Origin of the sequence: Paenibacillus monticola, assembly GCF_009664975.1 — a bacterium.
GTDB lineage: Bacteria > Bacillota > Bacilli > Paenibacillales > Paenibacillaceae > Paenibacillus_AQ > Paenibacillus_AQ monticola.
The window spans coordinates 403,701-461,371 of sequence record NZ_WJXB01000001.1; the positions used below are offsets into that span (position 1 = coordinate 403,701).

48 protein-coding genes, 4 tRNA genes and 2 pseudogenes (2 of these 54 cut by a window edge) are annotated in these 57,671 nt (G+C 45.3%); 35 read left to right on the forward strand and 19 right to left on the reverse strand.

Features of this window, described 5'->3' with window-relative positions; genetic code table 11:
* From GJB61_RS01795 to GJB61_RS01810, 4 genes are all read left to right on the forward strand, one after another.
* Positions 1-88, forward strand: the end of a protein-coding gene (locus GJB61_RS01795) for a type II toxin-antitoxin system PemK/MazF family toxin (protein ID WP_042124727.1). The gene continues 263 nt to the left of window position 1, outside the view; the window shows 88 of its 351 coding nt (coding positions 264-351); the start codon falls outside the window, past its left edge; it ends in the stop codon at positions 86-88.
* Between the two features lie 183 nt (positions 89-271).
* On the forward strand, positions 272-880 hold the full coding sequence (locus GJB61_RS01800) for a TetR/AcrR family transcriptional regulator (RefSeq protein ID WP_195724192.1): 609 nt from the start codon (positions 272-274) through the stop codon (positions 878-880).
* A 428-nt stretch (positions 881-1,308) separates the two neighbouring features.
* Positions 1,309-2,505 (forward strand): MFS transporter, encoded by a 1,197-nt coding sequence (locus GJB61_RS01805; RefSeq protein WP_154116550.1) that lies wholly within the window; start codon positions 1,309-1,311, stop codon positions 2,503-2,505.
* Positions 2,506-2,662: 157 nt separating this feature from the next.
* Positions 2,663-4,870 (forward strand): Tex family protein, encoded by a 2,208-nt coding sequence (locus tag GJB61_RS01810; RefSeq protein WP_420819726.1) that lies wholly within the window; start codon positions 2,663-2,665, stop codon positions 4,868-4,870.
* Positions 4,871-5,092: 222 nt separating this feature from the next.
* Here the strand turns inward: GJB61_RS01810 and GJB61_RS31465 are convergent, their stop codons facing one another.
* Genes GJB61_RS31465 through GJB61_RS01820 form a run of 3 tightly spaced genes read right to left on the reverse strand, consistent with a single transcriptional unit; the run spans position 5,093 to position 6,438 of the window.
* Positions 5,093-5,329: a hypothetical protein gene (locus GJB61_RS31465; protein WP_229521408.1), complete on the reverse strand. Its 237-nt coding sequence runs from the start codon at positions 5,327-5,329 to the stop codon at positions 5,093-5,095.
* 9 nt (positions 5,330-5,338) lie between these two features.
* Positions 5,339-5,464 carry a hypothetical protein gene (locus GJB61_RS32105; protein ID WP_267490768.1) on the reverse strand — a complete coding sequence of 42 codons (126 nt, stop codon included), beginning with the start codon at positions 5,462-5,464 and terminating at the stop codon, positions 5,339-5,341.
* A 26-nt stretch (positions 5,465-5,490) separates the two neighbouring features.
* Positions 5,491-6,438: an SDR family oxidoreductase gene (locus tag GJB61_RS01820; RefSeq protein ID WP_154116557.1), complete on the reverse strand. Its 948-nt coding sequence runs from the start codon at positions 6,436-6,438 to the stop codon at positions 5,491-5,493.
* Positions 6,439-6,791: 353 nt separating this feature from the next.
* Between GJB61_RS01820 and GJB61_RS01825 the strand changes: the two genes are divergently transcribed.
* From GJB61_RS01825 to GJB61_RS01835, 3 genes are all read left to right on the forward strand, one after another.
* Positions 6,792-7,340 carry a TetR/AcrR family transcriptional regulator gene (locus GJB61_RS01825; protein WP_154117277.1) on the forward strand — a complete coding sequence of 183 codons (549 nt, stop codon included), beginning with the start codon at positions 6,792-6,794 and terminating at the stop codon, positions 7,338-7,340.
* 193 nt (positions 7,341-7,533) lie between these two features.
* Entirely contained in the window at positions 7,534-8,541 is a 1,008-nt protein-coding gene (locus tag GJB61_RS01830; protein WP_154116559.1) for a phosphotransferase, read from the forward strand.
* Between the two features lie 428 nt (positions 8,542-8,969).
* Complete coding sequence (locus GJB61_RS01835) at positions 8,970-9,431, forward strand: phosphotransferase family protein (RefSeq protein ID WP_229521410.1); 462 nt, start codon at positions 8,970-8,972, stop codon at positions 9,429-9,431.
* Between the two features lie 90 nt (positions 9,432-9,521).
* On the opposite strand, the gene GJB61_RS01840 is transcribed toward GJB61_RS01835, so the two are convergent.
* Positions 9,522-12,869, reverse strand: coding sequence for an S-layer homology domain-containing protein (locus tag GJB61_RS01840; protein WP_154116560.1), 3,348 nt, complete (start codon positions 12,867-12,869; stop codon positions 9,522-9,524).
* Positions 12,870-13,449: 580 nt separating this feature from the next.
* Between GJB61_RS01840 and GJB61_RS01845 the strand changes: the two genes are divergently transcribed.
* The 6 genes from GJB61_RS01845 (at position 13,450) to GJB61_RS32325 (ending at position 21,611) form a co-directional block, all read left to right on the forward strand.
* A complete protein-coding gene (locus GJB61_RS01845; RefSeq protein WP_267490769.1) occupies positions 13,450-13,623 on the forward strand; it encodes a hypothetical protein in 174 nt (57 codons plus the stop codon).
* A 110-nt stretch (positions 13,624-13,733) separates the two neighbouring features.
* Positions 13,734-14,891, forward strand: coding sequence for a glycerate kinase family protein (locus GJB61_RS01850; RefSeq protein ID WP_154116561.1), 1,158 nt, complete (start codon positions 13,734-13,736; stop codon positions 14,889-14,891).
* Complete coding sequence (locus GJB61_RS01855; protein ID WP_154116562.1) at positions 14,876-15,916, forward strand: oxidoreductase; 1,041 nt, start codon at positions 14,876-14,878, stop codon at positions 15,914-15,916. The genes GJB61_RS01850 and GJB61_RS01855 overlap by 16 nt, the downstream gene beginning before the upstream one ends.
* A gap of 20 nt (positions 15,917-15,936) precedes the next feature.
* A complete protein-coding gene (locus GJB61_RS01860; RefSeq protein WP_154116564.1) occupies positions 15,937-16,824 on the forward strand; it encodes an NAD-dependent epimerase/dehydratase family protein in 888 nt (295 codons plus the stop codon).
* Between the two features lie 177 nt (positions 16,825-17,001).
* Positions 17,002-19,800 carry a hemoblobin-interacting domain-containing protein gene (locus GJB61_RS01865; RefSeq protein WP_154116568.1) on the forward strand — a complete coding sequence of 933 codons (2,799 nt, stop codon included), beginning with the start codon at positions 17,002-17,004 and terminating at the stop codon, positions 19,798-19,800.
* A 71-nt stretch (positions 19,801-19,871) separates the two neighbouring features.
* Positions 19,872-21,611: an S-layer homology domain-containing protein gene (locus tag GJB61_RS32325; RefSeq protein ID WP_154116570.1), complete on the forward strand. Its 1,740-nt coding sequence runs from the start codon at positions 19,872-19,874 to the stop codon at positions 21,609-21,611.
* A gap of 122 nt (positions 21,612-21,733) precedes the next feature.
* Here GJB61_RS32325 and GJB61_RS01875 read toward each other — a convergent pair whose 3' ends face one another.
* Positions 21,734-22,708: an S-layer homology domain-containing protein gene (locus tag GJB61_RS01875; RefSeq protein ID WP_154116572.1), complete on the reverse strand. Its 975-nt coding sequence runs from the start codon at positions 22,706-22,708 to the stop codon at positions 21,734-21,736.
* Between the two features lie 98 nt (positions 22,709-22,806).
* On the opposite strand from GJB61_RS01875, the gene GJB61_RS01880 reads away from it, so the two are divergent.
* The 4 genes from GJB61_RS01880 to GJB61_RS31030 all read left to right on the forward strand — a co-directional run bounded on the left by GJB61_RS01880 (position 22,807) and on the right by GJB61_RS31030 (position 28,144).
* Positions 22,807-24,774 carry a DUF2207 domain-containing protein gene (locus GJB61_RS01880; RefSeq protein ID WP_154116574.1) on the forward strand — a complete coding sequence of 656 codons (1,968 nt, stop codon included), beginning with the start codon at positions 22,807-22,809 and terminating at the stop codon, positions 24,772-24,774.
* Positions 24,775-24,830: 56 nt separating this feature from the next.
* On the forward strand, positions 24,831-26,801 hold the full coding sequence (locus GJB61_RS01885) for a GTP-binding protein (protein ID WP_154116576.1): 1,971 nt from the start codon (positions 24,831-24,833) through the stop codon (positions 26,799-26,801).
* Positions 26,802-27,344: 543 nt separating this feature from the next.
* Positions 27,345-27,839, forward strand: a complete 495-nt coding sequence (locus GJB61_RS01890) for a DinB family protein (RefSeq protein ID WP_154116578.1) — start codon at positions 27,345-27,347, stop codon at positions 27,837-27,839.
* Between the two features lie 137 nt (positions 27,840-27,976).
* Positions 27,977-28,144: a hypothetical protein gene (locus GJB61_RS31030; RefSeq protein WP_195724193.1), complete on the forward strand. Its 168-nt coding sequence runs from the start codon at positions 27,977-27,979 to the stop codon at positions 28,142-28,144.
* Between the two features lie 80 nt (positions 28,145-28,224).
* On the opposite strand, the gene cmpA is transcribed toward GJB61_RS31030, so the two are convergent.
* Together cmpA and GJB61_RS01900 are read right to left on the reverse strand one after the other, a co-directional pair.
* The gene (gene cmpA / locus GJB61_RS01895) at positions 28,225-28,362 is read right to left on the reverse strand and encodes a cortex morphogenetic protein CmpA (RefSeq protein ID WP_154116580.1); all 138 of its coding nucleotides are present in this window, start codon (positions 28,360-28,362) and stop codon (positions 28,225-28,227) included.
* 132 nt (positions 28,363-28,494) lie between these two features.
* Entirely contained in the window at positions 28,495-28,854 is a 360-nt protein-coding gene (locus GJB61_RS01900; RefSeq protein WP_154116582.1) for a hydrolase/acyltransferase, read from the reverse strand.
* Positions 28,855-28,978: 124 nt separating this feature from the next.
* On the opposite strand from GJB61_RS01900, the gene GJB61_RS01905 reads away from it, so the two are divergent.
* Positions 28,979-29,449, forward strand: a complete 471-nt coding sequence (locus GJB61_RS01905; protein ID WP_154117278.1) for a SprT family protein — start codon at positions 28,979-28,981, stop codon at positions 29,447-29,449.
* A 19-nt stretch (positions 29,450-29,468) separates the two neighbouring features.
* Here GJB61_RS01905 and GJB61_RS01910 read toward each other — a convergent pair whose 3' ends face one another.
* Positions 29,469-30,107 carry a pentapeptide repeat-containing protein gene (locus GJB61_RS01910; protein ID WP_154116584.1) on the reverse strand — a complete coding sequence of 213 codons (639 nt, stop codon included), beginning with the start codon at positions 30,105-30,107 and terminating at the stop codon, positions 29,469-29,471.
* A gap of 222 nt (positions 30,108-30,329) precedes the next feature.
* Here GJB61_RS01910 and GJB61_RS01915 point away from each other — a divergent pair, with 222 nt between their 5' ends.
* Positions 30,330-36,674, forward strand: coding sequence for an S-layer homology domain-containing protein (locus GJB61_RS01915; RefSeq protein WP_154116586.1), 6,345 nt, complete (start codon positions 30,330-30,332; stop codon positions 36,672-36,674).
* Positions 36,675-36,763: 89 nt separating this feature from the next.
* Here GJB61_RS01915 and GJB61_RS01920 read toward each other — a convergent pair whose 3' ends face one another.
* Positions 36,764-37,192, reverse strand: a complete 429-nt coding sequence (locus GJB61_RS01920; RefSeq protein ID WP_154116588.1) for an Lrp/AsnC family transcriptional regulator — start codon at positions 37,190-37,192, stop codon at positions 36,764-36,766.
* Between the two features lie 127 nt (positions 37,193-37,319).
* Here GJB61_RS01920 and GJB61_RS01925 point away from each other — a divergent pair, with 127 nt between their 5' ends.
* The 10 genes from GJB61_RS01925 to GJB61_RS01970 all read left to right on the forward strand — a co-directional run bounded on the left by GJB61_RS01925 (position 37,320) and on the right by GJB61_RS01970 (position 43,718).
* Positions 37,320-38,066 carry an MBL fold metallo-hydrolase gene (locus GJB61_RS01925; protein ID WP_154116590.1) on the forward strand — a complete coding sequence of 249 codons (747 nt, stop codon included), beginning with the start codon at positions 37,320-37,322 and terminating at the stop codon, positions 38,064-38,066.
* 63 nt (positions 38,067-38,129) lie between these two features.
* Positions 38,130-38,205 (forward strand) — tRNA-Asn (locus GJB61_RS01930).
* Between the two features lie 7 nt (positions 38,206-38,212).
* A tRNA-Ser gene (locus tag GJB61_RS01935) sits at positions 38,213-38,304 on the forward strand.
* A gap of 467 nt (positions 38,305-38,771) precedes the next feature.
* Positions 38,772-39,677, forward strand: coding sequence for a branched-chain amino acid ABC transporter permease (locus tag GJB61_RS01940; protein ID WP_154117279.1), 906 nt, complete (start codon positions 38,772-38,774; stop codon positions 39,675-39,677).
* A 13-nt stretch (positions 39,678-39,690) separates the two neighbouring features.
* A complete protein-coding gene (locus GJB61_RS01945) occupies positions 39,691-40,647 on the forward strand; it encodes a branched-chain amino acid ABC transporter permease (protein WP_154116592.1) in 957 nt (318 codons plus the stop codon).
* Complete coding sequence (locus tag GJB61_RS01950) at positions 40,628-41,410, forward strand: ABC transporter ATP-binding protein (RefSeq protein WP_338115641.1); 783 nt, start codon at positions 40,628-40,630, stop codon at positions 41,408-41,410. The genes GJB61_RS01945 and GJB61_RS01950 overlap by 20 nt, the downstream gene beginning before the upstream one ends.
* Before the next feature lie 6 nt (positions 41,411-41,416).
* Positions 41,417-42,118, forward strand: coding sequence for an ABC transporter ATP-binding protein (locus GJB61_RS01955; RefSeq protein WP_154116596.1), 702 nt, complete (start codon positions 41,417-41,419; stop codon positions 42,116-42,118).
* A gap of 69 nt (positions 42,119-42,187) precedes the next feature.
* Complete coding sequence (locus GJB61_RS01960) at positions 42,188-43,381, forward strand: ABC transporter substrate-binding protein (protein ID WP_154116598.1); 1,194 nt, start codon at positions 42,188-42,190, stop codon at positions 43,379-43,381.
* 172 nt (positions 43,382-43,553) lie between these two features.
* Positions 43,554-43,625 (forward strand) — tRNA-Glu (locus GJB61_RS01965).
* Between the two features lie 10 nt (positions 43,626-43,635).
* Positions 43,636-43,718 (forward strand) — tRNA-Leu (locus tag GJB61_RS01970).
* A 938-nt stretch (positions 43,719-44,656) separates the two neighbouring features.
* On the opposite strand, the gene GJB61_RS01975 is transcribed toward GJB61_RS01970, so the two are convergent.
* From GJB61_RS01975 to GJB61_RS02005, 7 genes and pseudogenes are all read right to left on the reverse strand, one after another.
* Positions 44,657-45,898: a CynX/NimT family MFS transporter gene (locus GJB61_RS01975; protein ID WP_154116600.1), complete on the reverse strand. Its 1,242-nt coding sequence runs from the start codon at positions 45,896-45,898 to the stop codon at positions 44,657-44,659.
* A gap of 134 nt (positions 45,899-46,032) precedes the next feature.
* Positions 46,033-46,326: pseudogene (locus GJB61_RS01980) on the reverse strand (ATP-binding cassette domain-containing protein); the annotation flags it as partial.
* Positions 46,327-46,594: 268 nt separating this feature from the next.
* Positions 46,595-47,266 (reverse strand): FadR/GntR family transcriptional regulator, encoded by a 672-nt coding sequence (locus GJB61_RS01985; protein WP_154116602.1) that lies wholly within the window; start codon positions 47,264-47,266, stop codon positions 46,595-46,597.
* A 221-nt stretch (positions 47,267-47,487) separates the two neighbouring features.
* Positions 47,488-47,646: a helix-turn-helix domain-containing protein gene (locus GJB61_RS01990; protein WP_229521411.1), complete on the reverse strand. Its 159-nt coding sequence runs from the start codon at positions 47,644-47,646 to the stop codon at positions 47,488-47,490.
* An 81-nt stretch (positions 47,647-47,727) separates the two neighbouring features.
* Positions 47,728-48,117 carry a sigma factor-like helix-turn-helix DNA-binding protein gene (locus GJB61_RS32330; RefSeq protein WP_338115666.1) on the reverse strand — a complete coding sequence of 130 codons (390 nt, stop codon included), beginning with the start codon at positions 48,115-48,117 and terminating at the stop codon, positions 47,728-47,730.
* Between the two features lie 172 nt (positions 48,118-48,289).
* Entirely contained in the window at positions 48,290-48,739 is a 450-nt protein-coding gene (locus GJB61_RS02000) for a hypothetical protein (RefSeq protein WP_154116604.1), read from the reverse strand.
* Complete coding sequence (locus tag GJB61_RS02005) at positions 48,727-49,143, reverse strand: hypothetical protein (RefSeq protein ID WP_154116606.1); 417 nt, start codon at positions 49,141-49,143, stop codon at positions 48,727-48,729. The genes GJB61_RS02000 and GJB61_RS02005 overlap by 13 nt, the downstream gene beginning before the upstream one ends.
* A 166-nt stretch (positions 49,144-49,309) precedes the next feature.
* Here GJB61_RS02005 and GJB61_RS02010 point away from each other — a divergent pair, with 166 nt between their 5' ends.
* From GJB61_RS02010 to GJB61_RS02035, 6 genes and pseudogenes are all read left to right on the forward strand, one after another.
* Entirely contained in the window at positions 49,310-49,831 is a 522-nt protein-coding gene (locus GJB61_RS02010; RefSeq protein WP_154116608.1) for a MarR family transcriptional regulator, read from the forward strand.
* Positions 49,812-50,588: a Fe-S cluster assembly ATPase SufC gene (gene sufC / locus GJB61_RS02015; protein ID WP_154116610.1), complete on the forward strand. Its 777-nt coding sequence runs from the start codon at positions 49,812-49,814 to the stop codon at positions 50,586-50,588. Before GJB61_RS02010 ends, sufC begins: the two co-directional genes overlap by 20 nt.
* Positions 50,589-50,611: 23 nt before the next feature.
* The gene (gene sufD, locus GJB61_RS02020) at positions 50,612-51,919 is read left to right on the forward strand and encodes a Fe-S cluster assembly protein SufD (protein WP_420819721.1); all 1,308 of its coding nucleotides are present in this window, start codon (positions 50,612-50,614) and stop codon (positions 51,917-51,919) included.
* Positions 51,920-51,972: 53 nt separating this feature from the next.
* Complete coding sequence (gene sufB / locus GJB61_RS02025) at positions 51,973-53,370, forward strand: Fe-S cluster assembly protein SufB (RefSeq protein WP_154116612.1); 1,398 nt, start codon at positions 51,973-51,975, stop codon at positions 53,368-53,370.
* Positions 53,371-53,691: 321 nt separating this feature from the next.
* Positions 53,692-53,931, forward strand: a complete 240-nt coding sequence (locus GJB61_RS02030) for a NifU family protein (RefSeq protein WP_154116614.1) — start codon at positions 53,692-53,694, stop codon at positions 53,929-53,931.
* Between the two features lie 284 nt (positions 53,932-54,215).
* Positions 54,216-55,012, forward strand: a pseudogene (locus GJB61_RS02035) (MFS transporter); the annotation flags it as partial.
* Between the two features lie 1,420 nt (positions 55,013-56,432).
* Here the strand turns inward: GJB61_RS02035 and GJB61_RS02040 are convergent.
* The 3 genes from GJB61_RS02040 to GJB61_RS02050 all read right to left on the reverse strand — a co-directional run.
* Entirely contained in the window at positions 56,433-56,624 is a 192-nt protein-coding gene (locus GJB61_RS02040) for a tyrosine-type recombinase/integrase (protein ID WP_338115667.1), read from the reverse strand.
* 183 nt (positions 56,625-56,807) lie between these two features.
* Positions 56,808-57,443: a PAS domain-containing protein gene (locus GJB61_RS02045; protein WP_154116618.1), complete on the reverse strand. Its 636-nt coding sequence runs from the start codon at positions 57,441-57,443 to the stop codon at positions 56,808-56,810.
* A gap of 36 nt (positions 57,444-57,479) precedes the next feature.
* Positions 57,480-57,671, reverse strand: the 3' portion of a protein-coding gene (locus GJB61_RS02050) for an XRE family transcriptional regulator (RefSeq protein ID WP_154116620.1). 6 nt of this gene lie beyond the right edge of the window; only the last 192 of its 198 coding nucleotides appear in the window; its start codon lies beyond the right edge, outside the window; it ends in the stop codon at positions 57,480-57,482.

Consider the following 57,671-nt stretch of genomic DNA (forward strand, 5'->3'; position numbering starts at 1 on the left):
AACTGATAAGATCACCCACCTCGACGATGAGACCATGAAGAAGGTGGATGATTCGCTACAGATCAGCCTTGGTTTGATTGATTTCTAAAGTCGGGCAAGGCTATAGATAGTGAATAATCGTGAAGACGCAACGGGGTTGAATCCGTGCGTCTTTTTGATTTTCATTTTGATGACGGATCAGACTGTATACGTTTCTGTATATGATATGTCTTCACTATTCGCATCTTTTCTGTTAGTATTAGACCATATGGTCGGTCTAGGAGGTGATGGAATGCTTGGCAGCAAAGGACGTTCTGACGGGGAAGAGACAAAGAAACGAATTGTACAGAAGGCAACACAGCTATTTGTGCAGAAGGGCTACGGAGCCGTTACGATGAATGAGGTATGTGTTACGGCGAATGTCAGTAAAGGGAGCCTTTATCATCATTTTTCGAGCAAGGAAGAACTGTTCCTATATGTGGTTGAAGAGGATACAAAGCAATGGCTGCAGGAGTGGGATAACAAGCGAAGCGAGACTACTGGCATAGAGGAGCGGTTCTATGCACTGGCTGAGCACTACGCACATGATTTTCAGAATCCGCTGATTCGGGCGTTGGAGGAATTCTCCAGAAGCAGAACACATCCGCCAGAGATTATTAAGCGGCTTGCCCTAATATACGACAGTACCTTGCGGGCCTCCCGAGAGCTTCTGCAAGAAGGAATAGATACGAATTACCTCCTCACAGGAGATTTAGAGAACTATGTAATCATTGTGAACGGTATGCTTGAAGGTATCGGAAGAGTCGCTGAGATCTCAGTCCAGGCGAAGACACCGGAAGATATCATGAAATATTACCGAGAAGCAGTTAGATTGCTATTGCAAGGTATGCGTACCCACTAAACGAAGAAATACGGAGGAGCGCGGGAGAAGCTTTAGGTCTATGTAGGAATAGAGGTAGAAGTTTCTCCAAGATACCTGTAAGGATGTTTCTTTGCCATTAAATAGACCGGATGGTCGGTCTAGTGGACATTTAATCTGAAAATTTGAACAACTATATAAGTTGAACTAAAAAACTTGGGAAAAGGCAAAAGTAACGGAGGGGGATTTTGGAACTGGAGGAGCGAAAGCGTCCGCCCGAAAGCTTTCCGTAGGAAAGCTCGCATCGAAAGCATAGGCTGTCTCCGGATTTCATCCGCAAACAGCGGAATAAATCAAGAAATCGGGAGACAACAGAGGCCGGAAGTCCAAACATTCACCGCAGTTACGATTAAAGCCGATTTAGGGGAATCATAAGTTTAATTTATATAAGAACAACGGAGGTCATTACAATGTCATTACTGCTTAGAAACAGAGGAGCAATGTTGCTGCTCATGCTTAATATTTTTCTTGCGTTTACCGGAATTGGCTTAGTAGTGCCTATTATGCCTACCTACATGAATGAGCTTCATATGAGCGGACGGATCGTAGGGCTTTTAGTGGCGGCTTTCTCGCTTACTCAATTATTAATATCACCATTCGCTGGCAGATTGTCCGACTCTATAGGCAGAAAAAAAGTAATTGTTGCCGGTCTGATTATCTTTTCCTTCTCAGAGCTGCTGTTTGGTCTGGCCAATGCTTCATGGCTCTTATTCGCTTCAAGAATGCTAGGCGGCATTGGGGCTGCTCTGATCATGCCTGCAGTGATGGCATATACGGCGGACACAACCACTGTAGAGGAACGGGCAAAAGGAATGGGCTATATCAATGCGGCGATTACCACCGGATTTATTATCGGTCCCGGCCTCGGCGGTTATATTGCAGAGTTCGGCATACGCATTCCCTTTTTCTTTGCAGCGGCAGCAGCAACGGTTGCTGCCCTGTTGACGATTGTTATTTTGCCGGAATCCCTCACCGTGGAACAGCGTAAAGAGGTGCAGAGCTCTGCAGGAAACAAGGAGAGTCTTGTGACGCAGCTTGTACGTTCTTACCGGGAACCTTATTTTTTGGGTCTGGTTATTGTGTTCGTCCTTTCTTTTGGATTAGCCAATTATGAGACAGTATTCGGGTTGTTTGTAGATCATAAATTTGGTTTTACACCCAAGGATATTGCCTTTGTGATCACTTTTGGTTCCATCGCCGGGGCGGTTGTGCAAGTCACCTTTTTCGGCTGGATCTTGAACCGCTTTGGGGAGAATAAAGTGATTTCCAGCTGTCTAATGATCGCAGGCTTGTTTATTCTGCTGACACTATTTGTGAACAGCTTCTGGGCCATTATTGTTGTTACATTTATTGTGTTTTTTGCTACGGATATTTTACGTCCGGCAGTGAGTACACAGCTATCCAAAATGGCCGGAGAGAAGCAGGGTTTTGTAGCGGGTATGAACTCGGCTTACACGAGTCTTGGGAATATCGCTGGACCGGTCATCGCCGGTTACCTATTTGATTTGAACATTAATTATCCCTATATGGCGGCCGCGCTGGTTCTGGGTTTATGTTGTGTGTTATCGCTTGGTTCTGGCAGGAAGAGACTTCGGCAGCAAGGATAATATATGGAATAGGAACGGGAAATGAAAGGCTAAACTCTGAGTTAGAGTTTTGGTACGGCGTTAATTTGTGATACTATTTTAGATATGAATCAATGAAAAGACAGACAGGTGTAAGGAAAGAGGGATACTATTGGTTGTAGAAAATAATAACGCGGGTATCGTGACAGATGAAGCGAACGCCAAGCGCGAGCAAGAACTAATCACTGTGGCTATTGCCAAGGAGCTTGGGATCAGCTTGGGACAGGTACGGACAACGGTAGGACTGCTTGATGAGGGGAATACAATTCCCTTTATCGCCAGATACCGCAAGGAAATGACCGGCGAGCTTGATGAGAATGTACTGCGAGATATCGAGGAACGCCTTGGGTATCTGCGCAATCTGGGTGAACGCAAGAAGGATGTTATCCGCAATATTGAAGAGCAGGGCAAGCTGACCAAAGAGCTGCATGAATCAATTATGAACGCGGTCAAGCTTCAGGAAGTGGAGGATTTGTACCGTCCGTTCCGCCAGAAGCGCAAGACGCGGGCCAGTGTCGCTAAGGAAAAGGGATTGGAGCCTTTGGCCAACTGGATTATGGAGCAGCGTAGACAAGGCTTGCCGGCTGAAGAAGCGGTGAAGTATATAGATATAGACAAAGGTGTGGAGTCAGCAGATCTGGCACTGCAAGGTGCCATGGATATCATTGCCGAGAATATAGCGGATGATCCGATTATTCGTTCCTGGGTCCGCCAATATACATCCAGCCAAGGCGTGCTTGTGTCCGAGGCTAAGGATGCGAAGCAAGAATCCGTATATGAGAATTACTATAGCTACCGGGAACCTGTACATAAAATGCCGCCGCACCGTATTCTGGCCATTAACCGCGGGGAGCGGGAGAATGTCCTGAAGGTGGGTCTTGAAGTCATTGCCGATAAGCTCCACGCCTTCATTGGGCGGAAGATTATAAAAGGGCCTTCACCAGTCAAGGATTTGCTGGATGCCGTCATCGAGGATTCCTATAAACGGCTGATTGCGCCGTCTGTAGAGCGTGAGGTGCGTGGAGAAATGACGGAAAAAGGCGATAAACAGGCTATTACCATCTTCTCCGGCAACTTGCGCAGCCTGCTGCTGCAGCCTCCGGTTAAAGGACGCTGTGTACTGGGTGTAGACCCTGCCTACCGTACCGGCTGCAAGCTGGCGGTTGTGGATGATACCGGCAAGCTGCTGGAGGTTGCAGTGACCTACCCAACGCCGCCGCATAACAAAACCATCGAAGCTGCTGCCAAGTTCAAGGAGCTCATTAAGAAGTACGGTATTCAATTGATCGTTATTGGTAATGGTACGGGCTCGCGGGAAACCGAACAATTCACAGCTGAGGTTATTGCTGATATTGGGAATCCGGAGTTGGCTTACCTGATCGTTAATGAAGCTGGAGCGAGCGTTTATTCGGCCTCCAAGCTGGCGCAGGAGGAATTCCCGGATCTGGATGTGTCGGAGCGCAGTGCTGCTTCTATCGCCCGCCGTGTGCAAGATCCACTGGCAGAGCTGGTGAAGATTGATCCGAAGGCCATTGGTGTAGGGCAATACCAGCATGATGTTTCCCAGAAGCATTTGGAGGAGAGCCTGAAGGCTGTGGTAGAGTCGGCGGTTAACCATGTTGGAGTAGATGTGAACACGGCTTCCCCGTCCCTGTTGTCGTACGTTGCCGGGATTAATGGAACGATTGCCAAGAACATCGTCAAATTCCGGGAGGAGAACGGCAAGTTCACCACCCGCAAGCAGCTGCAAAAGGTGCCGCGCCTAGGGGCCAAATCCTATGAACAGTGCATCGGCTTTCTGCGGATTCCTGGCGGGGACAACACGCTGGATCGTACGCCCATCCACCCCGAGTCCTATTCCGTGGTGGATCGCCTGTTCCGTGAGCTGAAGCTGGATGTCAACAGTCTGGGCAGCAAAGAAGTGGCTTCGCAGCTGGAGCTGGAGGCACAGCATGCCGAAGAATTGGCTGTGAAGCTGGATGTCGGCGTGCCCACACTGCGCGACATTCTGGAGAGCCTGCAGCGTCCGGGCCGCGATCCGCGCGAGGAACTGCCTCTGCCGATCTTCCGCACCGATGTGCTGAAAATCGAGGATCTGGTTCCCGGTATGGAGATGCAGGGAACCGTACGCAATGTTATCGATTTCGGCGCCTTCGTCGATATCGGCATCAAGAACGACGGGCTGGTGCATATTTCCCAGCTCAGCGGGAGCTTCGTGAAGCATCCGATGGACGTTGTCTCCGTAGGCGACAACGTCACCGTCTGGGTGATGGGCGTTGACCTCAAGAAGGGTCGGGTCAGCCTGACCATGCGTCCGCCGCGTGTGGAGACCGGGAGCACAAACTAAATAAACAAAGAGAGGCCATCTACTTTATTAATAGAAGTAGATGGCTTTTTTTAGATTAGCCTGCATTCAAAGAACTATGTTATGAAGATCTGTAGTTTATTTGTGGATAGCCCCATAAAAAAGCTGGGAGTCATGATTTTCTATGGGGCATATGCAGAGACAGAGCCTAATTTACAGGTGGTGGCTATGAGACAGAGGCAGGCAGATAATTTTGGTTATCCCTCATGTAATCAGAAAAGATGACAAAGTAGCTGCGAGAACAAGCACCACAAATATGGAACTGATGATTTTCGGTTCTTTATACGGAAGAAACATAAAACTGATTGCCAGCCATCCAACAGCAGCAACGAGGGTGAGCGTAACAACCGGCCATTGAACCACCAGTTTCGGTGCCTGAAGAACAAGGACCAGGCCGAATAACCCAAATAGAATTTCCCCCAATGCGAAGGCGGTATTCATCCCATAATATTAGGTCGTCTCCGTACTGGGAGCACGTACGCTTCGTACATACTGGGAAACCACATCAATTATATAATGCGAAGAACCCGTAACAATAATCCATCCATAGGCCACAAACCATAAAATCATTTTCATGTTTTCAAACTCCCCAAAAAGAATAGTTATGAATTCATTAAAGCAACTTTATCGAAATCCACATGCGTCAGTTGTTTGGATACTTCCCACAGTTTGAATGCGACAGCGTTATCCAATCCTTGCGGAGCGATCTTGGCCGGTTTTGGCAAGCCTCTCAATTCTGAGAATCCGCCGGGACCGTAATAAGTCCCACCCTTCGCGCTTGGCGATGTGGCAGCGAATAGAGTCGGAAGGGCGCCTTGGGCGGCAGGCTGGAATAAGATCGGGCCCAGCAGCCTCCGGGCTATTCCGGCAGAGCTGTTCGGTCCAGCCCCGTTGAGAAGTAGATCCGTGCGCGAAATTCCGGGATGAACCGGAATGCTCAGCAGCCCCCAACCCGACGCGTCACTGCGCCGCTGAAGCTCCAGCGCGAACATAATCATAGCAATCTTAGATTGAGCATAAGATGAACTTGCATGATAACGACGTTCAAATTGCAAGTCGTCAAAATGGATGGCGCCACTGCGGTGGGCAACGCTGCTTAGATGGACCACTCGTGGATTTTTTCCTTTTCGCAGCAAAGGCATCAGATGAGCTGTCAACGCGAAATGTCCGAGGTAATTCGTGCCGAATTGAAGCTCAAACCCATCTTTTGTGATTTTGCGGGTTGGCGGCGTCATTACGCCGGCATTGTTGATCAGAAGATCTAGGCTTTGACGCTCATTATTCATCCGTTCGCCGAATGCTTGTACCGAGGTTAGGCTAGCAAGATCCAATTCTTCAAAGCGTATGTTGGCAGAGGCTACGCTGTTGCGGATCTTTTTAACGGCCTCTGCTCCTTTTGCCTTGTCACGGCCTGCTACAATAACCTCTGCACCATTTTTTGCTAGCTCCAAGGCCGTTTCGTAGCCCAAGCCCCCCGTGCCGGTGACAATAGCCGAACGTCCTCGCTGAGATGGGATATCTGATGCTGTCCATTTAGGGAATTTTTCCATTTTTCTTACACTCCTTAGTTTAATTGCTGTAACTTCCAAGAATTTAGAGACTCGAAACTATTATTCCTTTAAAGATGGATCGCGTGCAACATGTTGCGCTGTTGGGAGTCCGATCGCCGTTCTAAGCTCAATTGAATACAAAGATCATGCTAAATACTATGATCGATGCCTCAAGCCAGAAGGTTTTCTTAAAACTAGCTGTTACATCCACGATGTCGTATCATGATCAAATTCATCTCATTAGTGAGTTACAAATATGAATATTTGTAACTCACTAATGAAATGAATTTACGCTGTTCAGTTACAAAAGTCAACAGTTGTAACTTAGAGTGTATAGTATGTATAATGAATGCATGAAAAATTTAAGCAGAGAACTAATATTGAAAACCGCTCACCGAATGGTAGCTGAACAAGGCATGGAAAAAGTTAATCTTTCAAAAGTCGCAAATGAACTAGGAACGACTCATGCGGCGATTTATAAGTATTTCACAGGAAAAGAAGAACTATGGACTGCTCTTGCACATTTATGGCTTAATCATGAACTGGCCAAACTGCTTCCTTTTGAAACTGGAAATTATTCATCTACAAAGGAAATCGTTCATGACTGGCTATGGATTTTGAGCGAATCCAAATATCAATCTTATTTACATGATCCAGAAATGTTCAAGTTATATACCACTTATATTGATGGGAATCCAATTGTCTGGGCCCTACACATTGAAGAGTTATTGGCAAGCTTAAAAGCGGCAAGTAGAATTGAAGACAACGGGCAGTTACATGCCCTTCTGTTGGCATTCTCCTGGTTTTCCGCACCTGCCTTTGCTGATAAGTGGTTACTGGTTGATATGAAAAGAGAATTTGAAGGGGTCTGGAAGTTGGTTGAAGCGGGGATATTGGAATAATAGCGATATTTAACGGATGGTTTATGGTTAATAAACAACTCGCCAAGGGTCTATAACTTGCCGTTACTGTCAAGATGCAACGGATACTTTTTAAGCCTCAGATCAAGAGGGTGAATCTGAAGGGAACTTTTACTTGAGAAACTGCTTCCTTTGATTAGATAGCTAAAATGTCGATTAGAAAGGTTGGCTATAAATGCTGTTGACGACGGAGGACCAATTAGTCAACGAAATCGCGAGCTGGCTGAAAAAGAATTTTTCGACTGGGATACTGTCCGCCGAGCGCGTAAGGCGTGGGCTAAGGAACGAGAAGTGGATTGTCAAGACGAACAAGGGGAGGTTCTTTGTCAAAAGCTATCACCCCGGGCGGTTTAAGATGCATGATCCAGAGTTTCGCAGCAAGCTTGAAAATGCGCTGCAGCTGCAACTTCTTTTTTATCAGTCGGGAGGACCGTGTCCTGAGCCGCTGACGCTAGATGGAAGCTGCATGCACATTCTGCCATGCGGAAGGTACATGACCGTTATGACATGCTGTCCGGGCGCAATGGTGCCTGCTGGCATGATCGGTGAGCATAGGATGCACTCACTCGGACGAGCTGCCGCGGATATGCATGCTGTCTGGGAATCCGCGGCGACATTAGGAATCGGAGCAGCAGTGCCACTGGGGGAACCGGTTTGGCGGTTGTCTCGCGAGGAGATGGAGCACACCTGGGAGGTAAGTTGGGATGCGGCTCGCGACTCGTCCGAGCGTGTCCGGAACGCATTGCAATTACAGAAGACCATTGTTGATTCCCTAGGAGATGATGAGTTTACGCCTCTGACTGTGGGTTGGGCCCATCTCGATCTGTGGGCAGACAACCTGCTGTTCGAAGGAGACGCTCTGGCAGCCATCGTTGATTTCGACCGAGCACGCTACTCTTTTCCAGCGCTGGACCTTGGACGGGCTATCCTTTCCGGCACGCTCAGCGAACGCGGGTTCCGCAAGGATGCGGTGGTCGCTTTCACTGAAGGCTACCGTAGGATGCGGCCGCTGCCTCCGGGCTCGCTTTTGAAGGCAATCAAGTACGTTTGGTGTCTCGAATCGCTTTGGTGGATCCAGCCGTCGTTCGAATCGTCGAGTGTGGTCCCTGTCCGTTTTGCCGAAGAAATGATTCACACTGCGGAACGTTGGGAGCAACTAGATGCTCTTCTTGGCGATATCTAGTTGAATGTACGCTAACCTAGTACACGGATACGGTAGAGTGGCGATAGTACGTTGCTGAAAGAGCAGTTTCTCAAAAAAACTAGGGAATTACATGGTTACAATTGGGCTAATAAGACATGGAGTAACGGATTGGAATAGCGAAGGTAAAACACAGGGGCAGACAACGCATCAATTTCTATACTTACAAAAGCAAATAATCAATGGAAGTGTGAATTATACAATAAACAAAGATGGGAAGGCGTAAGCAAACGTGAGTCCGAATTTGAAACAGAAAATAGAACAATTTATTGGAACAATAACGGATGTATTTATTTTAGATGAACAGGGATGCACATCAGAAGTAAAATGCATTGTAACGGAAAAGGGTTCTTACATTCTCAAAAGTGCGACTCAAGAAAAGTACAGAAGCTGGCAGTAGTCATATAATTATGTCATATGAATCAGGCGTCACATTAACGACTGCAATCAGAAAGGCAAAATCTTTGTCAGAAAGGTTACAGCTAATCCAAAGTTTCGGACAATTTCTGAACCGATTTCATGAGAAGTACCAAATGGAATTATCTATTTGTGAACAAGGAGCATGGTTAACAAGACAGTTATCAGTTGTCGAAGAGTATGTTAAAGATGGATTGACTAGCGGAAGTCCGCAATTGTTACGGCATTTAGAGTTGAATAGAATCTCTCCAGTCCAACCAACTATTATCCATGGTGACTGCAGCACAGACAATGTTCTTGTATTAGATGGTGAAGTACACATGTTTATTGATGTATCAGGAATGACCGTTGGCGACCCTCGTTATAAGATTTCAAACGAAGAAATCGAATACTTCGAAAATCTATACGATTTTTTTAATAGTATATTAGGTATAACACTTTCATCGAGTCTTTAATAATCAAATCCTCTGTTTCTACAAGATAGACTACACAAAAAATACGGTAGACACTGATTACTCAGCATCTACCGTATTTAGGCATTAATATTAAAGCTTCAGTCCAAGATCAAGTGTAACGTTCAACATACGAAGAATCATTGCAACTGATTGTTCTTTGGTAGCATTCGCATTCGGGTCAAATTTACCATTCCCCGTACCACTGATAATTCCTGCATCAGCGGCTGCGTTGATTGCATTTTGTGCCCAGTTACCCTTAACATCAGAGAACTGTTTTCCTGAAGCTGATGCTTTGATGGTCATAACTTTGGTGATCATAGTTACAATTTCTGCTCTGGAGATAGTTTGATCTGGTTTGAATGAGCCGTCACCATAACCTGAAATTATACCATTAGACTTAAGGGCTTGAATTGCATCTTCAGCCCAATGTCCATTTGCATCAGAGAAACTACTTGTACCGCTTGGCGTTAGACCAAGTGCATTAACGAACATTGTAGCAAATTCAGCTCGAGTTGTAGGTTTTGTTGGGTTGAAAGAACCGTTTGTATCCCCTGAGACAATCCCCATTCGAGTGGCAAGATCAATGGTAGCTGCACTCCAAGACTTAGCAGGTACATCGCTGAACGGTTTAGAAGGCGTATTTTGTGCCTTTTCTACAATAGCCCTAATTATACCAACGTTAACCTTGTCGTTAAGTACCGGTTTATCCTGATTAACTACAGGAGTTGGCGTAGGTGTAACTACAGGTGTAACTACAGGTGTAACTACAGGAGTAGCCACTGGTGTTGGTACAGGTGTTGCAGTTGGAGTAGAAGTAACCACTGGCGGTATAACTACAATTGGCTCAACTGGTGGTGTTATAGCATCAGTCTTAACTATGTGCGTAACCCCAACACTTTCAGCACCAGCTTTATTTACTGCTTTGAATAAGAATGTGTATGACGTGTTAGGAGTAAGATTTTCCACGATATATACCCCTGAAGTAACAGAATCAACAGCATCACCATTCATGTAAATGTTAACTGTAGAAAAATCACGATCAGTAGGAAGCGAGAAAGTGAAGTTTGCTGTTGTCGTTGTGTGGCTCTCTATCAAATTAGTAACATCGGAAGGTATTGGTAAAGCCTCACGTGTAACATTAACTGTGTAGGTTTTAGTGGTACCATCTTCAGCAGTTACTTTAACCTCAATAATATTGTCACCAACATTAAGATCGATTGGTAGGGAGTCATCACCACTGGTAACAATAACCCCATTTACGGAGACAGAAGCATGACTATCAGCTGCTGTAGGCTTGACTTTCATACTGCTGACATCAGCATCTACAGTCAAGTAATAATTTAAGTCAGTTGTATTGAAGATAGGATCAAGGACACCAATAGAAGTAGTTAAATTGCTTAAATCGGAATTTAAAGAACCCGCTTTGTAAACAGACACTACGTAATGACTGACCGTTTTACCATCTTTAGCCGTTACTTCAATGTCGATAATGTTTACACCAACATGCACAGGAAGTTCTCCTGAAGTGTTCCCCCATAATACATCAGGAGTACCTGGCATAGGTGGTATTCCTGGCATTCCTGGAAAACTTGGCATTCCCGGCATGAAATTCTGAACAACTGCAACCCCGTTTACCTTAACTGTCTCGTATCTTTCTGATACAGTCGGTGTAACGGTTACGGAAGCAACGTCATTTGCTACATTCACAGTGTAATTTAACTCAGTAGGACTAAATACTGGGGTAAGAGTTCCTCCACCCATTACTAAAGTCGTTAATTTAGAGTTATCTGACAAAGGTGTAACAGAAAAAGCTTCGCTGAAAGCTGAAAATTGATTGCTGGTGTTCACAGCAAGTACCTTAAGCGAGTAGGTTGTGTCATTTGATAAGCCTGTTATATCATAAGAAGTAACATTTGCATTTACTTGCCCAGCAAGGTTATTACCAATATAAATTTCATAACCTGCTAGGTCAGACTCGGTATTTGCAGTCCAAGAAATAACAGCATGCCGACTTCCCGATACAACCGATACCCCAGAAGGACTTACAGGAGCATTTGGATTGACTATCGTTATGGATACAGTATCGCTCTTTATTGACTCTTCATCACTTCGGTTAGAAGCTGTTACTTCGAAGTTGTATTTAGTACCATATTTCAAACCAGTAACCGTATAAGTTAAACCTGTTACCGGTTCCGAAGTAGCCTTCACTCCATCAATATAAACATCATAACCCTTTAAGTCCTCATGGCTACTTTCATTCCAAGTTACGGTTGCAGTCGTGTCATCCAAAGTGACGTCTACGCCAGTAATTTTAGCAGGAGCATTTGATGGTATAACTGTGGTGGTATCCGATATTGCAGAAGCTACACCTGAAGTGTTCACAGCTTCTACTGTGAAAGCATATGAAATGCCATTAGTAAGCCCATTAATATTGTAATAGTTATCCGGGACTAGACCCTCATTGTCCTGAGCTCCGTCAACATAAATATTGTAACCTTCTATATCCTCTTCAATAGCAGGTTCCCAAGATAGGTCTACTGTATTACTAGAAGCTACACCTTCAAGATTAACAGGTTTAGCAGGAGGGATGCTATTGTTCGACTTTAAGGAAATAGCTTCACTCCTAGCCGACTCGTTAGCCTTAGTATCAACAGCTGATACCTGATAGCTATGAGTATCGGCATTACTTAAACCGCCTTTTGTATAGGTTGTAGTAGTGCCATTAACCTCATCAATAGATTCACCATCTTGATAGATTGTATACACTGATACCCCGTCCGCATCGGAAGAAGCCGACCAATCAAAGGATACTTGACCATTTCCTATTGTGTGACTAGTGATTGTAGGTACTGTAGGTGGGGTTGGGTCCTTTGCATACGCTTCAATAGTGTACAATTTAAGCGGATTTGAGGAGCTAACAACAGTCGAATCACCTAAAGTAACAGAGATCATGTACACATTATTAAGGTTTACGACCATTGTGGTGTCATTTGCGCTGATCCATCTGTTATTTTGAACTGCTCCATCCGTAGTCCAAAAGACAACTAAACCATCGTTTTGCATTTTATGGTAATCATCCACAACTATTCTAATTGTACCGATATTCGCTGTCGGGGTATTGAAAGTTAGACCGTAATTATGGTTAAACTCCCACATACTCGTAAACGTTGAATCGTTCGCATCCGTTGCATTTGCAGGATTACTGAATTGAGAGCTGTTCACATAAGTTACAGGTCTGCCAGAAAGTATATCTGGATCTGCCACTTCAGCATTAACTGTTAAGTTCGGTACAAGTGAGAACAATAAAGCCATTACTGTCATTAATACAGCAAATCTACGAAACGTATTCTTTTTCGATACAGATGTTCTTGAACCTATCATTTTATACTCTCCTATTTTGTATTTTGAACTTCTTTCTAGCCTTTGCCATGTCTTCATGTTTCGCCTCCTAAAGTTTTCAAAATTAAAATTCTCTCTATTCAAAAATAAGTATACTCCCCTCCAATGACGGTAAAATGACAAACTCCTACGGCATAAAGAGCCCTGCTCAATTCGAGAGTGATACTGTTCACCGCGATGTCTGTAACGGCAAGTTTTTGGTGGATCCAGCCGTCGTTCGAATTGTCGAGTGTGGTCCCTGTCCGTTTTGTCGAAGAAATGATTCACACTTCGGAGCGTTGGGAGCAACTCAATGCTTTTCTTGGGGACATCTAGCTGAATGTACGCTAACCTAGTAACGGATACGGTATGTCTTTTTACCTGTTAAATCAGAATTGGGAAATAATATGTGCAAGCCATTTATCACGATCCAGGAAATTCAACTTTCCCCACTTCAATATGGATTACTAGATGCGACTAAGTTGTAAACGATCAGCCAGTAGGGTGAACCTTAAGCAGAACATCCCGTTGTGCACCTGCACAACAAATATCGTCCTTTCTTCAATATGAATAAGCGGAATTAACTCCTATAATTACATTATGAAAGCGAATTCACCAGAGGTTCATGAGGGGAATAACGATGGATGAATTTACCATCAGTTGGATTGGGGCGCTGGCAGGATTAGCTATTGCGATTGTTTTAATCCTCAAAAAGCTCAATCCCGTATACGCCTTATTTGTAGGAGCAATTATAGGAGCCTTGATCGGCGGGGCTAAGCTAGAGCAAACCAGGCAGCATGAATATGAGCATTAAGCAACGGATGGGACTTATCCCATATGAAGCTATTGTGAGTGGTACGATGGCTATTGTGGCTAAATTAATCTACGGATTCTTAATCTAGTACTTAATATGGGGTGAATGAATTGAAGGAAACAACATTTGTATTGGCACCGGATTCTTTTAAAGAGAGTATGACCGCAAAAGAAGTTTGCATAGCTATGGAGAAGGGAATAAGAACAGTGTTCCCAACCGCGAACTTCATTCATGTTCCAATGGCAGATGGTGGCGAAGGTACCGTACAGTCCTTAGTCGATGCAACCGGAGGTCAGCTATATGAAAAAGAAGTAACAGGGCCGCTAGGGCAAACTGTTATTGCTCAATATGGTATTCTAGGCGACGGCGTTACAGCAGCTATTGAGATGGCATCCGCGAGCGGGATTCAACTGGTAACCAAAGAGACGAGAGACCCCTTCATTACCACGACTTACGGAACAGGCGAGCTGATTCGTGAATGTCTGGATAAAGGGATTAAGAAGATTATTATTGGCATTGGCGGAAGTTCCACAAATGATGGCGGAACAGGCATGGCCGCAGCACTTGGTGCAATATTTCTGGATGGAGAGGGTAATCCGCTTCCGCAGGGTGGGGGGAGTCTGAACAAGCTGGCCAAAATTGATATTTCATCGATGGATGCCCGGCTGGAGCATGTCCAAATGATCGTGGCTTGTGATGTTACGAATCCATTGTGCGGGGAGACAGGAGCATCTCATGTATTTGGACCGCAAAAAGGCGCCACTCCGGAAATGGCACTGAAGCTCGATCAGAATCTGGCTCATTATGCGGATATCGTCAAACAGCAGCTTCAGAAGGACGTGCGTGATATTCCGGGGGCCGGTGCTGCCGGTGGTTTAGGAGCAGGTTTATTGATCTTTACACAAGCGACCCTGAAGAAAGGGATCGAGATTGTCATTGAATATACAGAATTGAAAGCTAAATTAGCAGCTGCGGATTACTGTTTTACGGGTGAAGGGCGTATTGATTATCAGACTAAATTTGGAAAAACACCCTATGGCGTAGCAAAGGCTGCCCAAGAGGCCGGCATACCAGTAATAGCTGTAGCAGGCTCAATTGGTGAAGGAATTGAAATGCTGTACGACGAAGGATTCGAGGCGATATTTGGGATATTGCCGAGGGTATCCGAGCTTGAGACAGCGCTTGCGGAAGGACCACGAAATGTTGAAAGAACCTGTGAGAATATAGCCAAGCTTCTTAAAGGAGTGGAACAATGGAAAGTTTGTTAAGCCAGTACAACTTAAAAGGGCATGAAATTAAGAATCGTGTGGTTATGCCCCCCATGGAGTTTCTCGTGCGTGAGACCCGTAACGGGTTGGTGAATGACGGACATCTACTTCATTATGGAGCGAGAGCCAAAGGTGGTGTCGGATTAATCATCGTGGAAGCGACCAGTATTCATCCTAATAGTAGGTCTATTGATTCCCAACTGGGTGCATGGTCGGATGAACATATCCCTGGACTCACCAGACTGGCCGCTGAATGTCATGCCTATGGCGCGAAAGTACTACTTCAACTGCAGCATCTAGGGGTAAAGATGAAAGCGGATTCTAACCATGATGTGTATGGACCCTCGGCTTATGATGAGAACGACGTACAAGCCAGAGCTATGACGCTTGAGGAGTTGCATGAGCTTCAAGATGCCTATGTGCAAGCCGTACTTCGGGCCTATCAGGCGGGGTTTGACGGAGTCGAATTTCATGGAGCGCACGGTTATTTGTTAAATCAGTTCTCGTCTCCCATTGTGAATCAGCGGCAGGATCTTTACGGCGGCTCCCTCGACAATCGCTTAAGATTTATCCGTGAAATTATAAGCCGTGTACAAACGGCGGTCTCTGAGAGTTTCATACTTGGTTATCGCATGGGCTGCAACGAGCCGACCCTTGAGCAAGGGATTGAAATTGCTGTAAAACTGGAGGCAATGGGAGTCGATCTATTGCATGTTTCTTCAAGTGGGTATTCGGCCGAGCGGCCGGAAATACCGGATGATTTTATGTACAACTGGACGGTTTATGGGGGAAGCCAAATCAAACAAAACGTGAACGTCCCCGTAATCGTAGTTTATGAGATCAAGACACCGGAACGGGCCAACGATATTGTGGAGCAAGGGCTCGCGGATTTCACAGCGATCGGCAGGGATTTAATTGTAGATCCCGAATGGGTGCATAAAGCCATGAAGCAGGAAGAGATTCGTTATTGTATTCGCTGTCAGCCTTGCGTCATTTTTTCCGGGATGAAATGCGTAATGTTGTAATACTACTGGAGGTGTTGAGCATGACAAAGGTGCTTATTATAGGTGGGACAAGATTTTTTGGTAAAAAATTAGTAGAGCAGCTGATCCGTGATGGGGTCGACGTAACGATTATAACGAGGGGGCAAACGCGCGATTCTTTCGGCAACTCCGTGAAGCGGCTGCAGGCTGATCGTACTGATCAAGCGGCTATGCAGCATGTACTAGGTTCATCAACCTATGATGTAGTTTACGATAACATTTGCTATACACCACAAGAGGCAGAGGCTGCCGTGGAATTGTTCACAGGACGCACGCAGAAATATATCGTTACCTCTTCCCTTAGTATCTATCCATTTGGCGGAATAGCTAAAATCGAGAGTGACTTTGACCCCTATAGCTACACGCTGCCGGAACCCTATCCCACTAAGATAGACTATGCGGAAGGCAAACGTCTAGTTGAAGCGGTATTTTGTCAAAAAGCCTCGTTTAAGGTAGCCGCAGTTCGTTTCCCAGTGGTCTTAGGACTTGATGATTACACACGGCGACTTCATTTTCATGTTGAACATGTAGCACAGGGTCTGCCCCTCGGGATACCAAACCTGGATGCTGAAATGTCATTTATTCGCTCGGATGAAGCGGCTGATTTTCTGGCCTGGTTAGGCCGTTCCAACCTGGAAGGACCGGTCAACGCCACTTCGAATGGAGTAACCTCACTTGGACGGATTCTTTCGCTCATTACCGAGGCCACCGGCCAACAGGCCCATATTCTTACCGAAACGGATGCAGCTGATAGGTCACCTTTTGGCATCCCCGAGACCTGGTTTATGAATACGGCAAAAGCGGAAGCTGCTGGTTTCAAATTTCAACGCCTAGATGATTGGTTGCCTGAACTGATCCGGGAGATCAGTGATTTAAGCCCAATAATGTAAATCCTCATAGCAAATAGGCCATATTCCCTAAGCGGGAGTAGGGCCTATTTGTTGTTTCGACATTTTTTTGGAGAATTATAACTTTAGTTAGTCTCTTTATTTGAATGTGAGATATATCATAGTGGAAGTAGAAAATGTGTGAAAAAAAGAAAAATATGATAGGAGTGACTTTATTCCATGGCAAAGAACAGTAGAGCATTAATGAAGCGAGTAACGGGGAGAGTCTTATCTATTGCATTAGCATTGACGTTAGCTGTCGTGCCCTTTAGTACAAGCTTCTCATCTACAGCGCAAGCATTAGCACCGGGTTCTGTGATCACTTTGCAGAGCGCTGTCGTCAGCAATAACAACCAGGATGTAACCTTATCATTCAATGTTCCTGTGGCTGCTGCAAACCAGAATTGGCAGTCATTTATTGAGTTGAAAGGAACATATGACGGCGCATTTAACTCTTTTTATTATAATGAAAATGGTTATGCGAATATATCTAGCGGAACTGTAATTCTTCACTTCTATCGTCCTTTAGTAGGGGATTCCAACCAGATCCGCGTTAAAGCTGGCGCTTTTATAGGCAGAGATAATTCCAGCTATGTGTTAACTTCCGACCTGGTCAGCGGGAATATCGCCGCCCATGATTTAACGATTCCTTACCTTGAGAGTACAACGATCAGCAGCGATCTGAAACAGGTCACTTTAACACTTAACACGACAGTTCAGACAGCAACCTATGCTGTAGAGTCAGATATCTATAATGTAGATCTGTATGAATATGTCCGAATTAATAATCTACAGGCAAACTCAGATTACCTGCCGTTGAACAAGGAAGATATTATCTCCATCAGCGGGAATCAAATCATCCTATCCTTTGCTGCTCCACTAAGCGGAGATAATGCAATTCAAGTCTTAGCCGGCGCGGTAAAAAGTGCTAATAACAGTACGAACTATCAAATATATGCTGATGTGAATACTAACCCGCTAGCTTATTCCAGTTATGATATCGATAATAATTCAGAGTTGCGTCTCAATTTCACTCAGGGTATCCTTAATAACACACTGAGCGATGAGGCCTTAAAAGAAGCGATCACGATCTCCAAAGATGATGGTCCGTATACAGCGCTAGGCGTGAATGATACGGCTACTATTACTAATTTCAATATCGGTTTTAGTAATTTCAGCGCTCCCAACGGAAACAGTCTTAACCTTCATTTCTTCACACCATTAGCACCAGGCAGCTACAAGGTGAAAATTGCAGCTAATGCACTGAAGAGCAGCATTGGTATTGTCGCTGGCGAATTAACGACAATCGATACTGATAACCATTCCATTACAGTTAGTGATATTACTAGACCGCTATATCAAAATGTAGAAGTCAGTGCGGATCGTAAAGTAGTGACGCTGACCTTTGATAATAATCTAGTTGATAATACTATATCTTCCGATTGGGATTACGTGAACTGGGTACCAAAAGAACCGACCTCACACCTGCGTGATTATATATCCATACAAAGAGGTCAAAATAATAACTACAACTATTTAAGCACAAATGATATCGTCGAAGTTTCCACTAATAAGGTAATCATAACCTTGGAAACAGCACTTCTTGGAAAGTACAATAAAATTCAAATCAACTCTGGTGCTGTGAAAAATGAGTTCAACAATGTGCAAAATTCAGAATTTGTAACGAGTATTATCGATTTATCGGTAACATCTCCACCTCAATATCTGAAATCGACTCTGGATAATCTGAACCAGGATTGGACACTCTTTTTCGACAAAAACATCAAAAACAATACCCTATCGCTGGATGAACTTAGAGCTGCCATTTCGTTATCGATTAACGGCGGTGTTGAGAAACCTATAGATTCATCCACCACGGTCACTATTATTGATAATAAATTAGTACTCCATTTCTCCATACCGTTTGTTGATAACAACATCAGTATTCATATTGCCGCTGATGTGATTTCCAATGAACTAAATAATGTTTTAAGCGAAGTCATTACAACAGACGGGCTGAATCCAAAGAATCTATACCCTCTAGAGTTATTAAATAATGATACCCGTTTTTTCACAAGTCATTCAGTACAGTTAGCTTTCAATCAAGGCATAGCAGATAATACAGGAGATGCAGCAGGTGTCCTTTTAAAAGCAGCTTTAACGTATTCAACCGATAAAGGGAAGACTTTCTCATCTCTCCAAGCTGATGACATAGTAACCCTAAATGATAATTATCTTGTAATCTATTTTCATAATGTCCTCCAGGGTAACCTACAAATCAAAATTGCCGGAAATACGCTAAAAGGTATTGCGGGCAATATTCTCCAAACTTCGATAGTAACGGATGAGATGAATTTCTCTCCAACTTTAACGGGAGCATTCTTCATTAATGGACCGATTGTTCTAACTTTTGAAGATAATCCTAGCTGGAGAAACAAAATTCAGAAGGTTACTTTGCTAGAGTCAGCAAATTACTGGGTGGAGAGAACCTTGTCGCCGGATGAATATACGCTAAGTGCAGGTAAACTTACCATTCATCAAGGATTATTGGAGGAAGGAATAGGTTATCAAGTTAGAGTTTATGCTGATGGATTCAACGTCAGATATTCAGATTCTATGAGAGCTATTCAAAGCCAGAAATCCTACTTTATGACGCCGGTTGTTACGGATACAGCTAGTGGAATCACGGCAAAAGTTAAAATATTACAAAACGAATCCATTGGTCATCTGAACGTCATCTTCCAGTTGATGAATGGGGCAACGCCGGTAAGTATTGTTGCTGCAGAATCAGACAATTTCTACGCTGGGACGTTTACGGCAAACTTCAATGTAGCCGATGCTTTGACGAATCCTAACTATACAGTAAGAGCTTTCGTCGTGAGTGAATACAGCAATAACCCGTTGTCGGTCGGCCTAAATATGGCTTCACAGATCACTGACGCGGAATATGATTTACTTTATTACAATTCCAAAGATTAATCTAAATAAATTCAGGTTGGGACTGCCCTTTGGGGGCAGTTTCAACTATTGAAAGTGAGGGAACGAACAACGTGAACATACCAAAACTGATTATGAATTCATCTCTTGCTCTTTCTATAGTGTTGGCCAGTGCAGCAATAGGCCCCATATCGGCTTCGGCAGCCCAAACCATTTCTCATGTAGTGGTGTCGGCCATTCCAGCAATTCATCCAGGCGGAACGGTGACCATCGCCGGAACATCCACAGACTCTGAAGTGATCGTGAAGGTCATTCGTCCAACGGGTAGCATTATATTCTTTAATATTGTTAAAGTCATCAATGGAGCATTCTCCGATTCATTTGTTCTGGGAACTAGCGAATCCGTCGGAACCTATAAAGTAGTTGTTGGACAAGGCGACACTGTAGACATGAAAGATCTTATTGTTACAGCTGCTCCCACACCGCCAGTGACAGATCCAGGTCCAGATCCAGATCCAGGTCCAGATTCAGATCCTGGTCCAGGAACAACACCTATAGGCAGCAGTAACCCAAGCACCAACATTGTAACTCCTGCTAATGTAGAAGTAAGTCCTGATGCCATCACTTCCAATACAGTAACTGGCCCTGACGGCAAGGTTACGACTACGGTAACTATTGATAACAAATATTTGAGCGATGCGTTCACTCAACTGAAAGATCAAGGGTTGACTGAGGGATCACCAGTTATTGCTATAAGAATTAGTGATATTGTGGCGAACGGCAATACCAGCGTGTCCCTCCCCGCTTCTTTGCTATTGGAAGGAATGAAGAGTGTTCCGAATGCCGTCATTAAGATTTTCTCAGGCAACGAATCCTATTCTCTTCCCTTACAGGTGCTGGATCTTAACACTATAGCCCAGACATTAGGTATAGACATTTCTGGTGTCATCCTGCATATTAACATTGCTGTGATGGGAACGGATATTGAGAAGCTGATTCAAGCGAGTGCTGGAGGAAAAGGTGCCGTATCTCTAGGCCATTCCGTTGATTTCAGTGTCACCGCTGAAGGTAATGGTAAAACGGTAGAGTTGAATAACTTTGGAACCAACTATGTAGAGCGTAGTATTACTTTCTCACAAGCTATTGATCCATTGACTACCACAGGCATTCTATATAATCCGGCAAATCAGGAGATTTCCTTTGTGCCTACCGTTTTTGTGAAAAATACGGATGGAACAACCCAAGCAACGATTAAAAGAAACGGAAACAGTATTTACTCTGTAGTTACCTCTTCCAAATCTTTTACGGATATAAAAGGACACTGGGCTAAAGCTGATATCGAACTATTGGCTTCCAAAATGGTTGTTAGCGGTACAACAGCAACAAATTTTGCCCCAGACCATAATATTACACGCGCAGAGTTTGCCGCCTTGCTCGTACGTTCACTGGCTTTGAATTCTGATGCGGCAGCAGCGACCTTCAAAGACGTTAAGGCAAGTGATTGGTTTGCAGGCTCCATTGGAGCTGCTGTTAAAGCTAAGCTTGTAAGTGGATATGAAGATGGTTCTTTCAAACCTAATGCACCGATCACACGTGAACAAATGACGGTAATGATAGCCAAAGCCATCACTGCAGCTGGAAAAACAGTCAGCAGCCAAGCTGAATCGTTAAATATATTTAGCGATAGCTCGAAAATAAGCAATTGGGCAAAGGTGTCCGTCTCGCAATCCGTACAAGCGGGGATTATTTCCGGGATGACAGATACTACCTTTGTTCCGTTAGCCAATGCAACTCGTGCACAGGCTGCTGTTATGCTGAAACGGTATCTTCAATACACTCAGTTTATCAACTAACTGGCGACATCAGAACAACGAGTGCAGCAGTGATCAGATGCAGGATAAACAGGCCACGATCTCCTTGTATTAGGAGGCCGTGGCCTGTTTTTTTACCTCTATTTAGATGTTGCAAGGCATAACTATTGGATAACGCTGGAGGAAGCTGGTGAACTGGTGCCTTTTACAGGCTGGGCCGAAGCTTTGTAGCCATCCGGCAGATAAGTGACCACGGAGGCTTTGGAAATGACCTGGGGATACATTTTGTCCGGATCAGGTTCGGTTACGCTGAAATAAATAACGGCTGTCTTGTCCTTGCCGAATTCGATTCTCTCCACTACCAATCCGTAACCCGGATTTGGCAGATTGTTAACGGTCAACGTAGCTTTGTTAACACCCTCTGCAGCTTTTTCGAGCGTAACCTCTGTTTCAAAATTAGAAGTTGGAGCCGTGGAGCTATCCTCAGGAATAATCACACGTTTGGCAAACTCTGCTGCATCATGAATCCAGACCGCGGCTTCCGAACGAGTAACGGCATCATTGGGTCGGAATTTACTGTCCTCCAGCGTGACAATATGCGTATTAAGCAGGATTTGCAGGCTATTGGATTCTTCGGCAGTCAGCTTGCTTCCATCAGCAATATTGACAAACATCTTCGTTACAGGGAAATCCCCTTTACTCAGCAAGGCCTGAGTCATTAGATGGGCGAACTGGGCCCGGGTAATGGATCCATTCGGATTAACATCCTTATCTAGGGAAAGGCCGTTCTGTTTGGCGATCAGAAAGGCCGATGCATACCAGGCTTTGTCGTTGACCTTATCGAAGAAATTACTAGCTTTAGTAGGACTATTGCCACTTGTTGGTTTCGAAGACAGTTCCAGCCCGCTGACGATAAATTGCACCCCTTGTGCAAAAGTTACCTTCGACTTAGGAGCGAACTTGTCGCTGGTTACTCCGTTAATGATACCTGCATCATGCAAGGCGTTAATTTTTGCTTCAGCAGGATCACCTTTCAAATCCGAGAACGCAAATGCCGATGTCCCGAAGGACAGGCTTGCAGCCAAAATGCCGCACGCTATAGTCATTTTTGTAGCGTGGTTCAAGAATGGTTTGTTCATTGTGCATCACCTCTATATACTTAGATGGTAGAATGCACCAAAATGTTGCAGGGTAATCTAAATAAAAAATAGATTTACGAATAAAGGGGTGAGGTTCGATGAGAAAGTGGAACTATTACTTCTTTATTATGGTGTTGATAATAATAATAGCCACAATTCTTCAGACAGTATTCAGTAAGGACAAAGAGTATGCGATAGATCGGGTAGATATTAAGGCAGAATTGCTGACAGACGGCGATTTGAGGGTACAAGAGATGTTCACTTATACTTTTAAGGGAAGCTGGAACGGAACTACGCGGTATCTGGATACGGAAGGACAGAAAGCTGTCGAATATTTCAAGGCTTACATACCGCCAAAAGATAAGTTGATCGGTGATTTTACAGAGGACGGCCTGAAAGAGCTAGGTGTGGAGCTTGATTCCGAAAGTGATACCTATTACGCCTATTCGGCATCAAAAGATGAAACGAAACGGGTGTATTATCAATATAGGGTCGACAAGGCAGCTATCAAGTATTCGGATACGGGCGAACTTAACTGGAGTTTCCTGACAAACAACAACGAAGATATGGGAGAGGTTAACCTTCAGCTGTTCCTACCGCAAGATAGTGACAATCTTGGCGTAGACTTCTTCCTGCGGGACCGCATAGGGGGAGGAGTGCTGTCTTTAAAGAAGAACAGTACCGATTCTTCTTCCTATCTTTACTATCATAATAAGAGCCTGTCTAAGAAAGGCACCGTTCGGATGAGAGTATTATTTCCTGAAAGTTGGTTGAGTGATATTCCTGCCAGCGAATCAGCTTTGCCAGTCAAGGCGGTTCTGGCCAAAGAAAAGGCAAAAGATCTTCTGATCTCCACACGGGCGGAATATTTTCCGTTACTGATCAAGATGCTGCACCTAATCACGGGGCTCATTCTGGCTGTTAGTCTGCTCTATCTCTTCGCACCGCGACGAGTAAGGGGATTCCTGAGGAGGAGGGAGCTAACACCAGCTCGATTGGGAGAGATGGACCCGTTGCTGGCAGCTTACATCTACAGAAATGGACGATTGAAGAAAAGGGATCTTTTTGCGGGTGTATTTTCCATGCGGCAGCGTGGGCTGGTCCTTATGAAGCAAGGGGCGACACCGGCGCGCTTCGAGGACGATGCCAAGGCGCCGGAGTTTATGCCCAAATTTCTGTTTCAAGGCGCCCGTAAATTGTTAAATCCGGTGGACCTTTTTATGGTAACTCATTTTTTTCAGAACCATGGCAACGAATTTCAGCTGGAATCTGTCAATGGACCAACGTCTATGGAACGGAATAGGCGCAGCAAGCAAAAAAAATATCATGAAAAAGCATTGAATGTTGACAAGAAATTTAAAGATTGGTCTTTGCTGGTCGCGAAGCAGGTTTCTTTCCGGGACAGTGCCTACAGAAATAATCTGTGGCGCCCCCTTTGGGTAGGTCTATCCTTGCTGCATCTTGTGTTCGTACTATGTCTTTTCTACGCTGATGCTGCTTCTTGGCTTATTCTCTGCTCTATGGCTGTACCGCTCACACTTGGAGCCGCGCTTACGATGATCTTTTATTCTCGGAGATGGCTGATGATCTTGTATCTCGGCGCCTGTTCACTGTCGATGATGGTGCTGACAAATATAGATGCAGTGTTGACCTATCTTCTTTATATTCTTTGTTCAGTACTGCTTGTAGGAATTGTACCGAGGAATATCCTCTCTCCAGAAGCGGCCTGGTACCGTTCTGCACTTAAAGTGTGGCGGAGACAACTTAAAAAGGGCCGAATTTATACGGTGCCGAACGGAGCAGATTCAGTTACGCTTGCCAGTGAATTTGCCCTCACATTGGATGCAGGAGCAACTTTTCTGAAGTCTGTACAGGTAAGAGGGTCAGAAGCTAATGCTGAGTCTTCCACCTTAAGAAATCTAGCTCTATTTGGAGGAGTGCTCTACTCTCAGCAGACGATAGCCTATATGTCACCGCTCCCTTCATCGGGAGGGAATGGAAGTAATGACGGAGGAGGCGGCGGTGGTGCTGGCGGTGGTGACGGAGGCGGAACGGGAGCTTTCTAACTTCAATGTCCGCTGTATTCAGCTTTATATTAATGCTTACGACAGGAGAACTATAGATGCTTCAGCAGGGGACAGAACGAATCAATGTTGGAATATTTGCTCATGTAGATGCTGGAAAGACGACTACAACGGAGCATATTTTATATGAGAGTGGACGTATTCGTGCGCTGGGTAGTGTAGATAGCGGAACGGCATTAACGGATTCAATGGATATTGAACGGCAGCGGGGGATTTCGGTACGGGCGGCACTGGCGTCTTTTGCCTGGAAAGGGGTGCAGATCAATCTGGTCGATACGCCGGGGCATGTCGATTTCCTGTCTGAGGTGGAGCGATCTTTGCGGGTGATGGACTGTGCAGTGCTCATACTATCAGCGGTAGAGGGTGTGCAGGCACAAACTGAGATGATCTGGAATGCTCTGCGGAAGCTGGGAATTCCCACACTGATTCTCATGAACAAAATGGATCGGGTGGGTGCAAATCCTGACGCGGTGCTGGCTCAGGCACGCAATTATTTATCAGCTGATATCATTCCTGTGCAGTGCCCAATGGGTGAAGAGCAGAATTATACAGGGGCTGCGGATTTATGGGAAGCTGGTGCAGAGGCTGCCGCGCAGACGGAGTTGTTGGAGGCATTAGCGGAGCGGGATGAGAAATGGCTGGAAACGTATATGTCAGGTCGAACCGTAGACCTTGTTGCGTGGAAAAACCATATGAAAGCGGAAACAGCCGCAGGTCGGATGTTTCCGCTGGTCTATGGAGTAGCGGCCAAGGGGCTTGGTATTACGGCGCTTTTGGACGCCGTGATTGATTATTTCCCACGAGCCGGAGGGAATGCAGAATCCCCAGTGTCCGGTATCGTGTACAACATTCAACGGGATAAGAATATGGGGCGCATGGCTTTTGTCCGCCTTTATGAAGGAACCATTCGCAACCGTGATACACTGCTGAATTATTCGCAGGATGTTCAAGGAAAGGTGACCCAAATCCGCAAGGTGGAGGGTGGCCGTGTTGAGGATGTTGGAGCGCTGGAAGCTGGGGATATCGCTGTAGTCTATGGCCTCTCCGGGGTGCGGGTTGGCGATGTACTGGGCCATCCCGAAGCGATCCCGCAGGAAGCCAAGCTTGCCGTACCGCTGCTTACCGTGCGTGTACATTGGGAAGCCGATACCGATGACCATAAGGTGATCGGAGCCCTGCAGGAGCTGGCAGATGAAGACCCGCTGCTGGATACCCAGTGGCTGCAGGATGAACGGGAGCTGCACATCAAAGTGATGGGACCGATTCAGCTGGAGATTCTAGACAGCGTTATGGTGGAGCGTTATGGACTAAAAGTTACCTTTGGCCAGCCATCCGTAATATATAAAGAGACGCCAAGTCGTACAGGTGAAGGCTTCATCGCGTATTTGATGCCGAAGCCGTGCTGGGCGATTCTGCGCTTCCATATCGAACCGGGCCCTCCGGGCAGTGGGTTGGTCTATGACTCGGTAGTGCGGAGCTCCGATCTGTTGCCGCAATATCAGAATGAGACGGCCCGCCGGGTGCCGGAGGCTCTGCAGCAGGGACTTTACGGCTGGGAGGTTACTGATCTCAAGATCACTTTAGTTGAGGGGCAGCATCATGTGTGGCATACTCATCCGCTCGATTTCGCCGTCGCGACACCGATGGCTATTATGAACGGGCTGGCTAATGTAGGAACCACACTGCTGGAGCCGATCCTGCAAGTCCACATCGTGGTCCCCGAAGAGAACGGCGGCCGCGTAATGAACGAACTCGTGCAGATGCGTGGCACGTTCGAGCCGCCCGTACTACTCGGCGATCGGATGGTAATCGAGGGACGCCTGCCCTTGGCAACGTCGCTCGAATACCCCGTGAGCTTAAGCTCCTACACGAAGGGGCGCAGCACGTTCACTTCTTTTTTTGCCGGATATGAGAAATGCCCGCCAGACGTTACCGCCGAGCGCACCCGTCGGGGCGTGAACCCGCTCGATCAGGCGAAGTATATATTGAGTGTGCGGAAGGCGTTGTAGGGGGGATTCGAGTTTGAGTTTGGGAGGGGATATGGTAAACTTCACCTAGATGATGGAATTCTTTTTGTTTATTTCAGGGGAGGATAGTTAAAGTGCGAATGTATAGCTCCCATGATTTCCCCAGGACATTCGCACCAATTATATTACATAATTTGTAATTTATTATCGAGCTAATCGTATTTTCAAGCTTTTCAATAGAGAATTAAGCGTTTTTTTATGGTGAAAAAAGGTTTTATTCCTTTTTTGGTGGGAAAACGGAGTCGCTCCCTACGTGGGAGCGTGGATTGAAGTAGCGTACCCGTCATGTAAATATTTATTATCGATCGTGTCGCTCCCCATGCGGGAGTGTGAATTGAAATGCGGAAGCGATGGACATTAATGAGCAACTCGATGAGTCGCTCCCTACGCGGGAGCAAGGATTGAATCTCATCACCGTATAGTTTATCTTTTAAAAGAGGTCACACCCTCGCTTCACAGGGGAGTGGCTATTAACATTATGAGCCAGATCAGTAAGCCTGGGCATATTTCATTTTGGAGGTTATCATGCACAATAAAATTAGCGAAGTACTGCTGCAGAATTGGGATTATAGCATGGATGTTGAGGATTGGTCACCGCCACTGAGCGATGCACTTGCAGGTGTGGATCACTTGCAGGCTAGCTGGAAGCCGCAGGGAGGAGCTGCCAACTCCATCTGGGAGACGGTCAACCATTTGACGTATTATAAGGAACGTTTACTGAAGAAGCTAAAAGGCTTGCCACAGCTGCCCGATGTGGACAGCAATGATGATACATTTATTGTAACGGTTACCGGGGAGGAAGAGTGGGAGAAGGCCGTCGCTGCTCTGAAGACCGTTCACGCTTCGCTTCGGGAAGTCATTGAGGCGCTTGAAGAAGGCGCGTATGATTGGGGCGGCTCAGGACATGCACCAGGCGAAGAAGTGATGAGTCTTATCCTGCACGATGCCTATCACACTGGACAGATCGTCTTGATCCGTAAGTTGCAGGGCTCTTGGCCTTCACGCCGCAGCTTCGATTGACCATAGCATAGAAATATTAAGCCGCCTTACTGCTTGCTCCAGTCCATCGGGAGTAAGCCGTAAGGCGGCTATTTGTTTCAACCAGTCGAACCTTCGGTTAATGATAGATAGATCAAGTTTCGAAGGGAGAGATTGTTATGGATCCGAATCACAGTGATAGAAGTGTAGAAGTCCAGCACACCGAGGTTCAAAAGAAATCGGATTCCAGTGCGGTCGCTATTACCTTTATCCGATATGCAACTTATATCATTATCACGTTTGGAGTTCTGTTTTTCTTAGTTAAATATGTGTTCCCGAAGTTCTAACCAAATGGAATCTAAACAAAACCATCCCTCAAGGCGGGATGGTTTTTTTGAATCTGATGATATTCCTTCTGATGACATTCCTACAGCTCTCTTTGTATAGAACCCGGTGATTCCGCGGAATTGCGGTAAAAGAACCAGCACTCGTTCAGCAGCTTAATCTGACGGCGGTCTTTTTTATAATAAGCTTTCATCAGCTGATGGCAGAGCCACTGCGGCAAGGAAATCCCTCCTCTAAGCATGCTTATGTAAGTTAGCATATGGGGAAGAAGGCCTAATGGTGCGGCCACAATGTGCGGAATACAACAGCCTGTTCTGTTCTATCATTTTACGGAATGGATTAAGCCTGTCAGCTATAGCACGCCTTCTTCTTCCTCTTCATACCATTGCTCCAACTGGGCCTGCAGCGCCCGAATTTCGGTCAGCAGTGAGATGAGCGGATAGTTCTGTTCCTGAATGGAGGCAAAAGCACTCTCCAGCAGATTAATATACTCCAGCCCGGATTGCAATGAATGTTCTTCACGCAGCAGCTCCAGCGAGTCACATTCGGCGATCGCCAAAGGCAGGTCTGGCACATTGTCGGCGGTCAGCTTATCGATCTCTTTATTGAGGCGAAGATTGAGTGCACTGAGCTGGTAAGCATATTCCTCCGGCAGTTCTACGAATTGCAGTTCTTTATTTTGCTGCAAAATTACATATCGCATTTTCGGCATTAGTCATTCTCCCTCCGTACTTTCTTATCTTCCTTCTTGACAGTTTAGCCTATGCACAAGTTACAATTCAAGTAGAGATCTATTTTCCCGTGGAAAGGACTTGTGTGAGAACGCTATGGAAAGTATGAGCAACGATGAGCTGCAGCAGTGGATTGAACAGGTATCGCGGGACAACTTTGGGGTACCGTTCCGGCACAAAGCTACATTTAACAGCCGATTATCTTCAACGGGCGGACGTTATTTTATCAAAAGCCATAATATTGAGATCAACCCACTTCAGCTGACCCAGTTCGGGCGCGAGGAGACGGAGCGGATTATTAAGCATGAGCTTTGCCACTATCACCTGCATCTGGCGAAGAGAGGGTATATGCACCGTGATGCCGATTTCAAAAGCTTGCTGGCACAGGTCGGCGGGAGCCGCTACTGCCAGTCTCCGCCGGGAATGAAGGCGCGTAAACCGCTGCCTTACCGGTATAAGCTCGTGTGCACAGCCTGTGCTACCGAGTATCCACGCAAGCGAAAGGTTGATCCCAAGCGCTATCGCTGCGGGAATTGTGCAGGTAAGCTGAAGCTGCAAACCTTGGAAATAGAATAAGCTGAGCAGGCAAGCCCGTCTATTTAATCACCAAACCCAGAAGACCCGCAAATGAGGCGGCTTGCTGCGCTGAGATGATACAACCATATAAGTCTTCGATCTCAACATTTAAACCGCTGAATTCGCAGTCGCTAAGATCGATCCCGTTCAGCTTTGTTCCTGACAGCATGGCTTGATCCAGATTGCAGCGGTTAAATGAGATTTTTGATAGGACGGATTGATAATAATCAGCACCAATGAGCGAGCTGTCTTCAAAAGCAACCTGTTTGAAATTAGCAAACCGAAAGGTGGCATAATCCCCGATACAGTCTGTGATTAGAACGTTCTGGAATCTTCCTCTGGTAAAGTCTGTCCCCATCAACTTACAATTTCTGAACTCTGTGCGATGAATGAAGGCATCGGAGAAATTAACGTTCGATAGATCACATCTTTCAAAGATAACATCCGTAAGTTCAATCCCGCTCAAGGACGACTCCGTAATTGTGACATTCTTAAACAGCACCTTCTCGAACGAAACCTTACTAGCTTCCTGGCTATCAATGAACTGGTCATTTATGGAACAAAGGCTGAATTCATCCTTCGTTTGCAGTGAGAATACTTGCTGCGGGGGTAAAGCGATGTTGTCGGCAATTTTGGGCGGGTCAATCTTATGTTTCATGCGAACCTCCACTTAAATAATCAATATTAGCGAATCTGTTCCAATTCCCTCTGCGTTAACTATCGTGGGAATCCGAGGTTTTGTCAATCATCCTGACAGCGGGGGGCGTTACTCATATCCGTACAAATGCACCTTTTTCTGGATAAAATCGCACATCGTTTTGTAAGCGCTACCAAACTAAACTGGAGAGGAAGTCCATATTAGTTAGAGGGGGCGCATTATATGAAGCGATTCAGGTCCGCGGTTGCGGGTCTGCTGGCGATGCTGCTAATTTTTTCAGGCTTTCCTGTTTATGGAGCCAGTGGCAATTCTGCAGGAGCCGGAGTAAACGAAGGTACTGGGGCGGGGCAGATTCCAGCAGGTACAGTGCTCATTAAGAATAAGTGGAAAAGTAATTTTTTGTACGAAACCTCAACGGGTGAGGTACGCTACGGCATGACGAATCTTGCAGACACCTCATCCCATTGGACTGTAGTAACCACAGCGGGTTTGTCGCGGATTCAAAATGTGAAGACCGGCCACTACATTACACTTGCCGGAAACACCGGCAAGGAGGATTCGCTTAAAGCAGCAGAAATTTCAGGAGCGAGCAGTACCACAGATCAATGGCTGATAGATACTTCGAACAGAAACGGCTACATGGTGATTCGCAGCGCGACAGCCCCGGAGGGGAAGCTCGTCATCCATGAAGAGAATCAGCTTGGTTTTGCCCAAGTGAGCGGAGACATCAATGTTACCTTTGAGAGCCCGCAGTGGGCTTTTGTTGACCTCAATGCAGCGCCTGGGCCGATCTCGGAATTGCAGGCAATTCGTCTGGCTACGTATACCGATGCTCAGGTAGCTACAGATTTCCTGTACGAAGCGACCGGTGGTGAGCTTAAGCACGGCATTATTGCTCCTGATACGATCAACGAAGCGGATTATTTATGGTTTGTCGAGGACTATGACGGCCATAAGCGTATCCGTAACGCGGCAACGAATCATTATCTTACTTCTATTGAAGGCACTGCCAAAGCGCAGCAATTAAATGAGAGCCAACCCACAGATCAGTGGGTCTTCAATGAATCCGATGATTATGATGATTACCAGACGATTGAGAATATCGGGAACAGCGGGACATATCTTGCTACCTTAGGGAACGGCAATGCCGGAGCGAGCACTGATAACACTACGCTTGCTGCCCAGTGGCAACTGCTGGACCCGAACACGCCTACGGATAGCTCAGAACATTTTTACCGGATACAGAATGGGTGGAAGTCATTTTACTGGTATGAGAGCAGCAATGGATTGTTGAAATACGGCAATATGCAGGCAGATGGCTCCGACCAGTGGCTGATAGAGAAATACAATGGTCGCAAGCTGTTCAAGAACAAGAAAACGGGCCATTACCTGAATATGGTGAATATGCCGGACGGACATCTTCAGGTTACGGAGTTGCCGGACAAAAATGCTGTAGATCAGAGTTATATCTGGACGGGGAAAAACACCGGCGACAACAACTATGTGATCAGCAATATTGCCGACAAGGAGCCGAATAAACGTCCAGAGAAGTATATTTCACTCCAAAACCTGACCAAGTATGCGGAGTATGGTGTGATTAACCCTGGCTGGGGCAGCCCCAAGTGGAAATTCGTCGCAGTTACGGAGAAAAAGCAGGACTTATTCCGCTTTAAGCTAAACGATGTAAATGGCGAGAAGCAGTATTTAAAAGACGGACCTTTGCTTGCTGCGCCTAGTGCCCAGAACCAGGCAGAAGAGAAGTCGGTTACAGAGGCAGTCTATAACTCGCAGAAAAATGAAGCTGCAGCTCCACAAGAGAAATCGCTGCTGCAGGCTGACGCCTCCGCTACAGAGGACATGACTGTTGGGCAGGCCACCTATGGTGTGCTTAAACCCAATGACGATTCTTTTGTCTGGCAGTTGCAAGAAATAGAGGGCAGTAACGGAGCGGTGAAGATTAAGAACAGAGGTACAGGGCGTTATCTCTCTCTTGAGCATATCGGCAATGCGGTGGAGGAGGTCGATCCTGACGTAGCAGTGCAAACCTTGCAGACGGTATACGATGTGTGGGGCAGTATTAAATGGATTGTTGATATGCAGCCATCTGGCCTAACAACCTTCAAAAGCGCATGGGCAGGACATTATATGTACGGTGCCCCGAATGCTAACGGCAATCCGGTAATTAGAATCAGCAAGGCTGTAGATGCAGCAGATAAGGAGAGTGCGCATTTCAGCGCTGAGGCGGTCACGGAAGCAACACCACCAGTGCCAGCCTATCCTGTAAGATTCAAGAATGCCAACAGCGGAGAATATCTGTATGAGAATGAGCATGGCGTTGTTTTGTATGGTCAGCCATCCGCAGATAATGGATATTCACAATGGAATATATCTACGCAGGCTGGCAAGCAGTCGATCGTTAACCGGGCAACAGGACATTATCTAACCTTGAACGGTGATTATTCCTTCCTGGAGAGCAGCAGCACTGAACCGGCTGCCGATGGCTCCTCCGATTGGGTTGTCAGCCTGGCTTCCGATAATAAACATTACACTATCCGCAGCCTGTTCGGAGAGTATAGCGATGAATTCGTTCATGTAGAGAACCATACTGGATATGCAGAGCGCGGCCTGCTACTGGAGAGTGAAAGCTCTGTTCAATGGACGCTGGAAACGGCGGAACAAGAGTTCAATACGCCTGCAGGAGAACCGCGGAACCATGATACCGCAACTCCTGTCCAGCAGGATACCAACATAGTGACCATCGTGCCGAAGGGAATAGGCGGCAAAGTGCTGGCTGAGCAGGCTGGCAAGGCTGTGTATGTCGATGCTGCTGACAAGACTGCATCTATAGAGTGGCTTGTGCAGGATTACAATGGACGCAAGCGGATCATGAATGTCCAGTCTAATCATTATCTCTCATTTAATGAAGCGAACCAAGCTGTTCTGTTAGCCGCTGGGGGTAAGGAGACATCCCAATGGATACTGGAAGAGAAGCTTGGCTATAAGCAACTGCTGAGTGCTGATGAGAGTGGCCTGCTTACGCAGGGAGAGTCTACGATAGAACTTGGCACAGCAACTGCTGGCGATCATGTTATGTGGAGCTTCCTGCCTGTACCTATGAATGTTGTTTATTCAGGGGCAGAGGCTTTTCAGGGAGAAGGTGTCATTCGTTTTGCGGTGAATGCCAATTCGGCAGCTGAGTATGCTGTAGTTATTGGCTATAAGAACGAATCCACCACAGATGCTTCATTAATAGTTAAGGTGAATGGTTTGGAGCAGGGGAATGCGTTGAACCTGAAGTCTTCTTCCATTGGGCAGAATGTGTCGCTTAAGCTGAAGCTGCGGGCAGGGATTAATACCGTCTCGTTAAGCGCTGGCGGGAACACGGTCTGGAACAGACTGACCATGGATACTTTAACAGTTTTGAACAGTGTGAATAAAACTTACCGTGGAGCAACCGTTCCTTATATCAGCTATGAGGCGGAAGACGCGGTTACGAACGGAACTATTATTGGCCCTTCGCGAAAATATCTCAGCATAGCTTCGGAGGCTTCCGGACGCCAAGCCGTGATGTTGAAGAACACGGGAGACTATGTGGAATTTAAGCTCGCGAATCCGGCTAACTCCATCGTTCTCCGCTATTCAATCCCGGATAGCCCGGATGGAACGGGGGCAGAGGATACGTTGTCGCTATATGTGAATGGTGTCCAGCAACAGCTTCATCTAACTTCGAAATATGCCTGGGAGTATGGCAGCTACCCGTGGTCGAATGACCCTCGCCAAGGCAGTGGTCATCGCTTTTTTGACGAGATTCATGCTTTGATTGGCGATGCACCAGCCGGAGCAACGATTCGTTTGGAGAAAACTGCTGGCGATCATGCAGCCTCCTATACCCTAGATTTAGCTGATATGGAGCAGGTTGCTCCAGCGTTAACTGAGCCGGAAGGTTTCGTCTCTGTTACAGATTATGGGGCAGTGGCGAATGATCAAGGTGAAGATACTGCAGCCTTTAAGGCGGCACTTGCCGAAGCAAATCAGCGAAATACAGGAGTATGGTTTCCGGCCGGAGCCTTTAATGTCGGCGACGGGCTGCTGGACCTGAATGCCGCTGAAATCCGTGGTGCAGGCATGTGGTATACGACTCTGAACGGCGCTAAGTTCTATGGTCACGGAGAGAAGATTGGCGTGTATGATTTACTGATTGATGGTGGCGTCAACGTGCGTGAGGATGAGGCGTATAGCAATGCCTTCCATGGGGCGTTCGGTCAAGGATCGGTTATCCAGAATGTCTGGATCGAGCATACTAAAGCAGGCTTGTGGCTGACCCAGCCGGTGGGCGAGAAAGCCCGGACAGATGGTCTTCATATGGTGGAACTTCGTATCCGTAATCTCATGGCAGACGGCATCAACTTTGCTGTAGGTACGGGGAACAGCATGATGGAACAAAGTGATATCCGTTATCCGGGTGATGATGGAATTGCTATGTGGTCGTTTACGGATGCCAAGCTGAATGATGTGAATGGCACTGAGCGAACACCAAGCTTTAATAATACGGCACGCTTTAACACGGTTTCCTTACCGTGGCTGGCCGATAATATCGTTGTTTTTGGCGGCAAGGATAACAAGATCCAGGATAATGTAGTGAAGGATACCGTGAGCAACGGGGCAGGTATTGCCGTATCAACCCGCTTCTCCGCTGAGCCGTTCCAAGGAACGACCCTCGTGGAGCGCAACACACTGCTGCGCACTGGCAGCTATGATTCCGGTTATGGAGTGAATCTGGGCGCATTATGGCTATATGCGGGAGAGAGTGATCTGTTTGGCACCGTTCTGATCCGGAACAATACAGCGCTAGACAGTACCTACTCTGGTTTGATAGCGCATGGCAATCTGAACATGACAGGGGTAGTCCTTACGAACAATGTCATCGACAGAGTGGGTACGAGTGGTGTGGAAGTCACGCCAGAGCTGAAGGGAAACCTGCTCGTAGATAATCTTATTATCCGCGGGGAGCGGATGAACCTGTTGTCCAATCCATCTTCTGCATTCAATATTGTTGAGCGAAATCAAGGATTTGCCAGTGCGGTCAAACCTTTCTCCATAAAGCTCACAGATGGGCAGAGTGGACCTGTTGTCCTGAAGCAAGGGGAGTCAGCTGGAATTCAGGTGTTGAACAGAGAAGGTGCAGACATCACTTCTCAAGCGGCCTACGACTTTGAGAACGTCAATACAGCCTCTGTATCAGAGGGGGAATTGCATGGGCTTAAACCAGGAAGTACTATATTTACGGTAACGGTAGGTAACAGCAAAAGAACTTACACTATTGATGTAATACCCCCTGTTGAGTCAGGTGGTGGTGGCCCTACAGACCCAACAGGTCCGACAGGCCCAACACTTTCTGTCCCCACGCCGGTGACAGTGACCAATAATGACGCATTGCTTAAAGCTAAGACAGCGGCCGGGCAAGCCGTTATCGAGCTTGCAGCGAATGCTGACGGCACGGCCCGTTTTAGCGCAGAAGCTTTGCGGAGCGCGGCTGCGGTTAGTCCGAATGCTGTGCTCGTGATCCAAAGCGGCAATATGTCATATCGTTTCCCGTTGGAACTTCTAGAGACTGTGCTGAGTAATGCCAAACTGCCAGAAGGAACGCTGGAGTTCAAGTTTACTCTACAAAGTGGAACCGTATTGGAGCAGATAACTGCAAGTGCGAAGCAGCAAGGCCTTAGGCTGCACGGAACTCCGGTAGGCTTCACGCTAAGCGTAACGGATGGCATAACATCCGTTCCTGTCAGCGACTTCGGAACTCAGCATGTGGAGCGGACATTCACTATTAATGAAGTATTGGATAATGCAACGGCAGTAGCTCTGCTCTATGATAATGAAAACGGGTCTTTCCGTTATGTACCGGCAATATTTGAATCTGCAAATGGAGTGACTATAGTTACTATTAAGAGCAGCATGGCGAGTGGAGTGTTTACCGTAGCGATACATCCTGTTAGCTTTCCGGATATTTCGGGACACTGGGCACAAGCTGAGATTGAACGGTTGGCCAGCCGATTCATCGTGAATGGCCAATCTATGGGCAGCTTTGCACCGGAGACAACGATTAGCCGGGCGGAGTTCGCGGCCATGCTGATCCGCTCGCTGGATCTGCAGCCTGACCCTGCAGCGACAGCAAATAGCTCATTCCGTGATGTGCAGGACAGCTCATGGTTTGCAGCGGCTGCCAGAGCAGCAGCCGGATTGGGGCTGGTTCAGGGTTATGCGGATGGCTCCTTCCGCCCAAATACCCCGATTACACGGGAGCAAATGGCCGTTATGGTTGCGAGAGCTCTGAAGCTGGTCCCAGTAGAAGCTGACCTCAAAGGAACTTCTGACGGATCACTAACTTTCAAAGATGCAGCTGGTATCTCCACCTGGGCGAAGGAAGCTGTGGACACTTTGGGAGCGAATGGTATTATGAAGGGGCAATCCGCAGGGAACTTTGCCCCAAGTAGCGATACAAGTCGCGCGGAAGCGGCTGTAATTCTTAGTCGCCTGTTGATTGGAGCTAAGCTACTGAATAACTAATATGCGTAATCATAACAAAAGCCGCCGTGAAGGAGCTGTAACCCTTCACGGCGGCTTTATCTATAAATCTTTTTCTCCATACATGCAGCTTATTTGATCTGGCCCATTGCCAGATTCACTCTATAATTTCCAAACTCCAGCAACTGGTCGAGAAAAGCGTTAAGATCCTGCTGGTTAACCGTGTGAACACGCATCCAGTAGCAGCCCTCTCCGCTGACACGGTAGGTCTCCACAACGCTGCTGTTGCTTTTGGCGAACTCCTGAAAGGCCGGATGGGCAATATTGGAACTTAGAAATACGGTGATAAAAGCCTGAACGGCATGGCCTATTTTATCTGGATTCCAGCGGACGGTATAGCCCTCTATGATGCCAGAATCGCGCATTCTGCGGATACGTGCCCCAACTGCCTGGCCTGTCATATGTACCTGCTGTCCAATTTCTTTGTGGCTAAGAGTAGAATCATTAATAAGCTGTTGCAAAATGCGGAAATCCACATCGTCTATTATAGTAGGGTTCATTATCGTGTAATTCCTTTCAGTATGAAAGTAGAACAGGGTAATCTCTTTCTGCTATCCATGTATTCTGTGCCTCAATCCACCTATAATTGATTGTAGCAGAAGATTTAGAAAAGGAAGAGGGTAGAGAATGAAAATTCAGCTAATCAGGCATGCAACGTTATGGATGGAATATGGTGGTCTTACATTTTTGATTGATCCGATGTTAAGTGAGCAGGGGGCGAATCCACCCATAATAAATTCAGCGAATGACCGCAGAAATCCGTTGGTTTCTTTGCCGGGACCAGCAGAGCAATGGCTACAGCCGGATGCTGTACTCGTTACGCATCTTCATGCGGATCACTGGGATGCGGCAGCAGTTTCTATGCTTCCTCATGATATTCCGTTATTGTGCCAGGATGGCGATCAGGCTCAAATAGCGGCACAGGGCTTTGAACACATTACAGAAATTAAGCACAAGCTAACATTATCAAATATAACCCTTACAAGAACAAAAGGTCAGCACGGAACTGGTGAGATAGGGAAACGGATGGGCCGAGTATCGGGTTTTGTTTTTCAGGCAGAAGGTGAACCTACGTTATATCTTACCGGAGATACAATCTGGTGTGACGAGGTTAAGCAGGCCTTGGATGATAATCATCCCGAGCTAACGATTATCAATGCCGGCGGTGCACGTTTCTTGACCGGTGGACCTATAACGATGGATGAACAGGACGTGGTGGAGCTGTGCAACTATGCACCGTATACATCTGTTATTGCTGTACACATGGATTCGATTAACCATTGTCTGGTCACTCGGGAGAACCTGCGAGAACGGTTGGAACAGGAGGCCCTGCTAAATCGGGTCACTCTTTTGCAAGATGGACAATGGTATTGAGAGCGCTTGACTAGACAACAAAATCATGATAAATTACTCCATGTTGACATGAATTATTATTATTCCCTGATAGCTCAGTTGGTAGAGCACTCGACTGTTAATCGAGTTGTCACAGGTTCGAGCCCTGTTCGGGGAGCCATTTTCTTGGAGAGATACCCAAGTGGCTATAAGGGGACCCTCTGCTAAGGGGTTAGACTGCGTAAGCGGTGCGAGGGTTCGAATCCCTCTCTCTCCGCCACATTTTGTGGCACTTAGCAAAATATAATTAAACTTTAATACATGAAAGAGCTCCCGACTGGGGGCTCTTTTTTTGCATGTTTAGCTCTATAATTCAGCGGTGCAACTCATTAATCCTTTAATTAATTGACGGATAGAAGCTGTAAAGAGACAAATGTTATATTATTTACGGGAAAACAAAGTATTGTATTAAAAAAGGAAAGAAATTCAAAAACAATCAAACTCCGTATTCCTCATATATACTCTATATTACTTCGATATATTCGAATATGTGCGAATATATGCCAAATATACTACATTTAATGTTATATAATCTAACCTCAAATTTCGAATTTTATATTAAATAAGCATAAATGTTAGTGACGAAGAAATAACCCTGTGTTAATATAAATAACATCATAAAGGAAAAAAGAGAATGTAAGGTAGAGAAAGGGGATTTATGATTATTATGGGGAAAAGGGGATGGCGATGGAGTATTTCATTCAGCAGTTAATTAACGGGATTTCCGTAGGCAGCATTTATGCTCTGATCGCTCTTGGTTACACCATGGTATACGGAATTATCAAGCTGATCAATTTTGCACATGGCGATGTATTTATGGTAGGTTCGTTTATCGGACTGTTTAGTGCCAAATATTTTGCATCGGTGGGTTTCCCTCCGGTTATCGTCTTGATTTTGTCGCTTGTGATATCCATGACAGTCAGTGCGTTGCTTGGCATCACGATTGAACGATTGGCTTACAAGCCACTGCGTAGAGCCTCACGTATCGCCGTACTTATTACAGCAATAGGCGTTTCCTTTCTTCTGGAATACACTGGGGTGTACTTACTCGGGCCACAGGCCAAAGGTTTTCCGGAGATTATCAATAAGCACCAATTCCAATTATTTGGAAGCTCGGTTCAGGTTGATTCTAATCAAATGATGACGTTGGGCACAACAGTTGTGCTGATGATCATCTTGCAGTATATCGTACACCGTACGAAGATCGGCAAGGCAATGCGGGCAGTTTCCTTCGATATGGAGGCAGCACAGCTCATGGGTATTAACGTAGACCGGACGATTTCAGCGACATTCGCTATCGGTTCTGCATTAGCCGCTGCAGCTGGTGTAATTTTTGGGATGACTTACAATGCTGTTGACCCGATGATGGGTGTGCTACCAGGACTGAAAGCTTTCGTAGCTGCTGTTCTTGGCGGGATCGGCAGTATACCAGGTGCATTGGTTGGGGGTCTGCTCCTAGGCACGGTAGAAACAGAAATATCTTCACTGGGGTATTCTTCATGGCGTGATGGCGTGGCCTTTGCCATATTGATCCTTATCCTTATCTTTAAACCGTCCGGACTGTTTGGTAAAAATGTCCGCGAGAAAGTGTAGGTGGGATAACCGGATGAAGAAATTAAATAAATCTTTTTGGATAGGCATTGTGTTCGCTATGGTTCTTTACGGAGTCATTCAAATTCTTCTAACAACGGGGATATTTGATGATGTTATGGAATCTACACTTATCCTGATCTGCATTAACGTCATGCTGGCAGTATCTCTTAACCTGATTAATGGGATTACCGGTCAGTTTTCGATCGGTCATGCCGGATTCATGTCCATTGGTGCTTATGTTTCAGCCATCCTGACCTTGAATTTTGATGTTCCTTTCGTTTTGGCGCTTGTGATTTCCGGATTAGTTGCTGCCTTATTCGGAGTGCTGATCGGTATTCCGACACTGCGGCTCAATGGTGACTATCTGGCGATTGCTACACTTGGTTTCGGTGAAATCATCCGAATCGTGCTGCTCAATACAGAATATGTTGGCGGTGCTTCGGGTCTCAGCGGTATTCCAACCCAAACGACCTGGACGATTATGTTTCTCTTCACGCTTGTTACGGTAGTTGTAATTAATAACTTCATCAATTCCAGCCACGGTCGGGCTTGTATAGCCATTCGAGAGAATGAAATTGCCGCCGAAGCCATGGGGATTAATACCACATTGTACAAAATCATTGCCTTTGCTCTCGGCGCATTATTTGCAGGCATAGCGGGCGGTTTATCCGCTCATAAGTTCTATGTTATTAATCCAGGCAGCTTTAACTTTCTGAAGTCATTCGAAATTCTGGTTATGGTTGTACTGGGCGGACTAGGAAGTACGTCTGGAGCAATCGTAGGCGCAATTGTCTTAACAGTGCTCTTCACTGTACTGCAGGAATACCCAGAGCTACGGATGATTATCTACTCCGCCATTCTAATTCTGATGATGATCTTCCGTCCGAAGGGACTCTTGGGCAGCACAGGCTTCTCATTCAAGAAATTTGCCAAAAAGGAGGCGAAGCCAAGTGACAGCATCAACAGCTGAAGTGCTTCTTGATGTCCAACAAGCCAGTCGTTCCTTTGGAGGTCTAAAGGCGCTGAGTGAGGTGTCCCTCCATATTAATAGAGGTGAATTGATTGGACTTATTGGACCGAACGGTGCTGGCAAAACAACACTGTTCAATCTGCTGACTGGCGTTTACCCGCCTTCTAGCGGCAGCATTATTCTGAATAATGAGTCTGTAGGCGGTATGAAGCCTTTCCGGATTAATCGTAAAGGTGCGGCACGTACCTTCCAGAATATCCGGCTATTCACGGCTATGACGGTACTCGATAACGTCAAGATTGCCTTTCATCAGCATGCGAAACACTCGATGTTCACCTCGATGCTCCGCCTGCCTAAGCATTTCAGCGGTGAAGGTGAAATTACCCAGAAAGCAATGGATATTCTAAAAATATTTAATCTGGCCGATCAATTCGACGAGTTAGCCGGCAACATGAGTTATGGCAACCAGCGGCGCTTGGAAATCGCTCGTGCGCTTGCAGCGGGTCCCAAGCTGCTGCTGCTGGATGAACCTGCAGCAGGCATGAACCCGAATGAGACGCGTGATTTGATGAATCTAATTGCTTGGATTCGTGAGGAATTCGATCTCACCATCCTATTAATAGAGCATGATATGTCACTGGTTATGGGGGTATGCGACCGAATCTATGTGCTGGACCGCGGGATGCTGATTGCAGATGGCTCACCTCTTGAAATACGGAACAACCCCAAGGTCATCGAAGCATATCTGGGACAGGAGGCGTAAAGGACTATGCTTACAGTACAAGGAATCAACGTATATTACGGAGCTATTCATGCCATAAAGGATTTGAGTATTACCGTTAATGAAGGCGAGATTGTAACCTTGATTGGCGCCAATGGTGCCGGCAAATCAACGTTGCTCAAGACGCTTTCGGGGTTGCTTAAACCAAAGACAGGCAGTATTGAATTTCTGGGCAAATCGATTACGAATCAAAGCATACAGTCCATAGTGAAGCAGGGACTTATTCACTGTCCAGAAGGTAGACGGGTGTTTGCCAATATGTCTGTGGAAGAGAATCTGGAGTTGGGGGCTTATTTACAGAATTCGGATAGCCTCGGAGCGGACTTCGAGAAGGTGTATTCTACATTCCCCCGTCTTCTGGAGAGAAAGAAACAGCTAGCGGGAACATTATCCGGTGGAGAACAGCAAATGCTTGCCATGGGTCGCGCGATGATGGGCCATCCGAAGCTGCTGCTACTGGATGAACCCTCCATGGGCCTTGCTCCACTGCTGGTAAAGGATATTTTTCGGATCATACAGGAAGTGAATGCTGCCGGAACAACCGTATTGCTCGTTGAACAGAATGCACATCAGGCACTTAAAGTTGCTAATCGTGCTTATGTACTGGAAACAGGTCGAGTGGTGCTTGAAGGGGACGCCAAGGAGTTGGCGGATTCAGAAGAGATTAAGATGGCTTATCTGGGTCATTAATCTTCATTCATTTAATGAGGTATCACAGAATCATCATATAAATATATTATCTTAGGAGGCTGGAAGAGAATGAAGAAAATCGGGGCCATTATCTTGACAACGGTGCTGACTGCCGCTTTGGTAGCAGGCTGTGGCAACAACACAGATAACAACAAGGCTGCAAACGGTGGAAATTCCACTGCAGAGACAATCAAGATTGGGATGGATGTTGAGCTTTCAGGCGGTCAAGCTTCTTTCGGCGACTCCGCACTTAAAGGGGCCAAACTTGCGGTTAAAGAAATTAATGACGCAGGTGGAGTACTCGGCAAGCAGATCGAACTGATTGAAGCAGATAATGCTTCCAAGTCAGAAGAAGCGACACGTGCAGCGCAAAAGCTGATTACAACCAATAAAGTTGTAGCCATCATCGGATCGACTACATCCACGAATACACTCGGAATTGTACCCGTTGCAGAAGAAAAGGGTATTCCGTTGGTCAGTTCTTCGGCTACTAATCCAAAAGTAACTGTTGACGAACGTACAGGCAAATTGAATGAATGGGTATTCCGCGCTTCTTTCATCGATCCGTTCCAAGGACAAGTAATGGCTAACTATGCTACAGATACACTTAAAGCTAAAACGGCTGTAATCTACACTGATACATCAAGTGACTATTCTAAAGGCTTGCAAACCTTCTTTAAAGAAACATTCTTGAAGAATGGCGGCACGATCTTAAGTGAAGAGTCTTATCAACAAAAGGATTCTGACTTTAAAGCCGTATTGACTCGTATTAAAGAATCGAACCCAGATGTTATTTACCTTCCTGGTTATTATGAAGAGGTCGGTAAGATTCTGAAGCAAGCACGTGAAATGGGCATTACCGTTCCATTTATGGGTGGCGATGGTTGGGATTCTCCGCAGCTGGCTGAAATTGCCGGAGCAGATGCGCTCAATAATACGTTCATGTCCAATCACTATTCTCCAGAAGATAGTGCACCTGAAGTTAAATCGTTCGTTGACGCATTCAAGGCTGCCAATGGCGACCTCGTACCGGATGGTATGGCTGCACTTGGTTATGATGCTGTGAAGCTAGTAGTTGATGGTATCACACGCGCTGATTCCACCGATCCTACGAAGCTGAGAGACGCGTTGGCTGCTACGAAAGATCTACAATTGGCAACTGGTAAAATTACTATGAACGAAACGCATGACCCAGTTAAAGCGGCTGTAGTTCTGAAGTTTGTGGATGGTAAACAAGCCTTCGAAGCTAAAGTTAATCCGTAAGCAGATCTTTCTTTACTCTAATGTCTTCTATTAGAACTGTATTTTAGGGAGCCTATTTATAGGCTCCCTAAAATCATCTTGTAACGCTGGGGAATATTAATAAAAAATGCTTGTCAAACATACTGAAGTTTGATATACTCATTTTTGTTGTGAAAAGAACATTTTATATTATGGCCCGTTGGTCAAGGGGTTAAGACACCTCCCTTTCACGGAGGTAACATGGGTTCGAATCCCATACGGGTCATCTCTCATATGCGGTAGTGGTGGAATGGCAGACACGCTATCTTGAGGGGGTAGTGGGCGTATGCCCGTGGAGGTTCGAGTCCTCTCTACCGCATTACAATTAGTTAGCTGAAACCCTTGATTAATCAAGGGTTTTTTGCTTTTTTCTTTATTTCCAGCAAACTGACACCAACGATGTTGTTATGACTTTGTTGACGAATTGTTGACGGAAGTTTATTGAAGGCGACATGGACCGATGGGCATTGTCACAATTGCTCGTGGATCATCAGCAATCAACGGTCAAAGCAAAGTTCGATGCTATAACAGCGCAGTGAGTGAATGTTATACGTAATAAAAACTTATTAAAATCGACTGAAGTTAGTCGGTTTATTTTTTTAGCAATGGATATAATGAAAAAATCGAACGAGTGTTCTTGATGGGGTTCACTTGATAAAGGTGTGGTTCTACCGGTTCCTTGGTTATTAGGGATCAAAGGTTGAGGATGAAAAAATGATCAGCAGACGAGGTAGTGTATTTTGATTCCGTGAACAATAGAAAGTATAAAAAGTGACTTATCAGCGGATAGTTACTATTGTTTTTTAAGGTGAGTCAGATGAGAGGGGGAATATTATTAAAGGAGTATTGAGATGACATATAAAGAAGTGTACGATCTTCATATTCAACTAGTCCTCTTCTCATTTCATGTATTTTCACAAGTTGATTAATACAAAATTTTTTGGAACAACATCCTCTGTTTGGGTACATCTTATTGAGAGTGTCCCAAGCGAGCGCAAGGAGCTCGATTTGATCGGCGAGCATCTGATGGCCATTGCATCCAAGCGAAGCATGGAGCTTGGATGCAATTCGTATATTGGTTAGCAATGCTCTCTAATTTGTCTGAGCTCGCTTTCTGCAAGTGATGGGAGGCAGCGAAGCCTTCTTACTTGGCTCGAAGCTGGCGCAGCACAAGCACACCAAAGTGCGTGCCTGTATACTTGTCTTTCATGTTAGGATGAATGTGAATCTTGTGTTTAAGTCCTTTATATCATGGACTTACTTCGCAGAACCAACAAATTGATTTCTAGCCGCACCCAGACCAATGATACCAAGTAGAGCAGAAGCGCCAACCAATATCAGGAGTGGAACGCTCCAACTATGACTGGCATCATGCAAGTATCCAATCAGCGCTGGGCCAATTGCTGCTAGTAGATATCCGATGGATTGGGCCATGCCCGATAATTCAGCCGCCTGATGGGCACTTTGGGTACGCAAGCCGAAAAACATCATGGACAAGCCAAAGGCAAAGCCCGCTCCAAAACCAAGAATAATAACCCAAAACAGAACCAGATGGATACTGCTATAGAAAAGTCCAAGTGTTCCGATCAAAAGTAGAATTGTTGTAACAACCACTAACAACCGTTGGTTAGACATGCGACCAGCCATAACAGGAACGATAAATGCAAAGGGGAGCGAAGCCATAATCAGAACCGAGAGAAACCAGCCGGATTGACTTGAACTGATGCCTTGATCTTTTAGTATTTCAGGCAGCCATGCCACCAGCACATAAAAAATGGCCGATTGTATTCCCATAAAAAGAGTCACCTGCCAAGCCAACGGAGAGCGCCATATATTGACCTGATGGTTGTCCCCTGCGCTGCTGGCAACAGTGGCTGGTTTCGCTGGAGCCTTGAGTTGCGGTACCCAAAAGAGAATGGAGATGACGCTAAGTATCCCCCATACTCCCAAAGCACCTTGCCAGTTCAAGCCTGCCCCCACAGCTAAGGGAACACTAATACCGGAAGCAATCGCCCCGCATAGATTCATGGAAACAGAATAAACCCCTGTCATAGTACCCATTTGCTGCGGAAATTCCCGTTTAATCAGGCTGGGTAGTAATACATTACATATGGTAATAGCAAACCCCAGAACTGCGGTTCCAACATACAAGGTCACCGCTCCGAATAACGAGCGAACAGCAATACCGATGACCAAAAAAATAAGGGAAATCAGGATAATACGTTCTACACCATATTTACGTCCTAATTTTGGTACAAAAGGTGATAACAATGCAAATGCAATCAGTGGAACTGTGGTAATCAGGCCTGCTAAGGTATTCGAAATATGCACGTTCTCTCGAATAAGACTGACTAATGGTCCCACCGATGTGAGGGGAGCACGCAAATTCGCTGCGATAAAAATAATTCCTACGATCATGAACCAGAGTGTCGCTTGCTTGCGAATGCCGGTACTGGATATTTCATCCTGTTTTTTTAACAATTGATCTGGTGAACTCATAAGGGTTCCTCCTACGTTTTAAGTTAATTAATCGTCAATTTCATCCATGTGGAGGAAGTACCCTTAAGAGGGAATGTATTGTACATCACCAAACTGTGGGTGATAAAACGACTGTAATGTCCAACAGCGGCAAGCTATGCTTCGTGTTTTCCTTGTTCTTCAATGCTATATGCGGTACGACTACAATTTGATCTGCTCTCTTTATGGTTGCCAGACGGGGAGCAATCATCAAATTTGTTCTTCTCGCTGAAAGCTCTGCAAGAGAATGCTGAATTGAAGTTTCCGTTTCGGTATCCAGTGCAGAGGTGGTCTCGTCCAGGATCAGGATTGGCGAATTCTTGAGGAACATCCGTAAATAGCCAGTCGCTGTTTTTGTCCCCCGGACAATCTACCCCACGTTCTCCGATCACTGAATCCAACCCTTCAGGGGTATTCAATACATAGATGCCCAGAAACACCATAGAAGCCCCAAAAACGTGGGACCATTTTTTTTCGGACAGAAGCTTGTCTACGAATTGATTTACTGCAATGGGAAAACCTAATTCGAGCAGGTCTGCAATCACCGCACAGATGAAGTCCAATAAAAATAGCTTTTTGTATGACCGGTAATAGGAGAAAATAACGTCACAGCATGTTGATAAGCTCCAATCCTGTTATTCTTGGGACTAGTCGTGTCCGTGCATTTGAATGCTTCATTTAGCACAGTTTAGCACGGGCCTTTTCAATGTATAAACGAACAGCCTCCTCGGCTTGATGGCAATCCTGATTGGCAATGGCTTGATAAAGCAGGTCATGAGAGTCGTGATAAAAAGCTGCATTTTTGAAGTCCTTCGTTTCCAAAACCATGTTTTGCAGCGCCTCGGAAATATGGTTGTACAAATTCGCCATCAATTGGTTATGTGAAGCAGCAATCACCATTTTGTGAAACTCGACATCCCAGTGAGCATAAGCTTTGAGATCCTGCTGGCTGGCTGCTTGTCTGCACTGGTCCAAGCATGCCCGAATCGCCTCCAAATCTTCTTCGCTTCTCCTGAACGTAGCCAGGGCAGCAGCCTCTCTTTCCAATGCATATCGGACCTCCAGACTCTCAAGCTTATCGGTATGCTGAATCACTTTTTTAATTACTGACCCCAAAACACTTGAGGAGCAGACATAAGTTCCATCCCCTTGTCTGGTCTTCAGCAGACCCGCATACGTTAAAGCCCGAATGGCTTCCCTCAAGGTATTACGGCTGACTTGAAGCTGTTCCATTAGCTCGGGCTCTGGAGGAATACGCATCCCTATTTGCCATTCGCTATTTTCGATCTTCCCCTGGATCTGGTAGGCCACCTGTTCCACCAATGTTAAACGTTGAGTTTGAGTTAACAACAGCATCACTCCTTTGCGAAACGTAGGATGTTTGGTATTTTGGTGTTATTATATCAGATTGACTTTGACTTGGAAAGATGAAATTGATAATGATTATCATCAAGTTTTTTCAGGGAATCCAATTGAAAGGTAGATAAAATTATAGTATGTGAATAAAAATGGACAGGCCATGTGAAGCTTACTCCACATGGCCTGTCCATTTTTATTCATAACGACTAAGATCAAAGCGACGAACTGCCAGGATAAAGGAAATCCTCATCCATACTTCCATTTCGTTTGGCATATTTATTAATAACTGGCTCATAACGAGTGATCAACGTGGCTTCTGCCTCTTTGTCACCATTCTGCGCTAAATGGAGCAGAGTAGAAGTACTATTCATGTTTATCCTCCTTTTATCATCCAATTGCAAAATATCAGCGCTGTATGATAAAGCGGGAGGACTGCGATAAGCAAACGAGCCTTACTTCTCCATGATGCTTTTAAGCTTCACCAGAACGTTTGATTTCATTTTGGAAACAGTTTGTCTGCTGGTTCCTAAAAGTTGAGCAATTTCCTTGTCTGTTTTATCTTCGAAATACTTAAGGTACAAAAGCCTTTGTTCTTTTGACGTTAGATACGATATTTCAGAAATTTGAGAAAGAACAAGAACGTTTTGAGGCTGCGGTATGTTGTGGTGACGAACTAAAAAGTTGATATCGATCTCGAAAGTGACAGCATCCGAAGGAACATCATAAGCTGAATCACGCCTCTGTTTCTCAAAATAATCCTTTTGAGCGTGCCAGAGACATGCTTTAACATAACTGCTGAATGCTCTTTCAAGTAAATCATTAACATCAACTCCCGATGTAATAAGTTTCCATCTCCTCTCTGTACCTAAATGGGAAACAGAGTCAAAAAAGGAAACCTTCCATCATGAAAAATGGAGGGCATACTACTATTTTCGATAATTCTCAAAAAATATTTGATGAATTACTGAACAGTGAAAAGTTCCTTCAATCGCTTTCACAGTCAGGCGGATGTCCCTATCCCTTTTTCAAATACCGGTTGAGCTTCGGCATGGATTTGCTACAAAAGTGGTAGCTGAATCCGCCGATGGACTGCTTAAGCGCCCGGAAGGTGCATTTGATTTTGAACCGGGCGGTGTAAAGTTCGATGATCTCGGTCGCCTCCAGGGTCAGATCGATGCTAGCTAGAATAGAGCATTGCCCGTTCAGCTTCACCAGCACAAACCGCTGTTCTTGGTATAATCTTTGGCCCCATAGCAAATCCAAACACAGGTAACTGACCGCTTCTTCTTTGCCACACATGCTCACGGTAGCGTAGCGTATTGAAGCACGGCGGTGCGGCTTTGAAACAGCTCGGCCAGCACTCCTTTGTCCCCCTCTTTTCCGGTGGCAACCCCGGCCTGTGGCAGGTGTACCAGGACGTTCATAGGCAACGGTATTGGACTTGGATTTGGTTACCAGATCCATCCGGGTGCTGCCGGATTGGTTCCATTGTTCAACCGCCGTAAAGCTGGGTCGATCAGGGGTAGACAGAACCATTTCTGGGACGTGCCCAACAGAAGGCGGATGGCGCCGAAACAGTGTCCGAAGAAATACGCTCCATTGGCGGAATTCTCCAATTCCTGATGGACCTTCTTGACTCCGGGCATTCGTTTGGCTTCCTTGCCTTGCATGCAGCCGTCACCCACCAAGACCACCTTGCCGTTACGGTACAACAGAAGCGCGTGAGCTCGCACAACCAAAAGCCAGATGGTGCGAAGGGCGTCTAGCGACCAGGCGGAGGAGCGAAACGGATAAATCCCGGATAATGGAGATGAGACCCAACTGGTCGGAACGCAGCATGAGGCCGATGATAACTGACAACGAACCAATGAAAAGCGCCTCTAAAATTGCGTCACACCGAACATAATTGATATTGATTATCATTATCAATTATGTTAATATAATTTTGTTCATAGGTGAACAAAAAAGAAAAACAATCTATTGCTGACACTGAACTTGGTCTGCAACTACTACAAGAGAGGGGAGATTGCGCAATTGGAGTTTCAAAATCATTTTAAAGGTCATCTTTACGAGCAATATATGAGAATGTTGCATCTGAATGAGCTATATACTGAACAAGAATTTAACTCGTTTCGGCAACAGGCCAGAAAGTACCAGATTGACATGCTCTCCAACAATATTACTAGTGTACACGTTATTGATTGCATTGGTGATTATGAACCGATAAATCATACCGGGATTGTGGAGAAGATGGGGTTGTCCAAAGCTAGCATTACTAATATTAGTTCAAAGCTGCTGGAAATGGGCTTCATTATGAGAAGTCAACTGAACAACAATCGTAAGGAGATTTACTTTAGTTTAACGGATAAGGGAAGACACGTTTATCATTTGCATAAAGAGCTGCACAAAGAAAAAGAAAGAAGGTTTTACCAATTCATTGAATCCTACTCAGAAGCTGAGCTGCAGACTATTGGAAAATTTATGAGTGATTTGGTGGTGCGTGCCGAAGAATACTCCGAAGGGAAGTTTACGATAAATGACGACATTAAAGATTGAGGAATTAAGATCCAAGATTGAAGGGAAAGAAATTTTAAAAGGGGTCACACTGGAGATTCATGGCGGAGAGATTCATGCGATTATGGGGCCTAATGGGACGGGAAAAAGTACGTTGGCTTCAGCTTTAATGGGCCATCCAAAATATGAGGTTACTGGCGGCAAGGTGACATTGGACAATGAAGACCTTCTGGAGATGGAGGTGGATGAGCGTGCCCAGGCAGGCTTGTTCCTCGCTATGCAATACCCAAGTGAAATTGCCGGCGTGACCAACTCGGACTTTCTCAGAAGTGCCATCAATGCACGGCGTGAAGAAGGCGATGAGATATCCTTAATCCGTTTTATCCGTGAAATGGAGAGCAAAATGAAGGGGCTGGAGATGAACCCGGAATTTGCGCATCGTTATTTGAATGAGGGATTCTCCGGCGGTGAAAAAAAGCGGAATGAGATTTTGCAAATGATTCTACTTGAACCCAAGTTTGTGATCCTGGATGAAGTGGATTCCGGGCTTGATATTGATGCACTGCGTATTGTGGCTAATGGTGTAAATGAGATGCGTAGCCCGGATAGAGGCTTTTTAATCATCACCCATTATCAACGACTGTTGAATTATATTACCCCGGATTTTGTGCATGTCATGATGCAAGGCCGGATAGTTAAATCTGGCGGTCCGGAGCTTGCCCACCGTTTGGAGGCTGAAGGGTACGATTGGGTGAAGGAGGAGCTTGGGATTACTGATGAGACGGTAAGGGAAGTTTAAGAGCCGGAGAGGAGGAACAGCACGTGGATATACAAGCTAGAGTTTCAATGAATGTGGACGATTTACGCGCATGGTCAAGCGCTAAGGATGAACCTCGTTGGCTGATTGAACGCCGCGTTCACGCACTCGAACTGGCAGGGACGCTGGAGTTGCCTAAAGTGGAGAAAATCAAGCTTGAAAAATGGGATATCTACGAAAGTGGAGATTACAAAGCTGAGAATGCGTGGTCAGGTTTGGAAGATGCGCCGGAGGTTGTTCGAGGTTTGGTTGCTTCTCCAGTGAAAGGCGGACTAATCGTTCAGTTCAATTCGGATGTAGTGTATACGAAATTGTCCGAGAGCTTAGCCGTCCAAGGAGTAATTTTAACGGACCTGCATACTGCGGCAAAAGAGCATGAGGAGTTGGTTAAACGTTATCTCTTTCAGGCAGTGAAGCCGGAAGAGCATAGTTTATCTGCTGCACACAGTGCCTTATGGAGTGGTGGCGTTTTTCTATATGTCCCGGACGGTGTAGAGGTTGAAGCGCCCATTCAAGCGATCTTTCTTAACGATACAAGCGGTGTGCGTTTTGCTCCACACATCTTAATTGTGGCAGGGAGCAACAGCAAGATCAGCTATGTGGATCATTGTATATCGAGCAGAGATGATATCAAGGTTTTACATAACGGTGTGGTAGAGGTATTTGTAGGTGTAGGTTCCAAGGTGCAGGTCGCTTCTGTTCATCAGCTTGCTACAGCAACAACGGACTTCACCCAGCGGCGTGCGGTTGTGCTTGCGGATGGAGGTGTAGAATGGATTGTCGGCGAGATGAATAATGGCTATACCGCCAGTGATACCAAGACATTACTCCAGGGCAACGGGTCCATCTCTGACGCTAAGGTGATTGCGATTGGCTCTGGGGACCAGAAATTGAGTTGTACTACGCAAGCCCAGCATTTTGGCAGAAGCTCGGTGAGCCAAATGATCACACGCGCAGTAATGCGTGAAGAAGCTACAGCCATTATCAACGGGATTACAAAAATTGAAAAAGGTGCAACCCATTGTGATGGTCAGCAAACAGAACGTGTGCTTATGTTAAGTCCTAAAGCGCGCGGCGATGCCAATCCGATCCTGCTGATAGATGAGGATGATGTAACCGCCGGTCATGCTGCATCCGTGGGGCAAGTAAATGCGGAACAAATCTATTATCTAATGTCGCGCGGGATATCACGGAGTGAAGCCGAATATCTTGTTATTTTCGGATTCCTCGCTCCTGTCATTTCGGAGATCCCGCTGGAGGGAGTGCGCAGCCACCTGCAGGATGTAGTGGAGAAAAAGCTTGGCAGATCATAGGGAATCAGAGCCAATCAAAGTGAGTCTTATGAAGGTTAAAAGGAGTGATACTAATGGCTAAAAAAGCGCCGGATATGGGCGAATATAAATATGGGTTTCGCGACGAGCACCAGTCTATTTTTCAATCTGGAAAAGGTCTGACTGAAGATATCGTCCGGGAAATTTCCCGAATCAAGGAAGAGCCGGAGTGGATGCTCGATTTTCGGCTGAAAGCTTTGGATCAATTCTACAAAATGCCGATGCCTCAATGGGGAGCGGATTTGGCCGGGCTAAATCTTGATGACATCCAATATTACGTTCGCCCTTCTGAAAAACAGGGAAAGACCTGGGAGGAGGTTCCTTCCGAGATCAAAGCAACCTTTGACAAGCTGGGGATTCCTGAAGCGGAGCAAAAGTTCCTGGCGGGCGTATCCGTTCAATACGAGTCGGAAGTAATCTATCACAGTATGCGGAAAGAACTGGAGGACCAGGGCGTTATTTTCCTTGATACGGATACTGCATTAAAGCAATACCCCGAAGTGTTTAAGCAATATTTTGGAACGATCATCCCTCCCGCCGACAATAAATTTGCGGCGCTTAACAGTGCGGTTTGGTCAGGCGGCAGCTTTGTATACATTCCGAGGGGCGTTCAATGTGAGGTTCCAATACAAGGGTATTTCCGTATTAATTCTGAAAATATGGGCCAATTCGAGCGGACATTAATTATTGCCGAAGAGGGCAGCTTTGTCCATTATGTTGAAGGATGTACAGCACCTATTTATAGTACCAGTTCTCTGCATAGCGGAGTTATTGAAATTATTTGCCAGAAAGATTCCCGTGTCCGTTACACGACAATCCAGAATTGGGCTCCTAATATCTACAACCTGGTAACCCAAAGGGCTGTGGTAGAGGAAAATGCCACAATGGAATGGGTGGACGGCAACATCGGCTCCAAGGTAACCATGAAGTATCCGGCTGTAATATTGAAAGGACGGGGAGCCAAGGGGTCCATCCTGTCTATTGCCGTAGCCGGTAAAGGTCAGCATCAAGATGCCGGCGCGAAGGTAATTCACCTAGCTCCCGAGACAACATCTACGATTATATCCAAATCCATCAGCAAGCAGGGCGGCAAAGTAAACTATCGGGGATTGTCAAGCTTCAGCCGCGATTCCGCAGGATCCAAGTCCAATATTAAGTGTGATACGTTGATTTTGGACAACCTGTCATCATCAGATACTATTCCGTACAATGAAATTAAAAACGATCAGATTACTTTGGAGCACGAGGCAACAGTATCCAAAGTGTCCGAGGAACAATTGTTTTACTTAAGGAGCCGCGGGCTTACAGAACAAGATGCCACACAAATGATTGTAATGGGCTTTATTGAGCCGTTTACCAAAGAATTGCCGATGGAATATGCCGTTGAAATGAATCGGCTGATTCAATTTGAGATGGAAGGCAGCATCGGTTGATTCATTAATTTAAAAGATCAAACTTTTATCACTCTTTAAAGAAGTACGAGGTGTTGGTAATGAAGAAAAATAATTCGGACAATTCAGAACTAGCTCAAATTACCCGAGAGATACGGAAACTTCAGTTCTACTTCAATATGCTGTCAGGATTGAGCGCAAGTTGTGGTGTGATGATACCTTTAGACTCTATTTATACGCTTATAAGGGAACTTTCGGATCAAGAGGCCAGTCTTAGGCAAAAAGCAAAGGATCACTCAGACTATCTAGGGTGAAAAAAGGCTTAAATTGACTGTTGGTAAAACAATGAGAGGAGCTGAAATAATGGAAAATGATGGAATTTTATTCGGTGAAGTATCGGAAGTGCTTCTCAAACTACGTCCTTTCTTATTGCGTGACGGTGGAGATGCTGAACTGGTCGAGGTTGAGAACGGGATAGCCAAATTAAGATTTTTGGGAGCTTGCAACGGTTGCCCAAGTGCTACGATTACGTTAAAGGCTGCTATTGAGCGCGCAATTCTTGAGGAAATCGATGATATTAAAGAAGTTGTACAAGTATTCTAAATTCTTTTTAACAGAAACGAATTTAAAAACATTCTTAAGATAACGATCTATAGAATTAGCAAAGAGGCTGTTATACAAAAACCCGCATAGAAGGTGTTGGAAAGGAACTCTTCATGGGTTCCTTTTTCAATAAACATACCGTTCTTCATCATGAGGATGACATCCGCAGAATTTTATCGTGGAAAGCCGATGAGCAATAACAGGAATCAAAAAGTACGAATGATTTTAGGAGGAAAAAATGCCGAATCAAATAAAGAAAGAAAAAACAAGCAGCTACTGCATGACTGATAATTTTAGGTATTATTGTCATTGCAGCTAATTTACGTGCACCTTTAACCTCAGTCGGTTCTTTAGTTAGTCTTATACGGATGACATTCATATTTCAAATACTCTGGCAGGCTTGATTACGACGGTACCATTGCTTGTTTTTTGACTTATTATCGCCTCTTGTTCCTAAACTGGGGAGGAGTTTTGGAGTAGAACTCATCATTTTGATTGCCCTCATATTATTAATCGTTGGCCTTGTAATACGTTCTTTATCAGGGGCAGCAGATCTATATATTGGGACAGCAATACTTGGATTTGCAATTGCAGTTTGTGATGTATTATTACCAAGCATAATCAAACGTGATTTCCCAAATAAAGTAGGCACCATGACAGGTGTATATTCTATTTCAATGAACTTATGTGGAGCAATCACTTCAGGAATCAGTGTACCATTAGCAGTTGAAGCAGGATTTAAATGGCAAGGGGCGTTGGGGATTTGGGGGATCCTATGCTTTGTTTCCATCCTCTGTTGGTTACCGCAGTTAAGAAATCAAACGAAGCAAACAACCAATTCTGGTCAGCAAACGGCTAAGAGAGATGTGAATGTTTGGCGTTCATCGCTTGCTTGGCGTTTATGGGCATTCAATCCATGATATTCTATGTGCTGATCGCATGGTTACCTGAAATTTTAGATGAGCAGGGAATTGACTCAAGCCAATCAGGATGGTATCTCTTGATCATGCAACTATCTCTTCTTCCATTTACCTTTATTGTGCCCGTAGTTGCTGGCCGCATGTTTAGCCAACGATCGTTGAATTGATTCTTTTGTAGCCTTAGGTTTACTGGTAGCCTTAGGTTTAGTCGTTGTAGCAGGACTCGTAGTTGAAGAGGGTTTCTTAGTAGCTGCAGGTACGAAAGAAACTTTAAAAATGAATTAATTGCGTTTTTTTTCTTTTTCGATATTCGATGAGCACGCTTTAATAATTGTGGAGGATCAAAAGATCTGTGATCCATTTGGTAATTTCGTAGAGGTTTGATAGTCCAAATTCCAAAGGTAAATGTTATTTCTCCAAGTGATGAAGGGAATTATGGGGAGAGATTGGATGCTGTTTGAAATTACTAATGAGATGGAAAAGAAGATAAAGGAATGTGATTCATGCAAGGCGGTTGATGTAACAGGAGCAAAGTTCTCCTATATATTCACTCCCACTAGTCTTGGCTTGGTTATTTTTGTACAGTGCGATATCTGTAATAGACAATTGAATCTAACAGAAGCTTGGGATTAATAGTTATTTAAGAAGCCTTTTGAAATCGAATTTAATTCGATGTATAGAGTGCTTTTTTAAAATCAATTTTATTGGAGCATACACAAGTCGAAGTTTACTTGCCACTGAATTTTATCACAAGAGTTAGTCTCAATACTCGACCATGAGTTATTCAAACTCATCATAACGTTGATAAAAAGCGCATGTACATTTAAAAATGATGAAACTGCGCTGTAAGCTAAGTTAAAGACATGATTAGCAATGCTTGCAAAATGTATAACAAGGCACTAACTGTATGCAGTAATGAGCTAAATACGTCAGTATATTACTTAATTTCTACTCTTGAAGTGCTGCTTAAAATGGAAGAGATAATAGACTATAAAGATGTAAAGGGCGATATGAATAAGTTTTTTTGAGTTTGCAAGGCTTATTCAAGCGATGAAAAAGATATGATAGGAACTACATGAAGTATCTTTACGGAACTGTCAGGTCAGGACACTTTCATTCTGGCGAGTTTAGATTTCTTGAAAACACCGTCCTATTGAATCAATCACTGAGCAATGATTTTGTCGATGCCCGAAACGATTACTTAACAGCAAAAATGCTGCTTATAAGAGAAGTCTTTGTCAATTGGATTGAGAGAAATATAATATCGCTTGCTTAATAGCAAGGTGATGAAATCAGGGGATATGAAATAAGAACAACGGATAGTAGCGTAAAGGCTTTTTATATGAAAGAGGTACTGAGAAAATCAGTACCTCTTTACCTATCTCCGAGAGGGTATATTCTTCTTCATTATCAATATCCAAAAATTCTTCCATATAGGCAAATTGAAGCATAGTCGACAGACTCTCTTGTCAACCCTATTATATTGTAAGATCAGTAGTACTTAAAACCACTACTAGACTCCGATTGAGGAGGCAAAGAATATTACAGAGTAGTTACTACCAGGGGGTTGAGGGAATAGCTCTATTTTAAATTTGGGTTCAATTTGTTGAATTTATTCGCAGTTTCTCGGCTTAGTGATTTTGAAACATGAGTATAAAGATCTGCGGTGACTTGTTGTTTTGAATGCCCTAAGCGCTCTTGAATAGCTTTCATAGATACATCATCCTCCAATAAAATTGTCGCACAACTGTGTCTTAGGTCATGAAAACGAATGTACTTAAATCCATGCTATTCTACGAAGTTTTTCCACCATTTACTTGGTTGTGTGTGATAAATAGCTTTTCCAAACCCGGCATGAAAAACGTAATTCTTATCCCCACCGAGCCACTTATCTCCTAATGCGGCACGTTCTTTTTCACAATTTCCCTTGTGGATTGCGAGATTTCTTGCTTCTTTTTAATGTCCAGTCGATCCCGTAAATGCGCCTGCATATTTGGGATAGAGCAGCCTTATGCAATCAGGGCAGATATCATGTGTGAATTGCATGGAGAGATGTTGCTGCAAGAAATGCTCAATCGTGTCCCACTCCTCTTTAGCGTTGCGAATGGATTTACAGGAAGCGCAGATAGGGATGAGCTTGTGTGAATGCTTACGTGAAGCGCTGGGGGGTCTGAATGCTGTCAGAGTTCGTTGTTCTTTAACAGCTCCAGCATCGAATAGGGAAATGACAAGGAGTTCTCTTGCTGAGGGAACACCTGAGATGAGAGGGAAGATTTCAGACCGGAATCTTCTGAGCCCCTTATTAGTAGGCATGGAGAATTCTGAGCTAAATACCAGTCGTTCTCCTTGAAGGATAGACTGCAAGGACTGGCGTAGTACTGCGATAGGAGTGGGCTCTGTAATTAGCTCTTGCAAGAGCTCAAAGCAATTAACTCCAACCCACTCCTTCAGCGGAGAAAGACCGTATTCCTTCCGGTATGCTCTCCACCTATTGTTGGTGTATAGAATGATTCCGGAACTGTTGATAAGCAGGACGTTTTGTGACAGAGTATCAAAATAATTGGTGATAGAAGTGGATAAGCTTTCTGGCAAAGGTTATCGCTCCTTGTGATCAATCAGGATGGAATGCTAAGATGGGGGAAGGCCCAAAAGCTCTGCGATCTGGCGTCGATAACGCTCGGCTCTGCGAGTTCCGTGAATCACATTGGACAAGCGATAAGTGGGGATTCCATGTAACTGGCAGAAATCCTTTTGATCCAGATGTAACTCTGTCAGGCGTTGTTTGATTACCCAGCCGTACGGGGTTATAGGGTATTTGTC

Coding starts and splice junctions, on each gene's coding strand:
- GJB61_RS01800 (WP_195724192.1), top strand. CDS start 272: ATGCTTGGCAGCAAAGGACGTTCTGACGGGGAAGAGACAAAGAAACGA.
- GJB61_RS01805 (WP_154116550.1), top strand. CDS start 1,309: ATGTCATTACTGCTTAGAAACAGAGGAGCAATGTTGCTGCTCATGCTT.
- GJB61_RS31465 (WP_229521408.1), bottom strand. CDS start 5,329: ATGAATACCGCCTTCGCATTGGGGGAAATTCTATTTGGGTTATTCGGC.
- GJB61_RS32105 (WP_267490768.1), bottom strand. CDS start 5,464: ATGAAAATGATTTTATGGTTTGTGGCCTATGGATGGATTATTGTTACG.
- GJB61_RS01820 (WP_154116557.1), bottom strand. CDS start 6,438: ATGGAAAAATTCCCTAAATGGACAGCATCAGATATCCCATCTCAGCGA.
- GJB61_RS01825 (WP_154117277.1), top strand. CDS start 6,792: ATGAAAAATTTAAGCAGAGAACTAATATTGAAAACCGCTCACCGAATG.
- GJB61_RS01830 (WP_154116559.1), top strand. CDS start 7,534: ATGCTGTTGACGACGGAGGACCAATTAGTCAACGAAATCGCGAGCTGG.
- GJB61_RS01835 (WP_229521410.1), top strand. CDS start 8,970: ATGTCATATGAATCAGGCGTCACATTAACGACTGCAATCAGAAAGGCA.
- GJB61_RS01840 (WP_154116560.1), bottom strand. CDS start 12,869: ATGAAGACATGGCAAAGGCTAGAAAGAAGTTCAAAATACAAAATAGGA.
- GJB61_RS01845 (WP_267490769.1), top strand. CDS start 13,450: ATGGATGAATTTACCATCAGTTGGATTGGGGCGCTGGCAGGATTAGCT.
- GJB61_RS01855 (WP_154116562.1), top strand. CDS start 14,876: ATGGAAAGTTTGTTAAGCCAGTACAACTTAAAAGGGCATGAAATTAAG.
- GJB61_RS01860 (WP_154116564.1), top strand. CDS start 15,937: ATGACAAAGGTGCTTATTATAGGTGGGACAAGATTTTTTGGTAAAAAA.
- GJB61_RS01865 (WP_154116568.1), top strand. CDS start 17,002: ATGGCAAAGAACAGTAGAGCATTAATGAAGCGAGTAACGGGGAGAGTC.
- GJB61_RS01875 (WP_154116572.1), bottom strand. CDS start 22,708: ATGAACAAACCATTCTTGAACCACGCTACAAAAATGACTATAGCGTGC.
- GJB61_RS01880 (WP_154116574.1), top strand. CDS start 22,807: ATGAGAAAGTGGAACTATTACTTCTTTATTATGGTGTTGATAATAATA.
- GJB61_RS01885 (WP_154116576.1), top strand. CDS start 24,831: ATGCTTCAGCAGGGGACAGAACGAATCAATGTTGGAATATTTGCTCAT.
- GJB61_RS01890 (WP_154116578.1), top strand. CDS start 27,345: ATGCACAATAAAATTAGCGAAGTACTGCTGCAGAATTGGGATTATAGC.
- GJB61_RS31030 (WP_195724193.1), top strand. CDS start 27,977: ATGGATCCGAATCACAGTGATAGAAGTGTAGAAGTCCAGCACACCGAG.
- GJB61_RS01900 (WP_154116582.1), bottom strand. CDS start 28,854: ATGCCGAAAATGCGATATGTAATTTTGCAGCAAAATAAAGAACTGCAA.
- GJB61_RS01905 (WP_154117278.1), top strand. CDS start 28,979: ATGAGCAACGATGAGCTGCAGCAGTGGATTGAACAGGTATCGCGGGAC.
- GJB61_RS01910 (WP_154116584.1), bottom strand. CDS start 30,107: ATGAAACATAAGATTGACCCGCCCAAAATTGCCGACAACATCGCTTTA.
- GJB61_RS01915 (WP_154116586.1), top strand. CDS start 30,330: ATGAAGCGATTCAGGTCCGCGGTTGCGGGTCTGCTGGCGATGCTGCTA.
- GJB61_RS01920 (WP_154116588.1), bottom strand. CDS start 37,192: ATGAACCCTACTATAATAGACGATGTGGATTTCCGCATTTTGCAACAG.
- GJB61_RS01925 (WP_154116590.1), top strand. CDS start 37,320: ATGAAAATTCAGCTAATCAGGCATGCAACGTTATGGATGGAATATGGT.
- GJB61_RS01940 (WP_154117279.1), top strand. CDS start 38,772: ATGGAGTATTTCATTCAGCAGTTAATTAACGGGATTTCCGTAGGCAGC.
- GJB61_RS01945 (WP_154116592.1), top strand. CDS start 39,691: ATGAAGAAATTAAATAAATCTTTTTGGATAGGCATTGTGTTCGCTATG.
- GJB61_RS01955 (WP_154116596.1), top strand. CDS start 41,417: ATGCTTACAGTACAAGGAATCAACGTATATTACGGAGCTATTCATGCC.
- GJB61_RS01960 (WP_154116598.1), top strand. CDS start 42,188: ATGAAGAAAATCGGGGCCATTATCTTGACAACGGTGCTGACTGCCGCT.
- GJB61_RS01975 (WP_154116600.1), bottom strand. CDS start 45,898: ATGAGTTCACCAGATCAATTGTTAAAAAAACAGGATGAAATATCCAGT.
- GJB61_RS01990 (WP_229521411.1), bottom strand. CDS start 47,646: ATGAATAGTACTTCTACTCTGCTCCATTTAGCGCAGAATGGTGACAAA.
- GJB61_RS02000 (WP_154116604.1), bottom strand. CDS start 48,739: ATGGATCTGGTAACCAAATCCAAGTCCAATACCGTTGCCTATGAACGT.
- sufC (WP_154116610.1), top strand. CDS start 49,812: ATGACGACATTAAAGATTGAGGAATTAAGATCCAAGATTGAAGGGAAA.
- sufB (WP_154116612.1), top strand. CDS start 51,973: ATGGCTAAAAAAGCGCCGGATATGGGCGAATATAAATATGGGTTTCGC.
- GJB61_RS02030 (WP_154116614.1), top strand. CDS start 53,692: ATGGAAAATGATGGAATTTTATTCGGTGAAGTATCGGAAGTGCTTCTC.